Source organism: Furfurilactobacillus milii (assembly GCF_009863985.1).
Taxonomy (GTDB): domain Bacteria; phylum Bacillota; class Bacilli; order Lactobacillales; family Lactobacillaceae; genus Furfurilactobacillus; species Furfurilactobacillus milii_A.
Window position 1 is genome coordinate 34,969 of sequence record NZ_WEZT01000021.1, and the last position, 57,671, is coordinate 92,639.

Genomic DNA, 57,671 nt, shown 5'->3' on the forward strand with positions numbered 1-57,671 from the left:
CACTTGAACTAATTAATCAACGACCATTAAAAATACATCATCAACAGACTGCCATTGAAAGATTCCGGGCTTGTTCGGATTAAACTTGTAATTTGCCAGATTCAAAAAATTGGGTGTCTAGTTGGAGGATGGACTGATAAAGTTCAGTGCGCAAGTTTGTGATTGCGCCCTGGCTCATGACGCCCATGTAATACGTTGATACATAATTTAGAACACCTAAAATGACAGCAGTTCCCAGTAGTCCCACTACGACTACGGTTAACAATTGAATATTATGACGTGGTATTACGTGATCGATGATAAATTGCGTGTATTGCGGAATAACAAATTCGAGCAATGAAATGATAGTTAGTGCAAAAATGTTGAGAATTAACAACCATCGATGATGCAAGACTTGCCCGAATACAAATTTAAACATTTGTCCAATTGTGACTCTTGATGTCGGTTGAGCCATAGTAATGTCGCCTCCGTTCACAAATAACTATGTTTTTAGTTAATCGCAAACGAAACATAAGACTAACAATTATTACTCCAAGGTTTATGTGACTTAACAAACGGTCATTTTGCTGAATTAACCAGCCATTCCACAATATCGTAAGCATGTAGGGCATCATATAAGTGAACGTGATGGTTAAAATGAATTTCGACTATCGGTGTTTCTGGATTAAAAGTCGCACCATTGTGCGTATCAAACCACTGCTGAATTTGCGCGTTTGTGAGGTGTTCATTCTCTTGCTTATTTTTCATCATGTCAGCAGGTCGTCGCCAAATAGAGACAGTGGCTTTTGTCTTGACGGTAAAATTTGGTTCACTAATCAGCGCACGCACGGCATCTAAATTATCCATGATGCGATTAATTTGGTGACGTTCTGTGAGCAATTCTTTTACTTCCTCTAAATCTGCATCGGTTGCATAATTTCTCAAAAAGGTACGCATTGTATTGCGGTATGACAAGTAACGTCGATGGTCTTTGTGGGAGTCATTGTATTTTTTTTGAGCTTTTTTCTGAGCTTCACTGAGTGGCATGACGAGCTTCACCTTTCATTTTTAATTCCGTGTATGAATAGCCTCAATGGTCGAGGCCATGCTTGTTTCAAATGGTGTTTCAATGAGGTGACCATAGTGTTGTTCATACTTCGTACCTGCTAAGTATAACGGATGCTGAGTGAGTGGGTACATTTCTACCATTTCCTTCATATCAGCATTGAACAGGCCACTGAGTTTTAGCATTGATTTTGTCATTGTCAGGACAGGCTGATGTTCATGGGCGATATGTTTAGCAAGTTTAATAAGGGACTGGCCGGTAATTCGTTGACCAGGGATATTCCAGACCTGATTGTATGCGTTGTCGTCTAGGGCAATGTTGGTCATCATCTTAGCTGCATCGGGAAGGTAGACAAATTCTCTTTCAACATTTTTAGGTCCAATATAAACGGTTGGTTGATGGCGCGTAATGCCAATTAAGGTACTGCCAAGGTAAGTATTTACGCCTGCCGATGGACCAAAGTAGTCGGGTAGACGAAAAAGGGCAACGGGCACGGACTGATTAGTTTCGTCGAATAATAGTCGACTTAAGGCAGCTTTAGTATGTCCTTTACGTGTCATGGGTCTCAGTGGTGCATTTTCAGTTACGTACTTGCCATGGCCCTTGCCATAAGCATATATGCCATCAACAAAAGCAACTTTTGTATGCAGTGCCTTTGCGGCTGCCATAACAGACTGTGCTAACGGTATTTGCCGCGCAACGGTTTCGTGATATGGAATAGCAGCACATTGAACAATGAGGTCCACGTCTTGGCCGGCACTAATAATGTCATCGACTTTAAAAACGTCGCCGGTGGCCGATTCTAAATTCGGCCAAAGTGATGAAAGTTTAGACTTTGTTCGTCCAAATACCTTTACAGTGATGCCGCGTTGCACGAGTTCATTAACCATAACTTGTCCTGTTCCACCTGTTGCACCCAGTACTAAAACTTTATTTACCATTATCAGTGACCCTCTTTTATTTTGTTAGTCATCAAATGATAGTGCATGTACTATTAAAAAGTCAAATTTATTATAAGTGCTTATAGAAACGTTTTTGATCATGATCATTCACATAATTTAGATGTTTATAAAAAAGGTGGGCGTTAGTTCTTTGTTTACCAGAATTAAGCCTCATTCCCTCTATACCGATGCTAACGGCTATTTTCTCTAGTGCATGCATCAGAGACTGACCAATGTGGTTTCCTTGAAAGTCCGGCAGAATTGCCAATGCAAGAATACTTAGTAGGGGTCCGTGATACAAAGTTTGGCAATGTTCAGCATGAATGTAGCCAACGATCTGTTCTTCTCGTTCAGCGACCAGAATAATATCATTAATATGGATGACTTTATGTAATTTTAGTCAAACTGAATGCATAGCCAAGTGCGTCTGCGTTGATTTCTGTTAATGCTGCAACGTCAAACAAGACTGCTGAACGAATTTTCATGATAGTTCTCCTTTTTTGGAGGTATCCGATTTATGAAGCCCTTAATATAGGCGTTTCCACGCATCTCAACTGATATGGATGGCAATCTTTAACATTTTGTATCTATTTATAGGTGTATTAGCTTGAACTTTTATTTGAATGGCATTACAATATCACCATGATATCAAATCAATATTGAATCGATATCGAAAGGGGCGAAACGATGGCGGATAAACCGAAGGAAAAACGGTTCTTGCTAAGACTCGACGAAGATTTGTATGACCGTTTGGCTGCAGCGGCTGATCGTGAAAATCGGAGTGTAAATGCCCACATTGTGACCATCCTTGCAGCTAGTGCAAAACAGACCACGTTTGAACATCGTCAAATTATTGGCCAAGCAATTGCGGGTAAACAGTTGAATCAAAAGAATGGGTTAGTAGAGTTGTCGGGGATTTACTATCGCTTTTTGATTGAGAACAACGATCCAGTGGATGCTAAGGCAAGCTACACCGTATTGGAAAGCAATGGCAATATTTTAACGTTAAAAAAGATCACGTAGGTTGCCAGTTTTTTTCAGGATTACAGCTTTAGATTTTTGAAAATAGTGAGATGTCGAAACTACGACAACACTGACTAAACTCAGCACATTGAAGGGGGAAATTATTATGCTTGGATTTAAAATTGTACCTCAAAATAATCAGGGATTAATTGAAACGTTGGGCCGTTACCGCCACAGCGTAGAGTCAGGACTGCATTTTTACCTACCGTTTTTCCAAAAGATTCGCAACGTCAGCTTGGCGATGGAACCGTTAGCGCTGCCTAACTACTCCATTATCACAAAGGATAATGCGGACGTGTCAGCCAGTCTGACGCTTAACTTCCATGTCACTGACGCAGTTAAATACCAATATGAAAACACGGATTCTGTAGAATCAATGGCGCAACTCGTGCGTGGTCATTTGCGTGACATTATTGGCCGCATGGATTTGAATGAAGCGCTGGGTTCCACGGCTAAAATCAACCAAGAATTGACGTTAGCTATTGGTGATTTAACCAACACTTACGGCATTAACGTCGATCGGATCAACATTGACGAGCTGACACCATCTAAGGCCATTCAAGCCGCGATGGACAAACAGCTGACTGCTGATCGTGAAAAAGTGGCCGCCATTGCTCAGGCTGAAGGGGAAGCCCGCTCGATTCAATTGACGAATAAGGCTAAAAACGATGCATTAATGGCCACTGCTTCTGCTGAGGCTACTGCCACGCGGACCCGCGCCGATGCTGAACGTTACCGGATTGACACTGTCCAAGCTGGGTTAGCAAACGCAGATGACAAGTACTTCCAGAATCAGTCAATCAACGCCTTTTCACAGCTAGCTAATTCCAATGCGAACACGATTGTGGTACCAAACGACGGGGCTGATCAGTTCGGCAAATTGCCAATTGTGGGCAAACTGTTGGAAAAGGGTGCAAACAATTAGCTTGAGCTGTACAAAGAAGATGAGCGAATGAAAATCACCATTCGGCGGCCAATTAGTACTGATCAGCCAACTGATATTGCTTCGTTATATTACCGTGTTTGGCAAACGGCTTATCGTGATATTTTGCCAGCAGGGTTTCTGAACGCACTTTCTGTGGACAGTTGGCATCCTGAAGAACGATGGTCTAACACGTTACTTGCCGTTGATGAACAGAATACAATCTCCGGCGTGTGCACGTTTGGCCCGAATCGTAACGATGACTATCCGAATACGTCGGAAATCTATTCGTTATATGTTGATGACGGCTGTCGTGGCAAGGGAATCGGTCATGATTTACTAAGCCAAGCGCTTGGCATGATGCCAGACAATCGGGACTGCTTTGTCGTTGTGCTTACTGAAAATCGCTCAGCGCGCCACTTTTATAATTCAAACAAAGGGGTGAACCTGAAACGTCGGTGACCAAGTATGGTTCAATCAATGAGGTAACGTTGGTTAAAAAGGGCACTAATGCATGAATAAAAGTCCGCTTATTCAATAATCAAAATGTGTTAATTTGAATGAAAAAGTTAGGCTTTAAAAACAAATTTAATTGCCTGCTAGCCGCTTACTAATGCGGATAGACGGGCATTTTTAGATTGTCGGCTTTTGCATGAAAACGGAATTAGTGCTAGCGTTATACACATGAAAGCAATGAAAACACAACGCGAAATCATGACCGCCGGCGAAAATTATAATCAGTTTGATCCCGAACTGATTGCGCGCCGAGTGGAAATCCGTCAGCAATTGCAGACGTTAAATGCAGAACCGGACAATGACAAACGTAACCACGGTTTTCAGGATTTGTTGGCAGACAGTGGCCCGCACTTCTTTGTGGAAAGTAACTTCCGTTTTGATTACGGTTGGAACATTCACATTGGGGATCATTTCTACGCCAATTATGACAATACCTTTTTGGATACGTGTCCCATTACCATTGGGAGTCATTGTTATTTTGGTCCAGACGTTGGGCTGTACACGCCAATCCATCCGTTAACGCCTAAAGAGCGGAATGCGGATGTCGAACTTGGTGCTCCGATTACTATTGGCGATAGTGCTTGGTTTGGCGGTCATGTGACCGTGTTGCCAGGTGTTACGCTGGGAAACAATGTGGTCGTTGGGGCCGGGTCAGTTGTCACGAAGAGTTTCGGTGACAATGTTGTCATTGCTGGAAACCCAGCAAGAATTATCAAACGTGTGCCTGAGGCTAAATCTTCAGTTGAAGCGGCAGAATTAAACACACAAAAAGTTTAGAGTGATCAATCCTGGCAGGTGACTGCGAGGACTGACGTTCATTTGTATATTCGGCGTTAGCCAATTTTTAACGCTGTGCAGGTGGTTCACTTCGGTGTCGGTGCACAGCGTTTTTGTGTGGAAAAGAATTTTAGATTCGCAAAAATAGGCGAGTGTTGTGGCGGGAAACTGCAACACAGCCATATCGCGCTCGCAGGTGCTTAAAGCGCCTGCTCACGCTCACCCAAAACTTAGGAGGATTATTATTTTAAAGCGTCAGAATGTCGATCGAGCTGTCTTTGTACCAACCATGATTCTGTTTGGAATCGTGTCCCTGGTGTTAATCATTGGTGGCTCAGCCGTTCAGCAAACGATGAACGCGGTCTTGTCATTTCTCACGACGAAAACAGAATGGTTGTACGTCTTGATTTACGTCATCAACTTCATTTTCTTCATGGCGTTAGTGATGTCTAAATACGGGCGCATCAAGTTGGGTAAGCCTGGTGTTAAGGCTGACTACAACGGCTTCCAGTGGGGGAGCATGGTGTTTGCAACAGGGATTGACGCCAGCATTTTAATGTTGAGTGCCACGGATCCATTACAATACCTACAACATCCCGCATTTGGTGCCAAACCATTCTCATCTGCAGCTTATGTTTACGCAAACGTTGTTGGTGAATTTAACTGGGGTCCAATGGCCTGGATGATTTTCGCCACTGCTACTATTGCGATTGCCTACACGATGCACGTTAAGGGCAAGCACGTTCAACGTTTGAGTGCTGCGATTCCGTTGTTACAGGGACCTGGCCGGACACGTCATGTGTTACGTCAACTGATCGACTTTCTGGTTGTCTTTGGGATTATGGGTGGGATTGGCTCATCCATTGGGATGGAAATTCCTGTCATTGCCAAAGTTCTGAGCACCATCACTGGTGTGCCAGATAACATTTATTTGAAATTGGCCTTATTCGTTGTTTTGTTCATCTTATTTGCGCTGACGGTTTACGCCGGTTTGAATAAAGGCATTAAGAAACTATCAGCATGGCACATTTACCTTGCAATTGGATTCTTAATTATCGTTTTGTTGGTCGGTCCTACTTTGAAACTGATCGGCGGCGAGGGGCAAACGTTGGCACTGATGGTTCAACACTTTACCGCAATGTCGTTTAACAAAGCTAATCCTGGTGTAAACAGTTTTGCGCAACACCAAACCATGTTCTACTGGGGCTGGTGGTTGTCTTACATGCCTGTTATGGGTTTGTTTATCGCACGGATTTCTCGCGGTAAAACCATTCGTCAGGTCATCGTCGGCATGTTAACGTACGGTGTTGGTGGTTGTTTAAGCTTCTACGCGGTCTTAGGTGGCTACGCATTATGGTTACAACAAACTGGCACGGTTAACTTAGTTCACATCTTGAACACGCAGGGCCAGGCATCGGTATTGGCTGCGTTGATTCAAACGTTACCGATGAAAATGATTATGTTAGTGATGTTCTGTCTATCATGTTTCGTTTTCTTGGCAACAACGATTTCATCCTCTGCCTTTATCGTATCTTCGTTCACCAGCCTGAAACTTTCAGGTACCGAACAGCCAACGCGTTGGAACCGGATGGCCTGGGTAATTATCTTCATCGTCTTCTCACTGGGAATCGTTCTAGTGGGTGGCTTTGAAACCGTGCAAGCGATTTGTACGATTGCGGGATTCCCGTTGATCTTTGTGGCATTACTATTGCTGCATTCCATTTATCAGTCCGTCATGACGGATCCTTCTGTTCAACGTGCAAACTTGGTCGCACCGGCCAACGAGCGGCGTGAATGGATGCGTCAACGTTTATCTGAACAATAATATTGATATCTTCTTAGTCACTTACCTACATTGCTGTTGGTGAGTGACTTTTTATTTAGGAGCAATGCTCCCCGCTTACGGTTGTCCGCTTTTGAACCCTCCTTTGGGACCGGTTCAAGCCCGAAGTTCGCGGTCTTTCACCTCGTCACCGAGCCTCGTGAACCCATGAGTCTCAGTAACCGTCCTCGGTTGTGAATTCGGATAGACCGCCGAATTCACAACCTTTTCACAGTCGGGTTCAACGCGGACGCCCTTCAGCTCACATCCTTGTCAGTTCGCTTCATTTACGGTAAAAGAACAGCGATTAGGTCAGTATGTTAATATGCTTTTGCTCAAATTTTTTTGCAACCATATTATAGAGGCAGATCCTTTAAAAGAAGAACAACCGGTTAGTTGAGTTGACGAACAGTAAAGGTTTAAGAAAGTGTTCCGCTATTGGTGACGTTAGCCACTTGTTTCCGTTTGAAAACGCTGGGCTGTGATAAGCTGGGCGCACTTGGAGGGGACAGGATGTATAAAGAAGATTTACTGAACAAACGTGATCGGTTGGCGTACCGCATTATTTTGGACGTGTATCTGCAGAATGGTGAGACTACGCTAGCAGGAATCAGTCAGCGGCTCCAGACGCCATTGTCCAGTGTTAAACGTTATTTGACGGGCTTAGGGCATGATCTGGCACCGTGGACGAGTAGCCGAGAAGTTCGTTTTGAGGTCAACGGCACTAAAGTGATTTTCCAGTTATTAGGAGCGGTCACAATTGATGAATTGCTTGTCAAACAGCAACTGCAGACGGCCGATAACGTGGTATTACTTAAATTTTTATATCAACACGGACTGCGTTTCCGAGCGCCTCAATTGATGAACGTTATGCACGTGAGCGAAGCGTCACTATATCGAAAGTTAAAAGTGCTTAACGCGTTGTTAGCGCCATTTGATCTGAAGGTGACAAACGGACAGTTGGTTGGCGACTTAAGTCAGTTGCAATTCTTCTATTTTAATTTTTGGCGGACAATTGGAGAACACCTGCCAGCCAGCGATGATTTTGATTTGATGAGAAACTGGCTTACTAATGAAGGTTTTCGTTTAGATGACCATCTGGTTGACCGGCTTCAAGATTGGTTAGCCATTGTGCAACATAGCGTGAATAGTCAGTGGTCATATCGCCGTGAAGCGCCACTAAATAGTCAACGATTGATGCGGCACACATCAATTTTTGAACGTTTGCGAAAAGAGTCCGAATGGCCGGCGACAAAACGTCAGGCGATGTTGCTGTTCATCTTGTTACACAGTGAGTTTATGTTTACAGATCAGATGTGGCAGTGCCTGTTGTCGACCAAAGAAACATCGATCATCAGGTTAGTGCGCTTGGTGACGACCTGTAAACAGGCATTACGTGACGCCTGGTTGGGCGTGCCATTGCCGGGGATGCTCACAGAGCAGCGACTTGCTGGCATTTTCATTGTGCCAATGGTGACTGTCGGCGATGTACAAATCTTTGATGATGTAAGCTTCCATTATTTCACGAAAACTTTTTTCCGAAGCACTGATCGGCGAGCGTTTGACCGCGTTCAGTATCAACTGACACACACGAAAAGCGTTTGGATCAATCAATTTGTGCGCCGTCACTGGCCGTATATTGAGCGTCGTTTGTGGCCTTACTTAGTCGTTCAATCACGGCGGGTGCCACTTCATGTTGGTCTGGCGCTAGGATTTTCGAAGACGGTGACACAGTTTGCCAAACGGGCGTTGATGGATATTCTGACGCAAACATTAGCGGTGACCATCAGTGATTATCAGGTCGGGGCAGCATTTGATCTCGTTGTTGTGAATGAACGAACCGCTGCGATGGTTTCGGATAGAACGGGCACGCCAGTTGAGAAGATCACAGAGTTGGGGACAGAACGGGATTATCGGCGAATCGCACGCCGGTTAAAGGAATTATTAGAAAAACGCGATTGACCGATAGCGGCATCGTTAGCTTAAATGTTTGCTCAATTAGTGAACGACGCTATGTAGGGTAACGATCGTTTGAAATACAATTTTTCCCGATATAACAGGGTTTATTGACGTTAAATTACGGATAAAAGACAGACCTTTGTGGCCTGCTTTTTTTGATTGAAATACTGGCCGAAAGGGGCTCGATGATTGCTGGGTAAACTTGCTTTTTCACTCATTAATGGTCGTCTCAAGAACCAAAAATGAGCGCGAAAAAGAATGTCTTTCCGATAAAATAAGCAACGTGAATAGCGTTAGCCGAGGTTTCGCGTTAGGAGGAGAGGATGACATGACCAGTAACAAACAGTGGCTGGCGATAATGTTAGTGAGTTTAATGACCGGCTTAGTCTTACTGTCCAATCCAGGTCAAGCGGCACCGGTTTCAGATTCTCAAACGAGTGATCAACAGGCTAGCAGGCAGCAAACGCAAGTCTCACAATCTGCAAATGAATCACGTTTGCCTGCTGCCGTCATCAGCCAGATGCCTAGTGATGACTCAGTAGCGAGCAGTTCTGCCATTAACGGCAGCAGCATGTCGACGGTTAATCAAGATCGATCAGCTGTCATGGATAAAAATGCGGCGACAAGTCGTGCGGTAGCGAGCGCCGGTCTGCCAATTTCGTTTAACATGAAGCCGGTGTCCCGCAACCCAATCACGTTTAACGGCAATGATGTCACAGTGCCGATGCTCATGGATATTCCCAGAACCGGGACGGTTAACTTTTACGTGATGTTCTGGTGGGGAATCAATCAGTGGGTAGGTCGGCAAACGTTCACCAAGACAGGTGTGCAACAGCCAGTTAATTTTGTTATTCCCGCAAACGTCATTCCACGTGATAACTCAATCCATAATGTGTCGTTATTCGCGACGCATGAATCTGGTCATCAAACGGGATTAATTAATTTAATTCTGTTATCGAACGTTTCTGGCGAGCAGAATGGTGCGCTGAAAGTGGTGGCGCCTGGCAATATCAATTTTAATCAGGGCCAGGATAAATTGACCGTCGACGAAGCCTGGGGCCATCAATTACCAGCCACGATTGAGGGACCACAAGGAATTGGTCAAAACGGCGTTGGCGACAATCGTTTGGCGGTGCTGGATACTTATTCCAAAAAGCAGGACTGGACGCTGACCGCAATGACTACACAACCATTAACCGGACCGGATCATGAGCCACTCACCAATGCATTATTCTATGCGCGTAATGGCAAGCATCAGCCCATTGAAGGCACCTCAGCGTTGGTGGCAACGAGCAATGATTACACTAGCGAAACCGTAAATGATGCCAATAATGTGGTGCGTGGCCGGCAAACTAACATTTCGGGACACTGGAATCGTAACAACGGTCTTTTTCTAGAAGTGCCGTATGGTATTGGCGGTGGTGAGACGTACAGTACCACCATTACATGGACGCTGACAGCTGGCGTGCCAAATCAATAAGCCCCCATTTTACCAAGGCACACTCGCGTATTCGTGTGGGTGTGCCTTTTATGTTGAATGGACGGGCATTGAGCCGATGTGAGTTGATTGAGTTAAGGAAGTGAACAAGGTGGACCGAACTGAATTATTGAATCAGGGTGACCGTCAGGTTTATCGAATTCTTGAGAGTATTTATCTAGCGGATGGTCAAACGAATCGAGCCAATCTCATGCAAACGCTCGGTTTATCGCCAGCAACGTTAAGTCGGCATTTACAAAAAGTTATGGAGGATCTTAGGCCAGACATTGATGATGGTGCATTGACGCTGACGTTTGACCAAACACAAGTGACGTTTGCCATGCAGGGGAAAATGACGCTGGACGGATTAATGTTTGACCGTCAGGTGTTGCGTTCCGACACGTACCAGATTTATCTGTATCTTTATCAGCATGAATTCCATTTTCAAGCGTGGCAGTTGGCCAATAAACTGCACCTGAGTGAGAAAACGGCGGCGCGCAAGGTAATCAAGGCGAACGCGCTTCTCAAGGAATTCAGTTTGACGATTTATCGTGGCGAATTGAAGGGGACCCTATTTCAGGTGACGTGGTTTTACTACAAACTGTTTCGTGAGTTGCATGTCACTCCAACGCCAGTGGCTAAACACGATGAGTTGATCAAACGACTAACAGAAAGTGGTCTCAGAATTGACGAGTCAATGACAGACCGGTTAACTCAGTGGTTATCGGTAATGGATCACATTCAGGTCAACTATGCTCAGTTTAGTGATCAGGTCTCTGCGTTAGATGAACAGCTGACTAATGGCACCAAACTAAGGGCGGTTGTTGATCGAACGGCGTTGCAATTGACGGAAAGTGAACGCGAGAATTTAACGTTGTTTCTGCTTCTCCATTGTGGGGAAGTCATTGCGGATACACAGTTAGATGACTGGATCGGCATTACCCGACCTCAAAACCGCGATTTATATGACAATCTGCGTCGGATTCTGTTGCATTTTGCTCATGTTCAGGATATTCAACAGATTGTGCACATTAGCGTGGCACAATTGTTTAGTTTGCTGGTGGTCCCCATGATCGGGATCGGCAGTATTGACCACTTTGATGATCTGAGTTTTGACCATGCATTAGCTGTGAACATGCCATACGATGGGGTGGTCGCAATGGCGCACTTGAAGGCCACGTTACTGGAAACGACAACTGGGACGATTCACCGCATTATTGATGACCACTGGCGTTATTTATCGCAATATCTATTGCCCTTTTACGCGTTATTGACGTCGACCACGCGGCCAACACGCCATATTGGTTTGGCGCTGGGCACTAGTCGGGAATTGACTGCATTGTTTGCCAAACGACTAATTAATGTGCTGGAACCAGCTGTTCAAGTGTCTTGGGAACTTTACGATGAACGTCATCATTACGATTTAATTGTCGTTAACGAACAAAATCGTCAAACAATTAAAAAGAATCAAAGTTGTTACGAAATTTCAGCGTTGGGCAACGAGAAAGATTTAAAGGCAATTCTGCAACAAATGGTCGCGGTATGAAGACTAAACGATGAAAGGTGTGGCAAACAAAAAGGTTTAATTCCCGCATATGGGAATTAAACCTTTTTACGTCGGGTATGAATTCGAGACAAATATGGTTCGTAATTGCATGGATCTGACTGTCAGTTAGTAATTTTGCTGGTCGTCAGTAAGTTTGTTAGCTGACTAAAGTCAAATTACCCATTTATGAAATCATGTTAGTCAAAATTGACCGTTTGTTAACGCCATTAACCAGTACAATTTAATCATTCAATAAAGCGAAAGGAGTAATGCAGAGATGATACGTTGGCGTCGACTAAGTGTCGTTAGTATGTTGTTGATCATTACGATGCTGCTTGTTACACCCAGTCACCGGATAAATGCGGCCAGTGGGCCCGTTGTGACCTTTACAACAGGCACACAGGTTAATCCGCAAAAAGTTCAGTTTGTTACGGAAAATGACACGGAGCAAAACGCCACAATAACGTTGAGATTGCCATCATCAGTTATTGCTGATACCGGCGATAAAAACACTGTGGCGTTGGACTGGAATGAGCAGTTAACGCAAACCACGCTGTCACTTTCTGCGCATCAAACGCGACATTGGACGATTGCTGTTAAAACGTTAACGCCGGGTACCGGCACGATCCAGGTGCTTGATAGTCAGCGACATCAATTAGCTACACAGGAGATATCAGTCACGTCAACTCAAAGTAGCGATGTGGCCGCGTCGAACTTGAATGGCAGTGATAAGACCAGCGCGACGGTAAGCGGCAATTCACAAACTGATGTAAGCGACAGTGAAGGTAGCAGTAACAAAGACCAATCACATGTCCAGCTTCCGACGACTGGGTCAGTCAGCGCCATGAGGTCATCAACTAGTATGTCGACGAGTAGTTCAAGCAGTTCAAGTTTGAAAACCGATCACGATAATGATTCGAATTCTGATAAGAGCAGTGTTCAAAAGTCAGCTGATCAGACCACCACAGCAACGTCCTCGTCGGCTAATCAAGTTCAAGCGCTACAACAATCGAACAATCAACACACTAAGAATATGCCGCAAACTCGGGCAGCTGATGATACTCGTAATCCGGTGATTGATTATGGTGATCCGCTTGCTGGCAACCGTGTTCATTACACAGGCGGTTCGTTGTCATTACCAGTGTTCCTGACGGCGCCAAAGGCCGGGCGTTACTTGGTTTATCTGGAGCTATGGTCCGATAGGTATCAAGGCGTAGATGAAATTGTGATACCGGCAGCAACTAACCGTCAGAAATTTACGGTAACAATTCCGGCCGAGTATATGCCGCAATATAGTGATCAGCTTTCAGGATTCAATTTATATGTTGGCGATGAAAATAATGATTTTAGTGATCCTCTTCATTATGTATTGTCAGTTGATGTGCCAAATCAGCCGTCTAACGGTCTTGGTCTGGTGGCGCCGAATGGGATTACATTCAATCCGACCGACGACCCCATTGACGCGTCAACTGCATGGCATCAAAAACTTCCGGCACGCATTGTCCCAGTCGATAGCGATGCTGTCGGTGCCAACACACTGAGTGTTGTGGATGGACGTGAAGCGATGACTACATGGACATTAACGGTTTCGGCCAGCCAGTCAGATCAGTTAACCGGTGCTGATCATGACGTACTGTTTGATGCGATGCACTATCTGCATAATGGCAGTGATTTACCGATTAACAACAACCAGGTTTTAGTTGCGACGCAGGGCGAGTACCCGAGCGAGACCATTCATGACGTTGATTATCACTTGTATTCAACGGTGACAAATGTTTCTCAAAACTGGAATACCAACACTGGTTTGTTTTTAGAAATGCCGACTGGCACCGGAGGAGGTGAGGCTTATTCAGGAAGTGTGACATGGCACGTAACAGATGGTGTCGCAAATAATTAAATTGCTTGAACCAAATAAAAATAACCTGAAAAAGGAGCATTAATATGTCATTATCAACAAAAATTAAACTCTTTTGATAGATTGTAAAATTAATCCGAACGCTGTTCGGACAAAAAAGATCAGCTTCCTTTAAAATGGTGTTTACCACAAACCCATCTTTTAGGAGCTAGAACAAATGAATAATCGTCCCCGTAAATGTCTCGGATGGAAAACGCCTTATGAAATATTCTTTAATGTAGTGTTGCACTTAATTTGACAATTCAAGAGGAAAAAGTAGTGATGTAGTGGTAAGATGCTAAGTGCGGTTTTAAGCTATCTAGTTTTTCAACAGGCTCAAATCACAGGCGATTCTGTGGTATATCTGTCTGAAGCAAACGGTGTATTCGAATGCTTTTATGATTTTAAATGAGAAAAAAATGATAATTGATATTTGTGCTTGACGATAAAAGCTGAAACTGATAATCTAGATAACGTTGTCAAAAGAGATCACTTAAATGTGAGTCACAAATGGCAGCTATACCAATTTAAAAAACGTCAATAATTAATTCAAATTAATCGTTGACAACAAAGACTTAAATTGATATGATTACTAAGTCGTCTGATATGTACCAATCGCATGAGATGATGTAGATCTTTGAAAACTGAACAACGTTTCGACGAATCAAATGTGTAGGGTCTTTGAACGAAAGTTCGAAGCAATTACAATTGTGAAGTCAATTCACTCGGACGACAGCGACTGTTAATGAAGCACTAACTAAGTTCCTAACCACTTTTAATGGTCCGGTGCACAGCTTTACTGTGGACCGTGGCACTGAGTTTAGCGGTCTAGTATCATTTGAAGCACAATACGGTATTAAGACCTATTACTGCCATGCTTATACGCCAGCTGAGCGCGGCAGTAATGAACGATTTAATCGGAACTTACGCTATTTTTATCCTAAGTGGACTTATTTTGAGCACATTAGTGCTCAAGGCTTGAAAACCACCTTACTCGAAATTAATCAGAGACCACTTAAAATACTTGACTGGCAAACATCTTATCAGATCATGCTGACAAATTTGTCCAAAAATTCGGATTAAATTTGCAATCTACCTTTTCCGCACTTGGCCTTGCTGTAGCAGGTCTTGGCATGTCAGTACCGACAGTTGCGAAGGCCGCACAAACATCAACAGCAACTACTCGAGCAACCGTTGCATTTACACAGGATGATCAGACTCCTGAAAACCCGGTTGATCCAGAACATCCGGACCAACCTGGGGACGGGAGTAATCCTGGTACTGGTAACACAGGTGCCCTAACGCTTGATTATGTTTCAAACTTCAATTTTGGGGTTCACAAGATTTCTCCTTCGCAGCAAACGTACACCGCAACCATGGACAATGCGAATAAGTCAGCTAATTTTGCTCAAGTAACCGATAAGCGGGCTGGCGATCCAAAGGGCTGGACTCTTAAAGTGACTGAAAAAGGTCAATTGCAGAGTGTCCGATCTCAAAAAACTTTGAAAGGCGCTGAAATAAGCTTGACTGACTCACGAGCAGGCAGTGGTCTAGGGCTGTCACCCGACCAAGTGAACGTGACGGATCAAAAGCTCATGCCAGATAATCAGGCTGTTGTAATGAATGCTTTAGCTGGCAATGGCTATGGTTTATGGACGGACGCTTGGGGGACGAAAGATAACCCTGGCGCTAAGTTAACGGTACCAACTGGCGCATATCCTGAAGAAGACGTTTATACAACCAGTTTGAACTGGTCACTGGAAGATATTCCAACTAATGGTGGTAACCCAAATTCCCCAACCCCGACGACGGTTCCGGGTGGGGCTCAGGGGGCAGTTAATGCCGACCAAGGTGACTAGCAGAGAATTAATATTTGGGAGTGAATGAAATGACGCAAAAGAGAATCGGCAAACGTTGGCGGTGGCTACTCGGTCTATTCGTTGCGTTGGCGACCCTGTTGTTTGGCATTCACGTCTCAGCGGACGGGCTGGCCTTTTCGGTGCAGCCCGTTTTGCCGACTCAACAGGTGAATCAAAAAGTAACGTACTTTGACCTTAAAATGAATCCCCGTGAGGAGACAACGTTGGTCGTCAATGTTCACAATAATAAGAAAACACCACTCCATTTGAAAACAGATTTAGCGCAAGCAACGACAAACCTGAATGGGGTGGTGGAGTACGGAAAAAATAAGGAACGATTGGACGATAGCGTTCCGGCTGATTTTGCTAAAGTGGTGAAACTGCCTGCCAAACCAATTACGATTGCTCCAAATGGAGATGGTCAAGTGCGGATGCAGGTAACCATGCCCAAACACCATTTTGATGGACAATTAGCAGGTGGTCTGACGCTGAGCGATGCAGACGCCGATAATGCAGTGTCATCATCGAAAAAGCAACAGGCAGTGGCCATTCAAAATCGATATCAATTTGTGGTTGCAATTGTTTTGTGCAACAGCGTGAACAAGGTATCGTCCAAACTGTCATTAGGAACGGTTAAACCTAAGCAGGTAAATGCTCGTAATGTTGTTAGTGGTGCCATTCACAACGAAACCGCTACTTTTGTTAATCAGTTGAAAGTAACGGGTGAAGTCAAAAAGGCGGGTAGTCAGACGGCATTGTATACCACCAAGCAAGTTGGTTATCAGTTGGCACCCAACGCGGTGATGCAGTTTCCGGTATGGTTAAAGAATCGGCCATTAAACGCTGGTCGTTATACGCTAACGATAACTGCAGTCGCGCAAAAGAAACGGTGGCAATTTAGCAAGAATTTCAAGGTTACAGCACAGAAAGCACATCATTTAAACCGGTCATCCGTTGAGGTAAAACCAGATAATACGTGGCGTAATGTTGCTATCGGGGCCGGCAGCGGGGCTACTGTGTTAGCTGGTATGTTGGCGTGGGCACTCATTCGGCGGCGCCATTAATTGGTTGGCGTCAATAACTTTACGAATTAACGTACTGATGAATTAACGTACTGATAATGAAGAATTAATGATTTTATTTTAGTGAAAGCGTTCACACACTCGCCTTTATTTGTTACACTATTGATACAGTAAGGAATGAGGAAGTGACCCGTCATGATAACTAATGTAGAAGATTTTTTACCAGTATTAAAAGGGGTGCTCAGAGGATCATTTAGTGATGACCGTGAGCTAGTTGGTGGCGTTGTTTCCCGTTTGCAAGATTCTGATACCATTCATTATGGCGTCACCCGTTGGCGAGCAAAAGATACTCAGGATCACGAATTTACATTTAAGAAAAATGAAGATGGTACATTTACGTATTTGGTAGATTGTAAAATTAATCCGAACAGCGTTCGGATTAATTTTACAATCTACCATAATCGTTTAATAGATATAACTAGATTACAATTTTGAATTTTAAATATTCTGTTACAGCGTTGTTAATTTAGTTAAAAGAGAGTAGAAGGTTATTGCTGAAAATGACTGAAAATCGCCTAGGTCGTATTCCCGACACACAGAAGCAACATTATAAAATGTATAAGGCTGTAAGCAGTGGCTTTTTGCGGGCTTAACTTTGCTGACCTTTGGGCTAGTCGAGGCAATGACTCAGGATGACGTGCATGCCGATCAGACACCGACGACGGTTCAAACACAAACCGGTTCTGCGTCAGCCACTAACACAGCATCTGCTGGTTCCGCGGTTCTTTCGACTGCAACCAGTCAGACGCAAACAACTAGTCAAGCAAGCGCCCAAAGTGAACAGAGCGGTAGTCAAACATCGGCTGCTACCTCTGCTTCTTCTGAGACTGCTAAGAGTGACACAACGGCTAGTCAATCGAGTAAAACGACCGACTCAGAGTTGACTTCCCGTGCAACACTCAGCAACGCAACCAGTGAGACTGTGCCGGCTTCTGCACCAGCGCAAACACCCGGTTCAGTAACGAACACATTGATTAATCCGGCTACGCTAGGTTCCCGTGCTACATTAAGTGACGCTACGAGTACAGCAACTTCCGCTAGTTCAACGGTTAGTGCTAAGCCAGCCAGTTCAGCTAGCCAAACGGAGACAACTTCCGTTAAGACCAACGCGGTAGCCCCAACGACTACTGCCACCACGACTGACAAAACTGTTGCTGCCTCAACAGAAACAAAACAGACAACGGTGGCTGACGCAACCAGTGATCAGACTAGTACGGCTTCGCAAAGTTTGACGGTGGTCAGCGTTGCTGCTGCAATCACTAATGATGAATTGAATACAATCAAGTCTTCCTTGGCTGCCACTAGCCAACCTGCTGAAATCGTTCGTATGGACGAGACAACGGGTACTACGGGCGCGACTGGAAGTACTACCGATACTGCAGACACTACAAGTACAGGCACCGTAAGTGCGACACCGTCTAGCGAATACACAGCGGCGGCTAATGCGGCCGTTACTGCGGCTAATACAGCAGCGACTACTGCCGACAACAATCTGACGACTGTAGACCAAACACTAGCAACCATTAAGGCTACTGCTGCGTCTGATCCAACGCAGGCCAATGTCACCAACCTGTTGGCTTCGGCAACCGCAGCACAATCTAACGCTAGCGCAGCTGTTACTGCTGCAGAAAATGCACTTAAATCTGCTCAAGATTTAGCTGCTTCGGCAGCTTCTGCTGAAACTGCGGGTGATACTACTGCGGCTAGTAACTTTGCTGATGATGTTAAGACACAACAAACCGCTGCTGAAGCTGCACAAACCACAACGACTGACCAGGTTTCCTCGATAAATGATTTGAATACACAGGTAAATACTCAGGTTGCTAACGACAAAAAGGTCGCTAGTATCGGACAGTATGTACAAGAAACATCGACGGCTGCAGCTAATCAAAATACATCTAAGGGTGCGTTAAGTGATACAGCTGGTCAAGCGGCAACAGCTGCGGGTAAGGATTCACAAAATGGTTCGGTACAATCGGCCAATAATTCTATTCAGGCTGATTTAAATGAAGCAGCCACTGATTCAACTGCTGCGGCGAATGCACTGGCTGCAGCAAAGATTGCGTCAACTGCGGCAGCGGTATTGGGTTTGAGTTCTGATGCAGCGTTAACGTTTGCAGAAACTGCTTCTAATGAGGCATCGACGGCTACGTCATTAGCTGATAAGACAGCTCAGGCGCTTGCCAATGCAAAAACCGGCCTCAATAAAATTCAAGGCTGGGTGACAGCAGATAGTATTGCGGCCCAGAGTGCGGCTCAGAGCGCCGTTGGTGCGGCTCAGAGTACTGCTGCCGAATTACCAAAAGTCACAAACGCAAATACACAAACCCAAAGTAATGTTGCAATTGCCGGATCAATTGCCGGAACCGATTTAAAGAATAAGGATCTTCAGGCTGAAAACACTTCAACTCAGGCTAATGGCACTGATGCTGATGATTTGGTTACTAAAGCTCGGGCTGCAAGTACGGCCGCAGAAAGCTATGCCAATCAGGCTGCTAGTGCTGCGGATTTGTATGATCAGGTTGCTGCTAAAAGTTATGCAAATTTGGCGGCCGCAGAAAATACGCTTGCTTCTGGCTACACTACCAGTGCTAATTCCCTAGCTAGTGCAACGACTTCGGCTTATGCAAACATCAAGAGTGTTGTGACTTCTGATAGCACTGCGGCCAGCCAAGCTGCTGATTCGGTTGTTAATACGCACAACTATGCTTCTGGTGTAATGAAAACCGTTAGTGACCAGATTAAAGCGATAGAAGATTATGCTTCACAAGTTAATTCTGCGGAAGTTGCAGATCCAGCGCTTGCTTCTAATAGTGCTTTTACTTCAGCACAAGCGGCATTAAAGTCGGCACAAGATAGTGCACTGGCACAACAAAATGCTGCTAACAATCAGTATGATGTTACGTATCCGTATATGATTAATAACGCGCTTTCAGCAGCGGCAGAGAATGATGCTGCTTCAGCTAGTTATTTTGGTTATAACGGTGGTAAGCTCCTTAATTCTATGTTTGCTGGTTTCCTCACGAAGACAAACACAGCTGAATCGGTTGCTAACTCTGCTGCTGAACTCGCCCAAAGTATCTTAATTGTTGATAGTACAATGGCATCGCAACAAGTTACATCCACTCAAATTGCTGCTGATGATATTAGTAAACGGGTTAGTTCCGCGACATCTGATGTGAATAGTGTAAATAAATATGATAGTCAAGGAATGTCATTAGCCGCTACTGATACTAACAACAGTGCCGTTCAGAATTACAGTAAAATATTGTCAGCCAATTCGTTAGCAACGTCGGATATGCAGAGTGGTTTGACTAGTGGTCAATCTACGGCAAATTCTCTGCTATCTGCAGCATCCAGCGCAGCCCTTATTAATGATGTTGCCTCGGCGGAACATTATGCTAGTCAGGCTTTACTACTTGCTAGCAATATGGCTGAACTGCAAAATAAAATAGATAATAATCGTGACCAGGCGGCTAATACGTACACCCTTCTGTCAAACGCTGTTCACACGGATTCTATTGCTTCTTCTAACTTCGCCCTATCAGCGGACAGTTCGTCAAAGGTTGTGAGTGGAGTCGCAAATAATGTCGACCCCACAGCCAGCACGAATGCTAATTCTGCTGCACAGTCAAGTTTAGCTAGTTTAGGTGCGTCAGATACCGAAAATGACAGCGTGCAAAAAGCAATGAAGAGTTTGCAGTCTCTCCAGGGCTCTTTGATTAGTGCAAATTCCACAATGCAGAGCTTGAAGACTGCGGCTTCCGTCTATGCCTCAACTGCGGCCAGTGCGGCGGGTTCTAATAATGATGTCAGTTTGGCAAGCCAGAATGCCTCGGATGCCGCAAAAATGGAAGCTTCGGCAGCGGCTGCTGGAACCAGCGTGACCAATTTAGCCTCGAGTATTGCCGACGGGCTCAAGAAGCTTACGGCTTCGGTTCAAGCGGATAGTGAGGCAGCAGCAAAATCCTCGAAAGAAGCAGCAAGTCAAGCGACTAGTGCCGGCACAGCAAATACTTCGGCCACAAACGACAACACATCTGCACAAGGACAAAATACGTCGGCACAGAATGCGGCTGATAGTGACAAATCGGATGCAGCGGTTCAAAATTGGGCGAAGTCAGCCTCAACACAAGCTTCAACTGCTGCAAAAGCCGCTTCGGATGCGTCAAGTGCGTTAAACGCTGCCAACAGTTACGCAAGTGCAGCCTCCGATGCAGCCAAGTTGAACGACGCTAAGGGTGCAAGCACTGCTGCGAGTCAAGCTACTTCGGCTAATAAGTTAGCAAGTGAAGCAGCGACATCGGCTCAAAATGCACTGAGTTCATTAACGGATCTGAACACTTCGATTACTAACAAGGTTGAAGCTAACTCAAAGGCCGCTGCGAATGCCGCAAAGAGTGCCAACGACGCCGCTACAAGTGCAGCAACTGCCGCAAGTAGTGCTACGACGGCTACTAGCACATCTCCAACGAGTTCTGCAAAGAGCGATTCAAGTAATGCGGCAGTACAGTCAATGGCTTCGCAGAATAGTGATTGGGCAAAAAGCTTGAGTGCTGCTAATTCAACAGCACAGAAAGAAAGTTCCATTGCTCAAAGTTACGCTAGTGCAGCAGATAAAGCGGCAACTACAAACGATAGTGCAACTGCAATTTCTGATCGGGACTCTGCAATATCGGCACAAAAAGCGGCTTCGAATGCTGCTACATCGGCTACAGACTTTGCCAAGAGCATTACCAATCAGAATACCGCAATTGACAAGCAAGTGAAGGCTGACTCATTAGCCGCTTCTCAGGCTGCCGCTAGTGCCAGTGCTGCAGCTTCCACTGCCAACTCCAACGCGAGTGCCACGAATTCATCAACGACGAGTGCAAGTAACGCTGCTACTAGTGCAACAAGCGCTGCTAAAACAGATTTGACGAACAGTGCAGTTCAGTCAATGGACAAGCAGAATCAGGATTCATTGGCAGCATTAAGCGCTCAGGATTCCGCTGCATTATCCGCCGCTTCAGTTGCTAAGAGCTATGCAGATGCTGCTTCCACAGCGGCGACTACAAACGACAGCGTTACTGCAGCATCTGACAAGGCTTCGGCCGAAAGTGCTGAGAAAGTGGCTGCCAATGCTACAGCTTCTGCAAACACCTTGTTGGGACAGGTTAACCAAACGAACTCTGCCATCAACAAAGCAGTCAGCATCGATTCCACAGCTGCTAGTTCATACGGTAGCACTGCTACCAGTGCTGCTACGTCTGCTGATCAGGCTAAGAGCGCGGTTACCAGTGCAACGCAGTCGACACAGCAAAGTGCGACGGTGGCTGCTAGTCAGGCTGCAACGGATCAGCAAAATAGCACCGTTCAATCACTTGCTAGTGAAGCTAATTCACTGATGAGTCAGTTGAACAGTACTGAGTCCGCCGCTACTTCTGAAAATCTACTCGCCAGTGCCGCTGAGTCGAGTGCACTGAGTGCTGCCAAACTGAATGATCCGAAGACGGCCAGTCAGTTTGCTTCAGAAGCTCAGAGTGCCCAATCAGTTATCGCTGGCTTGAGTGCCGCAGCTGCTAAGTTTAGAAGTCGGATTGACGCAACGTTTGAGAACATCAACAGTGCGGTTAGCCAGGATCATCACGATGCAAGTGTTGCGGCCAGCGAGGCTGCTTCCGCCGCATCGAAAGCTGCTAGTGAAGCGTCTGCCGCTCAAAGCGATGCTGAACGGTTAGCAAGTTTGGCTAACCAGGCACACAGCCAAGGTCAGTCATCACTTGAAAACAAGGCGCAGTCCTTAGTTAACCAGGCTAATAGCGCTGCCAGTGCGGCCGACTCATTAGCCAAACAAGCTGCTGAGGATGAAGAGCTAGCCAAGCAAGCGTTGGCAGCAAATGATCCAGCACTTGCTAAGAAGTATTCGGACGCCGCTAGCCAGGCGTTAGAACAGGCAAACAAGTTACGCGAGTTCGCGGACAGTTTGGCTGCGCAAGCTGCTGATATTGAAGCTCAGTTAAAGGTATTGCTACCACCGAAGACGACTGGTGATTCAACAGGGAATGGTAATAGTTCAGACCCATCCACAACGGGTAGCTCTTCATCCGTAAATGATGAAATGAGTAACGTTGAAATGAGCAATGACCAGTCATCAACAACTAGTACTGGTGTGGCTACAACCGGAGTCAACGGCGCACGTGGTTATAACGGTCAGTTGACTAACGGCAAACAGGCATCATCGCCTGTTAGTCCGCAGTATGTTGGCCGGCACTTACCAGATACTAACGAAGCGAGTGAACTTGAAGCATTGTTAGGCATTCTTGGTTTAACGACGCTGATTGGTTGGTTTGGTCTTCGCCGTAAGCATGATTCACTAAAGCATTAAAATAGGAATATTGAGCATCAAAAGACCCATCATCGTTGAATTGTAACAGGTTGTTACAATTACGGTGATGGGTCTTTTATGTGATGACATCTTAATCGTTACGAATTTCCCACTGACTGGTTTTAAACGTACACGGTTCCTGCCGGGTGCGGGTGAGGACAAACGCCACGGCGCCAAGCTGCTGACGTGCGTTTGGCACATAGTATTGTGGCAGGTGCGTTTCCTGATCGGCATCGATCAGAGCAATCGATTCACAATCATTAATAACCTTCCGGGCTTTCGTTTCACGGTTTACAAGTACAAGTTGCATGTGGAATCACCTCGCGTTCATCATAAGCATAGAACGATGGATCAAAACGTTGCATCAAATCATGTCTTCAACATCTTTATTCACGCGTGTTTTGAAATTTGGTTGGTAAGCCTGTTGAACCAGCTCGATTATCGTCAGTGTAGCATGGTTGCAAACGAAGATAAAATTGTGTGCCTATTACCAGTCGTCAATTAGTGTGTCAGGATACTCAATTGAGGCCATTTTTGTTGCCACTGTTTGGCGGCCATTCGTTGGTCAAAAATAGCCATGTGGGCGGCATCCTGTTGGTACATCGGAACAGGACGGCTAATGAAGTTGAGCAGATCGGCCACACCGTGTGGTGCAATCAAACGTAGCTGACCGGATTCGTCCAGATAGGCGCCGACACAAGTAGGTGTTTCAACAAAATGACCGATCGCATCGGCAACCGAAGTAAACGGCGGCACATCATTAAAATTGTGTGTATTCATGTACGCTTCGTTTTTAACCTGCCACTTATATTGTGGCAAACGGTCCTTTAGCTTAGCTTGAATCGGGAGGTTATCTTCATATGGCCGTTTGGGATCGAAGAACACGACATCAATGTCGGAAGATAGCCGAACCGGTTGATGGCTCAGCACTTGCCACACCGTGTTACGGATACTTCCGGCGGCCAGCGCACCTTGTATTAGATGCTGATCGGCAATGGCGTGAAGAATGGTCATTAGGGCTGGAATGTCTTGGATAATATCTAAAATTTGTTGTGATTGTTCATTTTCGTTTTTCATCATCTCAGTGTAGCACGTTTAAATAATTGCACCAGAATGGCGCAATTATTAGACAGATCAATCCGCATCAATGCTGAATATAATGAAATCGCGGTATAATAATCGAATAATTTACTCTGGCGAGTTGATGTGGAGGAAACACATGACACAAGAACAACTTTCATTTATTACACATGTTGCGCAAGGAAAACCAGAAAACATCGTCCATCAGAATGCGGCGTGTCCATTTTGTGATGTAGCGCACCTGACGAACATCTTAGCGCGAGAGGACGACCGAATTTGGCTCGTGAATAAATTTCGGGTACTGGCCGACACATTGCAAACGATTATCATTGAATCCAGTAACCATACCGGAGACTGGTCGAACTTCGATCAACAGACAGCCGCCGTAATTATGGATTTCTCGTTGCGCAAATGGGCAGAGATGCAACGGAATCCTCAATACAAATCTGTGATTATGTATAAAAATTATGGACCACGCTCCGGCGGGTCATTGGCTCATCCGCACATGCAGATAATTGGGCTCAATAAAGTGGATGGTTATGCGCACGTGACGGCGGCCAACCTATCCGGCGAAACGTTTTTACAACTAGGTGACGCCGCGTTGGCCGTGGCAAATGAACCGTTACTAGGTTTTCTTGAATTCAACGTGCGAATTCCCGGGATAAAGGCCGCTGCGGATTTGGCTCAAGCGGTACGTGTACTGACGCACTATATTCTGACGGATTACTTTCATGGTCGTTGTGATAGTTATAACTTATTCTTTTACAATGCGCACGATGGTGCAATTGTCTGCAAGGTTGTGCCGCGTTTTAATGCTTCACCACTAAGCGTGGGCTATCTAGTGCCACAAGTTTTTCAGGCGGATCGAATTAATGAAATTGGCCAGGAGGTAACAGCGCATGCGCACACCTATCTTGAATGAGCACGCTGTGACAATGTTGCAGCGGGATTATCAGGCAAATCTGCCGGACACATTCATGGGTGATTTCGATTTATCACCGGAAGACAGCGACTGGCTACTAACAGATAAATTCGCCTTGATGTGTGGGGTGATTGTTGATCAATCCGTTCCCGCAAACAGAGCCTGGCAATTACCTAAACGTCTGCGTGATCGGATCGGTGAGCAAAACTGGTCGGCCGCGTGGTTTGCCACACATCAAGCCGATTTATTAACGGCGATTCAGACCAAACCCGCATTACACCGTTTCCCCAAAACGATGGCGCAGAATTTAGCTAGCTTGGGTCAAACATTGGTAACGGAAGCGAACGGCGACGCTGAACAATTTATTTCAACCACTAGTTTCGAAGAGCTGGAGGCCCGTTTGTCACCCATTCATGGCATGGGGCCTAAAAAGGTGAATGCATTAGCACTGATTATCGTGCTAGACTTAAAGCAGTCACTAACGGGGATGGATAAAAGCAAGTCACTTTTTGACGTCCATTTAGCGCGTATTTTGAGCGATTATTTGCACCGGCCAGCGACGGCAGCGATTGCCAATGTCGTTTGCCAACAAATCGATCCGACTATGCCGGCTCGTGCGGCTACTTATCTGTGGCGATTGGATCGTCAACACAGAACGTTAACATCAATCATTACGCAGCCCGCTAGTTAAAAAGAACGATAAACGAAATTTATTACTGGAGGCACTAAAATGAAAGTTACACATCGTAGTTTAGTTACGGAACCAGCTCGCCAATTATTTGGACTCCCATACAAGAAGCAGGAACATGGTTCATACAACTATGCCTGGTTAGACTGGGAAACAACAGATAAGTTTAAGCAATTGGAAACCATCAACAAGCCCTTAGACCCTGCCAAAATTGGCCTATTAGTCATTGATGGTGACGAAACAACTTACTGGATTGGCAAATGGTTCCGTAAGGGTCAGAAGGTGCCAGAAGGCTTCCAAGCGATTACAGTGCCAGAAAGTTCTGCTGCCGTTGCGTGGGTTAACGGCAATCCAGATACTGGCGACTTGTTTGGTCAACGGGCCATGGAAACAGCCCATCAGGAACTCGTGACTCGTCACATGATGACGGAGGACGACTGGACTAACTTGAAGTATGTCTACGAACGCTACGATCCACAACGCTTCCAACCGGAAGAGAATCCGACGACGCTGGACTATATTTTCTATGTGAAATAGTGCTAACTGCCGCTTGCGGTTGTCAGCATTGGAACGCCGCCATGGGACCGGTTCAAGCCTCCGTAAACCGGAGTCTTTCACCTCGCCACAAAGCCTCGTGAGGACCGCGAGTCTTTGCGCCTGTCCGTGGTGTAAATTCGAGAAAACCATTCGAATTAACACCACATTCATGGCCTGGTTCCAATGCTGACGCCCTGCAGCTCTGTTTAGTTCATTGCTAAAGTGAATCGAATGTGGGCGGTAGTCTCCATTTAAATTTCACGTTATCTGCGGCGATGACTGTGGATCGAGTGATGTGGAATGGTACTGATTTGTCAGATTATGTTAGTCTTCGGAGAGATGTAGCTGGCGGGCGCTGATATTGAAACGGAGTTGTGAAAGTGGCGTTAACCCAGTGGGTTTGCTGGGTTTAGGCCACGGACGAGCTTGAAGACTCGGGTTTGGAGGCTTCAAGTCGAGGTCGAAGACCGCAACGCGGGCTAAGACCGGTCCCCACAACGGAGTTTCAATATCAGCAACCAGAAGCGGAAACATCAGCAATCCAGGTCAAACTTTTGAAATCCATGGTTGACATCAACATCAATCAGTCAGTACAATGACAACAATATTTGATAACGAAAACGTGATCGTTGGTTTCAAAACTGATAATCAAGTAGTGCCTTCAATCCCTCTCCAGAGAGCCGGTGGTCGTGTGAACCGGTGACATTGAATACGCGAAGTACAGCGTTTGTGATCGTTATCTCGGCGCACCCCGATACCGGTGAAGAGTGGTTGCAGTGATGCAATAACTTGGGTGGTACCGCGGAATAAATTCGTCCCTTGTCAACTTGGCTAATGTTAGCCAGTGACGGGGACTTTTTTTGTGCCTTAATAAACTGAAAAATGAGAAGGAGAATGCAAAATGAATATTATTGATGAGTTAAAGTGGCGTGGTGCAATCAACCAAACCAGTGATGAAGAGGGCTTACGTGAATTAACAGACAAGAAGTCAATTGGCTTGTACTGTGGGATTGATCCAACTGGTGATTCAATGCACATTGGTCATTTAATTCCGTTTATGATTCTGAAACGGTTCCAGTTGGCTGGGCATAAACCGGTGATCGTTATCGGTGGGGCAACGGGTTCTATCGGTGACCCATCTGGGAAGAAGTCCGAACGGGTTCTACAAACGATGGACCAAGTGCACCACAACCAAGAAGCCCTGCGTGGTCAAATGGTCAAATTGTTTGGGGAAGACCAATTCCGGTTGGTGAATAACTACGATTGGTTGTCCAAACTGTCATTGCTGGATTTCCTGCGTGATTACGGTAAGTTGTTCAACGTCAAGACGATGCTGAATAAGGAAGTCGTTGCTTCACGTTTGGAAGTGGGGATTTCATTTACCGAATTCACTTACCAAATCCTGCAATCCATCGATTACTTAACTTTATACCGTGAACAAGATGTGCAATTGCAAATTGGTGGTGGTGACCAATGGGGCAACATCACGGCTGGCTTGGACTTGATTCGTCGTGTGGAAGGACCAGAAACACCAGTCTTTGCATTAACAATTCCACTGTTGCTGAAGTCTGACGGGACCAAGTTTGGTAAGTCCGAAGGTGGCAACGTTTGGCTTGATCCTGAAAAAACAACGCCTTACGAATTTTACCAATTCTGGTTAAACCAAGACGACAATGATGTTGTGAAATTTCTGAAGTACTTCACGTTCTTGGATGAAGACGAAATTAATGATCTGGCTGAACAAGTGAAGAAGGAACCTTGGAAGCGGGCGGCACAACGTCGTTTGGCTGAAGAAGTGACCAAGTTTGTTCACGGTGATGCGGCTTTGAAGCAAGCTGAAAAGATCACGCAAGCACTGTTCTCCGGTGATGTGAAGGAATTAAGCGCTGACGAAATCGAACAGGGCTTCAAGGCTTTCCCAAGCGTTGAAACGACCGGCGCAATTCAAAATATTGTCGACTTTTTAGCAGATAGTGGCATCGAAAAATCGCGGCGGCAAGCTCGTGAAGACGTGACAAATGGCGCCATCACTATTAACGGTGACAAACAATCTTCTGTTGATGCAGACGTTGATCCAAAGTCAATGTTTGATGGTAAATTTGTTATTGTACGTCGTGGTAAGAAGCGCTATTTCCTTGCTCGCGTAAGTGATTAAAAAGAAATAATCATTCTCACAAGCCTTTTGTTTGGGTCTTGAAAATAAGTAAGTTTATAATTAAGCACGCTATAAATAGTGTGCTTTTTTCTTATTGTTTGACAAACGTATGTTCGACTTGTAAAGTAAATGTTGCGTTTATCAGAACGAGCTGTGAAGTTTGAAAGCACAGAATTTCACATCGGAAAACGAGGACTTATACTTATGGATGCTTTTTTTCAAACGCTGGTTGAACGGCGTTCGGCACTGTTAACTGCATTGTGGCAACACATTGAGATTTCACTGGTGTCACTACTGATTGCGATGGCCATTGCCATTCCATTGGCCATCTGGGCAACGCATCACAAACGCTTTGCAGCGTTTATGTTGCAAATCGCCGGCGTGTTGCAAACCATCCCATCACTAGCATTATTGGGATTACTGATTCCCATTGTTGGTATCGGAACTGTCCCAGCAGTCATTGCGTTGGTCATCTATGCGTTGCTCCCGATCTTTCAGAATACATATATCGGGATCGATGACATTGATCCGTCTATTGAAGAGGCTGCTGATGCATTTGGCATGGGGCAAACGCGCAAACTATTTAAGGTTGAATTACCAATCGCTGCCCCGGTGATTATTTCCGGGGTGCGTCAAGCGCTAGTCATGATTATCGGGACTGCAACGTTAGCTGCCTTGATTGGTGCTGGTGGTCTAGGGACCTTTATCCTGTTGGGGATTGACCGTAATGACACCGCATTGACGTTAATTGGAGCCATTAGTTCAGCGTTGTTGGCGATTATTTTGAGTTGGCTCATTAATCGTTTGCAACACATGCGTCCACGCTATCTAATCGGTGGACTGGTTGTTTTGCTGCTCGGTATCGGTGCTGTCGGTGTTGCGAATGCCGTCCGTCAACCGGCCGATAACATTACGATTGCCGGTAAGCTGGGCTCCGAACCAGACATCTTAATTAATATGTATAAAGACTTGATTGAACAGGATAACAAACATGTTCACGTCACGTTAAAGCCTAATTTTGGGAAAACGAGTTTTCTGTTTAACGCTTTGAACCACAATCAAATCGATATCTATCCGGAATTTTCGGGGACTATTTTGGAAAGTTTGGTAAAAAAGCCCCAATCTGATAAGGGATTAACGGCCGATCAAACGTACCAATTAGCACAAAAAGATATGCAGCAACAATTTAAACTCAGCTACTTGAAGCCAATGTCCTACAACAATACGTTTGCCCTAGCTATTCGTGAACAGGATGCAAAGGCTTGGAATGTTCACACAATTAGTGATTTGCAGACGGTAGAAAATAAATTGAAACCGGGGATGACACTTGAATTTATTGATCGACCAGATGGTTTGCCAGGTGTGAATAAGACATACGGCTTGAATTTAAAAGCTCAGTCCATGGAGCCAAAATTACGTTACGAGGCTATTCATAATGGCAACATCAATGTTGTTGATGCTTACTCGACAGATAGTGAATTACGACAGTATCATCTGACAACGTTGAAGGATAACAAACATTTCTTCCCGTCCTACCAGGGTGCGCCATTAATGAAAACGTCCTTAGCCAAGAAATATCCAGGCGTTGTGAAGAGTTTGAACAAGCTAGCTGGTCATATTTCTGAAAAGGATATGCAGGAAATGAATTATGAAGTTAATGTCGAAAAGAAGTCGGCTAAAACGGTGGCCCGGCAATACTTGGTTAGCCATCACTTGTTGAAGGGAGATGCTAAATAATGGCAACTACGGTTGATGAAAGCAGCATCAATGAGCTGAAAGACGGCGAACCCATCATTCGGTTTGAACATGTTCAGCAGTCTTTTAACGATAATGTTGTGATTCCGGACTTGAACTTAACCATCAACGCCGGCGAGCTGTTTGTCCTGGTTGGCACTTCCGGTAGTGGGAAAACAACGACCTTGAAAATGGTCAATCAATTGCAGCCTCAGAGTGGTGGCAAGATTTTTATCAAGGATGAAAACATTACAGATATTGGTTTGCAGGAGTTACGGTGGAACATCGGATACGTGTTACAACAAATTGCCCTATTTCCAACCATGACCGTCGCTCAAAATATTGCGGTCATTCCCGAGATGAAGGGTGTCAAACGCGAAGAGATTGATGCTACGATTGATCGATTGCTGAATCAAGTTGGTTTGGACCCGAAAAAATATCGAGATCGGATGCCTAGTGAATTATCCGGTGGTGAGCAACAGCGGATTGGTATCTGTCGAGCGATTGCTTCTGAACCACCAGTTGTCTTGATGGATGAACCATTCTCAGCTTTGGATCCCATTTCACGCACACAATTGCAGGATCTAGTACTGGATCTTCATGAAAAGCGGCACGACACGATTATCTTTGTGACTCACGATATGGATGAGGCTCTCAAACTAGGTGATCGGATTGCGGTGATGAGTGAGGGGAAGATTCTTCAAGTGGATACGCCTACAAATATTGCCCAACACCCAGCTAATCAGTTTGTTGAAGCTTTCTTCTCCCAGAGTGTAGCTCACAATGTGTACGATGTTTATGTTGGGAAGATGGTGATGATGGGCTTTTCTGAATCGGTTTTGCCAGAAGGGCACACTGCGCCAATTGATATTTCATCCGATAAAACGTTAGGCGAGGCATTCGACGACTTGACTAACTGTGAGTATTTACGCGTAGTGGATGGTGACCGTCAATTAGGGTTCATCAATGCGCAAAACATTGTCAATTATCTGAGTCAGCGTAAACGTGATGAGGATGAAAATAATTAAATAACTAGATTGAAATGAAGCGACTTCATGTGTGTCAATTGCCGGTGGCAAGCGCATAGAGAGTCGCTTTTTGAATGCGAAAAATAAATGCAAAAAAAATTTTCAAAACGGTTGTATCCGGATTGAAAGGTGCTACAATGATGTTGTTGAGAAAGGCGAGTAATCACTCGCTCGACAATTAAAATCAAAGAAGGGATTATCATGTTTGCAACATCATTTTGGATTTTAGCCGTTTGGTTCGTCATTAACTGCATCTGGACATTCTTTGCAACAAGCAATCAGTCATTGATGAAGACATTTGCATGGATCAATGTCGTCGCAGTTGTCTGGGGGTTCTGGGTGTACTATGGTGCAGCCAGTGTGGCAAGCTTGTCCGGTTGGTTTGCAGCAGTTAACTGGTTGGCGGTTATCTTGGCCATTGTTCAATTCTACTTTGGCTATCGATCCGTTCATTCAGCTAAGCAAGCATAGGTGTTTCACGAGTGATTTTTAATGATTTTATCTAACTGAATAAAAAATAGATGACACGTTTGCGGCGTGTCATTTTTTGTAACAATTTGCAAAGTGGCTTAAGCGATGAAAGGCCGTTGTGCCGATAAGAGACGCCGTTCCGTGGGGACCGGTCTCAACCCGCAAAGGACGCGGTTTTCGACTTCGATTCTGAGCCACAAACCATCTCAGAAGTCGTCTCACAATACTAAATGGCCAACTTCATGCCATTAAGTGTTGTCGACACGGAACTTTGTCTCTTACCGTCTCCACTAGATATGTTTTTTGTGCTTAGGTATGTTCAGAAAATAACGGGACAATGTTGCAAATTAGTCACATTATTTGTGAACTTTTTTCTTAGCAATTAAGCCTCGAATGTCATGGTTTTAAATTTTGTATGGTGCAGCCACGTAATGCAACGGTTGTCCGACGTCTTTGAGGTATGAGCGGGAGGGCGCCCGTGTTGAAATCGACGGTGATAGTGTTGTTAATTCGGTGGGTTTGCGAATTTACAACACGGGACGGTCTGGAAGACACGGTTTAAATGGCTTCCAGGCGAGGCGAAAGACCGTGAACTGCGGGCTTGAGCCGGTCCCACAGACGATTTCAAAAAACGGGCAACCGGGAGCGTAAGATTAGTTTCCATATAAAATTTAAATATTATAGGTAACTATGAGATCCAAAAATAATATGTAATAATGGTTTACCGACTAAAAAGACCTGTACTGCAAACGATTTGACATTTTCGGAGCTCATGAGGTCTGCTATGATAGCAGTAGTGAATTTGGGAAAGTGATGGAAGAAATAATGGCAGATAAAAAAATCCTTGATGAATTTCCTGATTTAGTGAACGCAAATAAAAACTTAACGCAGAAACAAAAGGATGTTTTGATCGTCAGCATCCAATTATTCGCAAAACAGGGTTACGCCAACACGAGTACGCGTCAAATTGCTGAGGCAGCGCATCAGTCTGAAGGCACAATGTTCAAACACTTTAAGTCTAAAGCCAACATTTTACGCGAGGCCTTGGATCCTATTGTGCGTGAGGTCGTGCCTGATTTGTTAAACGAATTAGCCAGTGAGGCCATTCGCGAACAAACGGATAACATTCATGACTTCTTCGTTTTCTTTGTCCGCAACCGCATGAAGTTTGCCTCAGACAATGAAGATGCATTGAAAGTATTCCTCAGTGAAATTCTATACAACGCGGATCTACGTGAGCAGTACTTATCGATCGCGCCAGAGCGCTTCTTGAACTCGTTTAAAACAATTATCAAAGCGGCTCAGGATCGAGGGCAACTCGTCGACTGGCCGTTCCGAATTATTTTCCGTTATTTGTTGTCTATTTTAGGGAGTTACTTCTTTGATCGCTATATTTTATTTCCGGAGCGAGACTGGGATGATGCGACCGAAGAAAAGTACATGGTCAGTGAACTGGACAAAACCTTGGCCGTTCATCCGGACGAATAAGTTAATTGACACAACGCTGATAGGAGTTTGTTTTTGACCCACGGTTAGAATTAAGACAGAGCATAATACTTTAGTCTCGACGTAAAAATCGGTACACTTTGGTTGCGAATGTTTGAAAGACTGGAGGTAGATTATGACACACGTTGAAACATTAATTATTGGTGGTGGCCCCGGCGGCTTGGCATTGGCATACGCCCTTAAGGGGGCTGGTCAAACGGTCGCAGTTGCCGAAGAAAATCTGTGGGGAGGCACGTGTCCAAACCGCGGATGTGATCCTAAAAAAATCTTATTAGCTGCTGTCGAAGCTAAACGGTCAGCTGAACATATGGATGGGCAGGGCTTAAATGGCGAGCCAACCATTAACTGGTCAGATCTTATGCGCAATAAGTTTGCCTATACTGACAGTATTCCGGGTGGTACTTTGAGTGGCCTAAAGCAGGCTGCCATTACGACGTTTACGGGCCATGCACAGTTTGCTGCCGATGGTCACGTGATGGTTGGTAGTGAAGAGGTTGTGGCAGATAAAGTCGTCTTAGCAACGGGGGAACGGCCACGACGGCTGGATATTCCTGGTGCGAAATATGTTGGGACGAGTACTGACTTTTTGAACATGCGTGAGTTACCACGTCGGCTGACATTTATCGGTGGCGGCTACATTGCGTTTGAATTGGCTGACATCGCTAATGCGGCTGGCGCAGACGTTTCACTTGTTTTGCACAATGACAAACCGTTGCGCGCCTTTCCAGCAGATCTGGTTGCGGACTTAGTTGCTCAGTTAAAGGCTGAGGGTGTACACATTTATGAGAACGTTGATGTTGCCCAGGTTGATAAAACCGAAGACGGACTGGCGTTGACGGATGGTCACGATTTTCAATTGACGACTGATGCCGTGATTGGCGCGACGGGTCGGATTGCTAATGTTGATACGTTGAATCTGGCGGCTGTCGGCGTAGAGGCGGATGCTCATGGCGTTCAGGTGAATGATCATTTGCAGACCACTAATCCCAATATTTATGCGCTCGGGGATGTTGTTGCCAAACGAACAGTACCTAAATTAACCCCAGTTGCTGGTTATGATGCGCGCTATTTAGCCGGACAGTTGACTGGCCAGCAGGTGGACGCACCAATTAGTTATCCAGCCATTCCGACGCTGGTTTTTGGCATGCCGAAGTTGGCCAAAGTTGGCGTAGATGTGACAGCTGCAACAAAAGAAGCCTCGCTAACCGTGAAAAAGATCGACATGACGCACTGGTACACCTATAACCGAATCCATGATTCAGTGGCTAAGGTGACCGTCGTATTGAATGACAAACAGCAACTTGTCGGTGCGACGGTTTTGAGTAGTATCGCCGATGAAATGATTAATTATTTAACATTTTTAATCAATCAGCATGCTACAGCCGGTGACTTTGAAAATCAGGTTATGGCTTATCCATCACCTGCCTCAGATATTGATTACCTCTTGTAAAGCAAAGGAGCACAGCCTATGGCGTTTATTGGAACGCTGATTTTAATACTTGTTGCCACAACGATTGCTGGTCACTTTTCCGCACGGGTCGGCATTCCGGCCGTCATTGGCGAACTCCTCATCGGGATCATTATTGGTCCCGGTGTTTTGAATTGGGTTCATAATAGCAGTGCATTATCTGTATTCGCTAACATTGGGGTCATTTTGCTGATGTTTATGGCAGGGCTTGAGAGTAATCTTGCCCAGTTAAGAAAGGTGCTGCGTCCAGCGCTGGCGGTGGCGGTGTGTGGTGTCATCCTGCCAGTTGTTTTAATGGGTGGCGTTAGCCTTGTGTTTGGCTATCACTTTACGGAGGCGCTGTTTATTGGTGTGGTTTTCTCGGCCACATCGGTCAGCATTTCCGTGGTGGTGTTACGTGAATTTCACGCATTGGACACACGTGCCGGGGCGACTATCCTTGGCGCAGCCGTCGCTGACGATATTATCGGGGTGCTGTTGCTAAGTTTGATGGTTGCCTTGATTGGGGCGGCGCAGGTGAGCATGGCAACACTAATATGGGGCTTCAATTCTTGTTCCAAGTTGGTTTCTTTGTTGCAGCGTACTTGCTCGTCAAATGGATTGCGCCGATGCTGATGCGCATTAGTGAACGGTTATTGATTCCGACAGCCCGCACGGTAACGGCTGTGGTTATCTGTTTGGGAATGGCTTACTTAGCCGAGGTTGTTGGTTTATCTGGGGCGATTGGTGCATTCTTTGCTGGCATTGCCGTTGCCCAAACGCATGTTAAGCAGGTCATCGACGACCATATTGAACCAATCAGCAACGCGTTCTTTGTACCAGTGTTTTTCGTTAGCATTGGTTTGAACGTGACGTTTGCACACTTCATTACGTCGTTACCGTTTATTGTTTTGATGACAATTTTAGCTGTTGTCACTAAATGGTGGGGCGGTGAGATTGGTGCGCGGTTAACGGGCTTCTCAAAAAGTGGTAGCCGGGTTGTTGGTACGGGGATGGTTGCCCGTGGTGAAATGGCTTTAATCACAGCACAGATTGGCTTTGATGCCCACCTGTTAGCAAACGGACTTTACGTTGACATGATTTTTGTAATCGTCTTTTCGACATTGGCCGCCCCACTATTGTTGCGGTGGGCGTTGAGCAAGGACGATTCAACAGCAGTTTCCACATCAGATAAATAACCGTGTATACGCTGAAAATTTCGCTTGCGGTTGTCAACAGTGATACGCTCGCCGTGGGACCGGTTCAAGCCTGTAGACCGCAGTCTTTCACCTCGCCGCAGAGCCTCGATAAAACCTGAGTCTCTGCGACCGTCCGTGCTGTAAATTCGAGTGAACCATTCGAATTAACAGCACATTCACGGCTCGGTATCACTGTTGACGCCCTCCAGCTGACATAGAAGTTGTAGATTAGGTGCGCCAAGTAATCTGTGATGATTCGGTAAAAACTTTGACTGTTATATGAGTGGAGCTGACTTGAAATAGAGTTCCGTGTCGGACACCACTTAATGGCATGTTTTTGGCCATTTAGTGGTGTGGGACGACTTCTGAGACGGTTTGTGGCTCAGAATCGAGGTAGAAAACCGCGTTTTTGGCGGGTTGAGATCGGTCCTCATGGAACGGCGTTTCAAGTCAGTGTAACGAGTACGATGTGGTACTGCTGATGTTTCAAATCAGTACAACGGACTAAACACAATTAAATACAAAAACAAACGACGCGCCGCCTAAACCGAAATTGAAGGTTTAGGCGGCGCGTCGTTTGTTTAATTCTGTTTGTCAACTAGATTGATGAAATAACCATGGTCATGCATATCGTTCTTTAGATCGGTCATGGTAAAACGATGGTAGAACTTCCGATAATCGGTATCCGCCAAGGTAAACAAATCCGTGAGGGTCTCACCAATGTTTGCTGAAATATCCGTCGCATCCGTGTCGCTTTTGGTTAGGCCCTTGGAATCGCCGGTAATAAATCGGGCGTAACTGATCGTTGGTGGAATGGTGAGGTCGTACAATTCACCAACATTCATGTCGGAAAGTGGCCGTTGCAGAAGGTAACCACCGTTTTTTCCCACAGATCCTTCAATGTAGCCTTGCTTATGCAAGACGGATAAGATGTTACGGATCATCACCGGATTCAGTTGAAGTGACTTGGCGAGTTCAGCACTCGTGATTTTACGTGGTCGACTTTCGTCCAAGTAAAGCAGGCTATGGACGGCAACGGAAAAGTCTAATTTCATGGGAGACCTCTTTCTGGAACGACAATTTCATCAATAGTTAAAAACGAATTTTATAACTCATGTTCAATGGACAGTAGTTCGGGAGAAACGTGACTAATAACAGGACTTGCTTCACCAATGGTAACTAACGACAAGTGGTGCATCGCACGTGACGCAATCGTATAAAGAATTCCGATAGCATCGTCTGTTGGGTAATTGCTGATCGAAACATCGTAGGCGATGACAGAGTCGAACTCGAGTCCCTTTGCTAAATAAACGGGTAGTACAATGACCCCTTTGGGCAATGTGCGGTCCATATCATTTAGCAGGGTGATGGGAAAGTCACGGTGAAGCTCACGGTAGACTTGCTGGGCGGTGGTAACGTCCTTCGTTAAGATTGCGACGGTGCCGTACGTATCAAGTTCTGCCTGAACTAGCTCCTTTGTGGCACTGATGGCGTCTTGTTCATTATACCGCAATAAAATCCGTGGCAAGTCGCCGGGGCGATTGAACGCTTGAATTTGGTCACCATCTGGCAATAATCCCTTCGCGAAATTGGTGATTGGTAGCGTGGAACGGTAGCTTCTGCTCAACGTAATCAAGTTTGGCCGTTTGGCATTAAACGCTTGGGCGAGATTGTCCAATAGTTCCTGTGGCCGCTGCATGCGGTTGAACAAGGCCTGCTCGCTATCCCCAAGAAGGGTGAACTTAGCTTTTGGAAATGCGTGACGGAAGTAGCACATTTGGGTCATCGAATAGTCTTGCATTTCATCAATGAATAAATAGGCGATACTACGATTTTGACCGCCGCCGGTAATAAGATCTCGCAGATAAAGCAGTGGCACTGCGTCATCTAAACTGATGCGGTGATATTCAATGTTTGTGTCGAAATCTTGTTCATGCATGTCCCAGTGATCAGCGTCAACATTTGCGGGTGTTACCGTTTGTAGAAAATGATCGTACTGGCGATAAACATCGAGAAAGTAATTATTGAATAATGCGTCATACACTGGCTCGTATCGTTTGCGAACGATTTCTCGCGAAGCAAACTCAACTTCATCGTCGAGCTCCTTGAACCGGCCAACCCGTTCACCTAGCAAATCGTGATAGTGCTCAGTGTCTAGATTATCGAGTGCTTCGGCGACCCAGTCGTCTTTTGCGTCCGTGCGGATTCGCCGTTTGAGCTTTTTAATCAGCCTGTTCTTAGTGGCGAGAATTTTACCAGTCGTGCTCATCGTCTCTGGTTGTTCTGCATAAATGGCAGCAATCGCTTCCTTGGTGAAGAAGAGTGAACCATCAAGGAGGATGTCGTTAAACCGAATGTCCTGGGTCGGAACATGTTTACAATAAGCCGTGACAGCTTTAACAAACGCGGTGCTTTCAAGATAGTTACGGACATCACGGAACATTGGATTGGTGTCATCAGCGTCTGATTCGTAGCGTTCAAATAATGTTTGTACGTTGAGACCTTGCAAACGTTGGGTGAGAAAGTCGTCCAGCGTGACCTGCCGCATGTTTCGTTCCCCTAAACTAGGGAGCACTTCTGAAATGTAGTGACTGAACAAACGGTTAGGGGAGAACAGGATCATTTGATCGGCTTGCAGTTCACTTTCACCACCGTTACGGCTGTGATAGAGCAAAAAGGCGATCCGCTGCAGAATGGCCGAGGTCTTACCAGATCCAGCTACTCCTTGAACGACCAATAGATCAGAGCGGGTGTCACGAATAATATCGTTTTGCTCTTTTTGAATGGTAGCGACGATGTTTTGCATCACTTCGTCGTTTTGTTGTCCTAAAACAGCCTGCAACATTTCGTCACCAACCGTTTCGTTGGTATCAAACATGTTTTTGATCTCGCCATCTTTAATGGTGAATTGACGTTTCTTCTGTAAATCCGTCGTTTGTTTGCCAGCGGGTGTCGTGTAGGCGACTTTACCGAGTGTGCCGTTGTAATAGATACTGGAAATGGGTGCCCGCCAATCGTAGACAACAAAGTCCTGTGCTTCGTTGGTGAGTGAAAATGTCCCAATGTATAAAGATTCTGGTTTGGACTCGCCGGCATCCTGAATGTCGATGCGTCCGAAATAAGGTGATTCCTTGAGTTGTTTTAAATTGTCGAGTTGTTGACGAATGGTCGCTTCGTTAGTCACGGCCAAATAAACTAATTGTCGTTGCTGTTGTAGCTGCGCATTGGTTTCCATCGCATCATCGACCTCAAACGTGTTGACTGATGCGTTTTCAGCATAGTTTTTCTGAATGGCGCTCGTTTCGTGGTGTGCCCGTTCGAATTGTTGCTGATTGTCGACCAACTGGCGGTTGATCTCGTCCATGACTTGGTCTACACGCTGCTGCTCATGCTGTCGTTCTTCGTTATCCAAATAATTAGCCTCCGTGTGATCAGTGACAAGTCTGTTCATGACGCCTTGGGGCCTCATGTGAATATAAATAGTTCAATCTAAAAGTCCGCTTCCGGTTGGCGGTGGTGAAAACCGCTGTGGGACCGGATCAAACCTCCTGAAAATCGGAGTCTTTCACCTCGCCTTGAAGCCGAAAACCGCGTCTTCAAGCGCGTCCGTGTTGTAAATCCGGCCCAAACCGCCGCACTAACAACACCTTCACAGCAGGTTTTCACCACCACCGCCCTCCAGCTACCACTGTGTTGCCTCAATACACTGAGCCGATGTTCCGTCATTACCTTTTGTGGTAATAGTGGGCACTTGTAACAGTAGTCGAGTCGGTCAGGGACAGAGTTTCGAGGGCTTAGACCGTTCTGGGGGCTAGGCCCGGTCCCATGAAACGGCGTCTCTGACCGACGGAACGCAGACATTTTATCTAGGGATTGAATTAAACGTCTAAGTGCATCTAAATTTGTTGGTAACTAAACGCAAACCATTTTATGCGCGAAAAAGGTTTGTGTCAATCATGTTGAATTACAGTTTGTGTGACTGTGAGACTGGGCTTTGACAGGCTTCACGAAAGCCGTTATAATTAATTTATTGACCATGTTTTACCACGTTAACCGTAGAGTAGGTCTAACTACAGCGAGACTGAGATGTTGAGAGTCAGTCATCACGACCAAAGTGGGCAGTTAGCTAGCAAGGCCAATCAACTAAATGACATTAATAAAGCGGGATGTCGTGTGCGTTTGCGCGCCACGCATCCAAAATAGGTGGCACCGCGGGTAACCGTCCTATGATGACAATACAGTATTTGTGTTGGCGTCATGGGGCGGTTTTTGTTTCAAACGTCAGCACGAAAAAAGGAGACCAATATGGCAAATGAAAATGAGAAAAAAATAATTTTAACGGGTGACCGGCCAACGGGAAAGTTGCACATTGGTCACTATGTAGGATCTTTGAGAAATCGAGTTGCCTTACAAAATTCTGGTGACTACGAAACGTTTATCATGATTGCTGATATGCAGGCGTTGACGGATAACGCGCGTGATCCAGAAAAAATCCGTAAAAGTCTGACAGAAGTTACCTTAGATTACTTGGCCGTTGGAATCGATCCGAAGAAGTCGACGATTTTAGTTCAATCGCAAATTCCTGCCCTCAACGAGTTGACCATGATCTATTTAAACTTAGTCACCTTAGCTCGTTTGGAACGAAACCCAACCGTCAAGTCAGAAATCAGTCAAAAAGGTTTCGGCCAAAGTATTCCAGCTGGTTTCTTGACGTATCCAGTTAGCCAAACAGCTGATATCACAGCTTTCAAGGCGACAACAGTGCCAGTTGGTGATGATCAAGAACCAATGTTGGAACAGGCGCGGGAGCTTGTTCGTTCATTTAACGGAGCTTACCACAAAGATATTTTGGTTGAACCAGAAGGCGTATTCCCGCCAAAGGGCGAAGGCCGGATTCCTGGTTTAGATGGTAACGCGAAGATGAGCAAATCACTCGGCAACGCGATCTACCTATCGGATGACGCCGACACGGTCACCAAAAAAGTCATGTCGATGTATACCGACCCTGAACATATTAAAGTGAGCGATCCTGGTCACGTAGAAGGGAACACTGTCTTTACCTACCTTGATATCTTTGACCCGGACAAGGCGCATGTTGCTGACTTAAAGGCGCAGTACCAAGCCGGTGGCCTAGGTGACGTTAAGATCAAACGTTACTTAAACGAAGTGTTGGAAGCAACGTTAGCGCCAATTCGCAAACGACGCGCAGAATACGCTGCTAACATGGACTACGTTTACAAAGTTCTCGAAGATGGTTCAGCTCATGCCAATGAAGTTGCTAACAAAACACTTCAAGAAGTTCGTGACGCGATGGGCATCAACTACTTTACACAACGCTAGTCAGCCGTTAGCCATGCTCGTATAATGGTGACAGCAAGTTTGATGAAGAACGAGGTAACCAAGGATGGAAAATTTAGCGATTGTCGATTTGGGCTCTAATTCTGTCCGAATGGGTGTCACTCAGATTGAAGATGACGGCTCCTTTAAGGAAGTTCGCCGGATTAAAGAAGACACCCGTATTTCCGAGGGCATGGGTGCTGAAAAACGGTTGACTAAGGTGGCGATGGATCGGACTATTGCCGCATTGGTTAACTTTAAAAAGGTTTACGAAAACCTCCCTAATCTGACCGTTCGGGCGATTACTACGGCGGCAGTGCGTCAAGCGGTCAACCAAAAAGAATTCCTTGACCGGGTCAAGCACGAGGTTGGACTGTCCCTTCAAGTGTTGTCGGGGGATGATGAAGCCTACTACGATTTCTTAGGTGCCATCAATGCGTTGCCATTAGATGACTGTCTCATTTTGGATACTGGTGGTGCCAGCTGTGAATTGATTCATGTCGCTAAACGGCGGGCAAAGAACTTAATTAGTGTGCCATTTGGCGCCGTTAATTTGTCTGAACAATTTCATTTTGGCGACGTCATTACCGCTGGTCATTTGTTCTCGGGTCAAGTATTTGTTCGCAAACGTCTGCAAGATGTTTGGTGGTTGAACGAGGCGATGCATTTGCCAATCGTGTTACTTGGTGGGGCAAACCGAACGTTGGCACGAATCAACCGTAAGGCTCAGAAAATGGCCCGTGTTGAAGACATTCACGGGTACCGTTTGAAAACAGAAACGGTATTCAACACGTTTGATCGCCTGATTTCGAAGAATAACAAACAGCGTCAGGCAATCGATGGCCTTGAATATGACCGGGCTGACATTATCGTTGGCGGCATGTTGCCATTAGTTGAGTTAATACAACTGCTTGATTCAGACCGAGTCATTTTCTCAGAAAGTGGTGTGCGTGAGGGCATCGTGTCCGAGTATGTCAGCAAGCACCCGCGGTATAACGGGTGACCACATGACTGATGAGGAGAAACAGGCTATGAAAGAGCAGCTTGCTCAATTTCGCCGATTGACGTGGCAGCAGCGATTGGCGGTTGCCAGTCAGTTAGGCGACCTAACGACGATTCAGCGACAAATGCTGGCTGATAATGCCAGCGAGGATGATGCCTTGCTGACAGAAAACTACTTGACGAGTTATCATTTGCCAGAAGGATTGGCCGCGACTATTCGGATGAACGGACACGACTATCTGGTACCAATGGTAACGGAAGAGCCTTCTGTCATTGCGGCTGCTAGTTATGGTGGCAAAATGTCCGCCAGCGGTGACGGCATCGTCACGCGGACGGACACGAACTTGCTGATGGGGCAGATTGTTTTCCAAACGGTGACGGTGGCTGAAATTAGTCGTTTTGTAACGCCCAATGAAGCAAAATTGCTGTCACTGGCTAATCAAGCGCATCCCAGTATTGTTAAGTACGGTGGCGGCGCCCGCAAACTGCGCGTACGTGCGCTGGGAGAGGGCTTTGTCAGCGTTGATTTGTTTGTCGATACTGGCGAGGCCATGGGTGCCAACATTATGAATAGCATGTTGGAGGCTCTCGGCCATCATTTACAAGATGTCCTTGAACAACATCCGGTGATGAGCATTTTAGCAAACGATGGTCAACAGACGTTGGTCACCGCAGCGGTAAATGTGCCAGTCGCTAATTTAGCAAAGCATAATGCGGCGGTTGGCCTAACCGTTGCCAAACGAATTGTTGCAGCCGGCCAGATTGCTCAGCTGGATGTTAGCCGAGCAACAACGCATAACAAGGGCATCATGAACGGTGTCGATGCCGTCGTGATAGCGACCGGTAATGACTGGCGGGCCGTTGAAGCCAGTGCGCATGCGTACGCAGCCAGAGACGGTCAGTATCGTGGCTTGTCTCGTTGGCAGTTGGCTGGTGATCGGTTGATTGGCTCGCTAACGATGCCGATGCATTTGGGTGTTGTTGGCGGAGCGACGGCATCATTACCATTGGCCAAACTGAATCAGCAGATCCTACAAGTCAAAGATGTTGCTACGTTAAACCAACTGACAGTTGCTTTGGGCTTGGCCCAAAATTTGGCAGCGCTGCGAGCGCTTGTCAGCGAAGGCATTCAACAAGGTCATATGCAACTGCAGTACCGCAACTTAGCAGTCGCTGCAGGTGCGACACCGGAGCAGGTACCGGCTGTGGTCGAAGCGCTCAAAACACACGCTCACCCATCCGCTACCTTAGCCAAAGCAATTGTCACCAAGCTCAATCAGCAATAACTGTTTTAGCGTTTGTGGTAACTGTCGCTTCCGGTTGGCGACATTGGAACGCCGTCGTGGGTCCGGTTCAAGCCTGTAGACCGCAGTCTTTCACCTCGCCGCCGAGTCTCGTGAGAAGCCGAGTCTCCGCGACCGTCCATGCTGTAAATTCGGGACACCACCGAATTAACACCATTTTCACGACTTGGTTCCAATGTCGCCGCCCTTCAGCTGATATAACAGTTTTCAAGCTATGTATAGGTTAATTTACTTTAGATTACAGACAGGCGACGATTTGCTTATCGGAACAGGCTGTGGTTTTACTGATCTGTAGTTATAGTCGAAATTTATTGGTTACAGGGAGCTAATGTTATTTTCATTAACGTTCACTGTAGTTGGAGGTTGTCCGCGTTGAAAAAACTGTGAAGATGATGTTAATGAAGCGGTTTTTGCTGAATTTACATCACGGACGAACTTGAAGACTCGGTTTTGGAGGCTTCAAGGCGAGGTGAGAGACCGTGTATTTGCGGGCTCGAACCGGTCCACACAGTGGCTTCAGCGCGGACAACTGGAGACGGAAGCTTAAAGTAACTAATCGTAACTTGGTATTAAATGTGAAACCAATAATGAATTTTATGTAGAAATAAAGGAGTAAACATGGCAGACATTAAATTAGCGCCAGCGGTTCAAACGTTGTTGGACCAAGTCAACGAGCTATTTCCTGGCACGGTAATGGTCCAGTTCGGTGACAAACACGCCGGTTACGTTCGTGATGATCAGGTTGAACAACATGTGTTAAAAGACCGCCTGTTGATCTGGGTTGACGATATTACCGCGCCTCAGTATTCAGCGGCTCACGAACTGAGTCACTTGTTGATGTTGTTGCAAGGTTTTCCTCAGATTGAATTTAACCTCACGTTTGGTGACGATGAGTTGGATGAACAGCTGATGGCCATGTCGACCCAGTTGTTCAATATCGTGAACCATGTGGTGATTTTTCCAGCCTTGGCTGGTCATGGCTTGATTGACGACAAGGTCAGTGATGAATTTTATAACGGAATTTTTGCGACGATTGATCCTGAACCCGAAACAGGTGCTGAAGATGACGCACAAAATGCATTACGTTTGCTCGTGTTACTAGATGCACTTGTATTTTACGGGGATGGTATCAGTAAGCATGAAAAGGAATTAGGTACCAATTTCCCGAAGACCTATGCAGCCGCTAAAAAGCTGTACGATGTGATGATGGCTAAACAAATCAATACACCGTTTGAGGTTCGGCGGGCACTGGTTCGTTTGTACAAGGCGTTTGATGAACAATTAACTGATTGGGGTTTGCCAGCGTTGAATAGTACGGCATTCACAACGGTCACAAGCGTATTGAGTGAACGTCAATTGCGGTTGGAAATGCGCCAGATGTTTGAAATTTTCCATTCTGATTTGAAAGATAAACAGTCAGGAGAACGAGCTTATGTTGCATTGAATCGTTCTGATCGGCAAAATGCATTTGTGATGACACCGCCTAAGGAAGATGCGGACAGTTCGTCGTTTTTCAAAGAAGTGTATGATACGCCGGTTAAGGATTTCCTCGAGGCGCATAACATTAGTTATATCGTGCGGGATTAGGTTGGCGTGATTGGCAAACGAAAGGTGGTTCGTGATGACAGAGAATTTGCAAACATTGTTTGATCAAGCACAACACATTACGTTTATGACTGGGGCGGGCGTTTCGACTGCTTCAGGCATTCCTGATTACCGGTCCAAGTCTGGACTGTATTCGGCTAAGTTCAAGGGTTTACCACCAGAGTACTTGTTGAGCCATGACTGTTTCGTTGATCAGCCTGAAATGTTCTATGATTTTGTGAAAGAGAATTTGTACTTTCCAGATGCCAAGCCAAACGTCATTCACGAAAAAATTGCGGCGTTGTGTCAATCAGGTCGGGCCTCATTGATTACCCAAAACATTGATAATCTGGACAGAACAGCCGGTAATGGCCAAGTTGTTGAGTTTCATGGCAATTTATATTGCTGTTATTGTAGCAAGGACGGCGAACAGGTTGATTGGCACGATTACATGAAATCCATGTATCATGACACAGACCACGGGATCATTCGCCCAGACATTGTGTTATATGGCGAGTCTATCTCGGAGTCTGCACTACAGCGGTCCATGGCTGCTATTGAAGCGGCTGACTTGTTAGTGATTGTTGGTACTTCGTTTAAGGTATATCCGTTTGCCGGGTTGATTAATTACCGTCGGCCCAATGCTAAGCTGATTGTGGTGAATAATGAACCGATTCCAGCAGGCAGCGTAACGGCTCAATATACCGGCGATGCAGAAACGTTTTTTGCTGGTCTAAAAGGTTAAATCAATTGCGTTTTGGGCCGGACTTTCTTACAATTAATGTATTAAATGCAGGTGCCATAAAGAAAGTGGGTGACAGAGGATGAATCGTGATGATATTTTTGCCCGGCTTGGGAGTTTACTGTCACAGATGAAGTGGGTCAATCGACTACAACTATTATTTGATTTCTTAATGTTTTACGGTGCTTGGCAAGTGTTCTTTGGCGCCCAACCAGCAATGCTGTTTGGTGTCGCCATGCCACGAACGAATGCCGCAATGGTGACCTTCCTGTTTGCGATGATCAGCTGGTCATTTTCTGCCATTCGCAGCAATTACCGGCGTCAGGGATTGATGTTGATCAGCACATTGAAGGGCAAGACCTTATCTGAAGAAGAAACCAACGTTATTCGTCAGTTTAAGTAACGCTAATCATATTTGAAGATTATTCAACGGTGCCCATAATGGTGGCACCGTTTTTGTTAGAAATTATTGCAAGAACGCAAGAATAGATCAAAAGGGGGACAACGAATTGATTACGATAGGATTATCGACATGGACGCGGCATCCACATTTAATTCACGATGAACAGCGTGATGTGCTGTTTTCTGAGTATGCTGGTGTGTTTCCGCTGGTTGAATTGGATACGTCTTTTTATGGTGTACCCAGTATTAAGACCGTCACCAATTGGCGCAATCAAGCACCAGATGGCTTTCAGTACATTTTGAAGGCCCATCAGGTGATGACACGTCATGATGATGCGAAGTCTGAACAAGTCAGTGATGACGAGCGCTGGCAAACGTTTAATCAATTCCGTCGCGCAGTTGTTCCGTTAGTCAAGGCGGGAATGTTGGCAACCGTGTTATTTCAGTTTCCACCGTACTTTACTCGAAACTTAGACCATATTCGTTATCTACGTGACGTGCGGATTCACATGGGCGATTTGCCGATTGCGGTAGAGTTCCGTGATCCCAGTTGGTATGAAGGTAGTTTGAGCAAGGATGTGTTTGATTACTTGACGAGTCTTAACATGACGTACGTAATTGCGGATGAACCGAATGATGGCAATCGCGGCGTGCCATTTACACCGGTCGTCACAACGCCAACTGCAGCGTACTTTCGATTTCACGGTCAGAACCGGCGTGGTTGGTTAGATCACCAGGGAGACTGGCGTAAGGATCGTACCAATTATCGGTATTCAGATGATGAGTTAGCTCGCTTAGGTGAAGCTGTTAAAACAGTGAGCCAACAGGTTGACCAAACGTACGTGATCTTCAACAATAATGGGCATCGAGACGCCGCGGCTAATGCTGAAAGTCTGCGTGATCAACTGGGATTAACGTTTAATGGATTGGGACCCACCCAATTAGATTTATTTTGAGAAATTCTGTTTGATAAACTCCGTAGCCATGCAAAGTGCTATGGTATACTTATTCAGACTAACGAGGTGTTCGTGATGCCAAACATTGCGGGCTCGCGAACTAAAGGAGAAGATTTGTTCATGGCAGAAAAAAAGCCGACTTACTACATTACTACGCCAATTTATTACCCGTCTGGCAAGTTACATATCGGGAATTCATATACGACCATCGCAGTCGATGCCGAGGCGCGTTACCGGCGGTTAATGGGTAACGACGTCTTCTTCCTGACTGGAACAGATGAACACGGTCAAAAAATTGAAGAAAAAGCCGAATCTTTGGGCAAACAGCCGAAGGAGTATGTCGATGGCATGGCTGACCAGATTAAAGAACTGTGGAAGTTGCTGGAAATCAGTAACGACAAGTTCATTCGGACAACGGATGAATATCATGAAGTCGCTGTTCAGAAAATTTTCGATCAGTTATTAGCACAAGGCGACATTTACAAGGGCCACTATGAAGGCTGGTACTCCGTGGATGATGAGGAATTCTTTACGGAATCCCAATTAGCAGAAGTCTTCCGTGATGAAAATGGTAAAGTGACCGGCGGGAAAGCACCATCGGGACATGAAGTTGTCTGGACTGATGAAGAATCCTACTTCTTCAAGATGAGTAAGTACGCTGATTGGTTGATGAACTACTATAAAGAACACCCAGATTTCATTATTCCAAACACGCGGATGAATGAAATGGTGAAGAACTTCTTGGAACCTGGCTTGGAAGACCTGTCCGTTTCTCGGACGAGTTACAAGTGGGGTGTGCCAGTTAAAACGGATCCAAAGCACGTGATCTACGTTTGGGTTGATGCATTATCCAACTATATCACCGCCTTGGGATATGGTAGCGATGACGACAGCAACTTCAAGAAGTACTGGCCAGCTAATGTTCAAATGGTTGGTAAGGAAATTGTGCGTTTTCACACCATTTATTGGCCAATTATTTTGCACGCACTTGGCTTACCTTTGCCAAAGCACGTGGTTGGTCACGGCTGGTTGTTGATGAAGAACGGTAAGATGAGTAAGTCAAAGGGAAACGTCATTTACCCCGAGACCCTGGTTCACCGTTACGGACTGGATGCTTTACGGTACTACCTGTTGAAGGCAATGCCATTTGGTAACGATGGTGTATTCACGCCGGAAGACTTTGTTGACAAGATTAATTATGATTTGGCCAATGACCTTGGAAACTTACTGAACCGGACTGTTGCCATGGTTAATAAGTATTACGATGGGGTCGTACCGGCCTTTGAAAGCAACGTTAATGAACCAGATGCTGATCTGGAACAAACGGCTGTGGATACGATTGCCGAATACCACCAGTTGATGGAAAGTCTGCACTTTGCGGATGCTTTGTCAGCGGTTTGGAAGCTCGTTTCACGCACAAATAAATACATTGATGAAACAGAACCATGGACGTTAGCTAAAAAGGCTAATGATGGTGATGACAAACGTTTGGCTGCTGCCATGAGCCATTTAGTGGCCAGCCTGCGGGTGATCGCACTGTTGATTCAACCAATCATGACACACGCACCAAAAGAAATTTTGACGCAGTTGGGGTTGCCAACGGATGCAGCTAGCATGCAGATCGAGGGATTAAAGATGGCCGACCTGCCGGTTAACACAAAAGTTGTTGCGAAAGGAACGCCAATCTTCCCACGCTTGGATGCACAAGAAGAAGTCGACTTTATCCAATCACAAATGACAAAGACGGATAAGCAAAAGGGCCGTTCTGCAATGGCAGCGGCTGCTGATTCTCAATGGGAACCAGAAAACGTCACCCTGAACTTGACGAAACCTGAAATCAAGTTTGATGAATTTGATAAAACAGAAATCAAGGTTGCTGAAATAAAGTCGGTCAAACCAGTTGAGGGTGCGGATAAGCTATTGCAATTCCGTTTGGACGCTGGCGATCAACAAAATCGGCAAATCCTCTCAGGTATTCATGAATGGTATCCTGATTATGAAAAGTTAACTGGTAAGAAAGTACTGGCTGTTACGAACTTGAAACCACGGAAGATGCGTGGTCAGATCAGTCAAGGGATGTTGTTGTCGACTGAACGTGATGGCAAGGTGACGCTGGTTATTGTGCCAGACAGCCTGAATAACGGGGATGTTCTGGGATAAATCAATCTCAATAACGGAGATAAAGATGGAAATTTTTGATTCACACACTCATTTGAATGACGATACCTTTTATGAGGAAGCCGCATCATATAATCAACACGCCGCGGATGCCCATGTTACACGGATCATGAACGTAGGATCTGACGCCAAACTGAATGAACGCGGGATTGAGCTGGCGCACCGTTATTCAAATATGTGGGCCGCAGTTGGCTGGCATCCGGAAGAGGTTGCGACCTATAACGATGCGGTTGAGGAGACCATGATTGGTCAACTGCAGGATAGTCGGGTGATGGCACTCGGCGAAATTGGTTTAGATTATCATGTGGATAATCTAGATGCTGTCGTGGGCGATCAAAAACGCATTTTTGCTCGCCAGGTTGATATTGCTAAATCGTTAGGGAAGCCAGTTATCATCCACAATCGTGATGCGTTTGCGGATACGTACGCCATTTTAAAAGCGGCAGATATTCGTGACATCGGTGGGGTGATGCACAGCTTTAACGGTGATCCGGAGTGGCTCAAACGCTTTTTGGATCTTGGTATGGTCGTGTCTTACTCTGGTGTTGCCAGTTTTAAAAACGCGCATGAGGTTCATGATTCTGTTAAACAAACGCCGTTAGATCGAATGTTGGTGGAAACCGATGCTCCATACCTGACGCCAGAACCACATCGCGGCGAGCAGAATGAACCGGCTAATGTAGCTTTCACGGTACAGGCCATTGCTAAACTGCGTGAACAGACAGAACTAGAGATTGCGGATGCGACGTTTGCTAACGCGAACCAATTCTTTGGGATTGAAGATTAATGGACAAATTAAAAGAAGTGCTGGTTGTTGAGGGCAAGGATGATACCAAACGCATTCAGCAGGCTGTAAATGCCGATACGTTTGAGACGAATGGGTCAGCACTCAACAAAACGAAACTGGCTCAAATTAAACAATTGCAGGCGACGCGTGGTGTTATTGTGTTGACTGATCCTGATTTCAATGGCGAGCGGCTGCGTAAACTAATTAGTGCAGCGGTGCCAGATGCTAAGCATGCGTTTATTACGCGCAAGCAAGGCGTACCGGAGAATGCGGGCGGTAGTTTGGGTGTCGAACACGCTGACCCTGCCGTCATTAAAGCAGCTTTGCAACATTTGTCTGTCGGTTCGTTAGACGATAAGCCGCTGATCTTTCAGCAAGATTTGTTAGCAGCTGGCTTAATTGGTCAAGCGGATTCGCGGCAACGTCGGGAAAAACTCGGTGAGGCGCTGAATTTGGGCTACGTCAACGGCAAGCAGTTGCTTAAACGACTTCAACTTTTTCAAGTAAGCCGTGAAGATTTTGAAAAGGCAGTTCAACAATTAGATTAGTAATGTTGAAAAATCACATTGTTGAGTGCCACACGTTAAAAATATTGAAGTGTTCAAGGAGACTAGATGACTGAATCAAAACGGGCCGACCGCCCCGATATTGCTAATCCCGTTCGTACGCGGGCAATTATGAATACGTATGGGATCGCAGTAAAGAAGAGTTTAGGTCAAAACTTCCTGTCAGACGTTAATATTTTGCACAACATTGTGAGTGCAGCTGACATCACAGATGACGATGATGTCATCGAAGTTGGACCTGGGATCGGTGCACTGACAGAGCAATTAGCCCGGTCTGCCAAGCGCGTGCTGGCGTTTGAAATCGACCAGAATTTAATCCCCGTATTGGCGGAAACGTTGGCACCATACAATAATGTTGATGTGGTTAATGCTGATATCTTAAAAGTAGATTTGACTAAAGAAATTGCCGAACATCTGCCGGATGCCAAGACTGTTAAAGTGGTGGCTAACTTGCCTTATTACATCACGACCCCCATTTTAATGGGACTCGTGAGTGCACCAATCGACTTTGCCGCGATTGTCGTCATGATGCAAAAGGAAGTGGCGGAACGATTGAGTGCTGAGCCTGGAACTAAAGCGTATGGCGCGCTAACGCTAGCGGTTCAATATAAGATGCAAGCACGTCTGGCATTCACCGTCTCAAGGACGGCGTTCATTCCCCAGCCAAATGTGGATTCTGCCATCGTTACGTTAACGCCACGCGAACCGCTTGTTGAAAAACCATTCAGCGATGATGCGTTGTTTCGGTTGATTCGTGGCTGTTTTGCTCACCGTCGCAAGAGTCTTTGGAACAACTTACAAAGTATCTTCGGCAAGGCACCAGCTACAAAAGTTGAACTGCAGGCGAGTTTGGACGAAATGGCATTGGCCCAGTCCATTCGTGCCGAAAGGTTATCATTAGAGCGGTTCATCGCGTTAACAAACGTTTTACACACGCACAATCTGTTTTAACTGCTTGAGAGATGTACGGAGTTTCCTCATTGGAACAATTGCAAAAAGTACTTGACCATGATATACTGTTATGCATGTGAGGTGAATTGCATGCCAGTAACATTACAAAGTATCAAGGCTAAACTGGACGCTAAATTGGGTCAAAAGTTGATGGTTGTAGCTCAGGCAGGTCGCAAAAAGGTGACTAAGCGCCGCGGCACACTTAAGGAAACGTATCCGGCTGTTTTTGTGGTTGACCTCGACCAAGAGGAGAACTCATTTGAACGAGTCTCTTACAGTTACACTGATGTGTTAACTAAAAATATTGAAATTGCGTTCGACGAAGAATAATCGTCAGCTTAATTTTACGAATGGAGCTCATTTCCTGTGTGGAAATTGGGGCTTTTTTTGTTTGGTTTATCATTTAATCTACAACTTAGACGTGGCGGGTAGTCCGGTTGTCAACATTGATACGCTCGCCGTGGGACCGGTTCAAGCCGGAAGGATACCGTCTCTCACCTCGCCGTCAAGCCTCGTGGGAATCCGAGTCTTGACGACCGTCCGTGGTGTAAATTCGAGAGGAGCTTTCGAATTAACACCACCTTCACGGCTCGGTATCAATGTTGACGCCCTCCCATCTCGAGTATAAGATCACTTGCTAACGTAAATCACACGAAATGATACGACTACGATTGTAGATAGATTTAAGTTGACAGGTGACATTTTATATTTGATGAAACGCAAAAGATGGCTCACTTGTAGAAAATCACATCGTGCTCCAATTTCTCCAATGACGTGTACTTATCATTCAACAATAATGTGAGCTGAAGGGAGTGCGCGTTGAAATCGCCAGTGAAGGTGAGAGACTCCGAACTTTGGAGGCTTGAACGGTCCCCACAGGCGAATTTCAAAAGCGAACGACCGTAAGCGGCAGGACATCGCTAGATAATACCTTTTATAAGTGCCGTCAGTGGATTTTACCGCGAGCTGGTGGCGATTATGGGGGGACTGTAATATACTTACGTTATATATTTCGTGGTAGCGGAGGTGATTTTACGGAGACACTCGAAAAGGCGCCGGCCAAGCTTAATTTGAGCCTCGATACACCCTTTCATCACCATGATGGCAGTGAAGAATGGGATATGGTTTTAACGTCCGTTGATTTGGCGGATTATGTCGCCGTCAAAACACTGGGCCGCAATGGTCGCATTAAAGTCACCACAGATAGTGGCTTTTTACCAAATGACCATCGTAATCTTGCTTATCAGGCTGCTCACTTATTGGCGACCACATATGGTCGTAAAGAGGCGATGAACATCCATATTGAAAAGCATATTCCGGTCGCAGCTGGAATGGGCGGTGGTTCGTCGGATGCAGCAGCGGTATTGCGAGCACTGAACCGACTATGGGAGCTCAATTTAGATCAGTCAACTTTGTGTCAATTAGGGTTACAGATTGATGCAGATGTGCCGTATTGCGTTTGCAGTCAAACGGCGCATGTGACGGGGCGCGGTGAGATCATCACGCAATTACCTAAACTGCCCCCGATGTGGGTGGTGATCGCTAAACCCAAAATCAGCGTGTCAACACCATCGATTTTGCGGCGCATTAACTATGCCGAAGTTCAGCATGCGGATACGCACGCACTAGTCGCTGCGATTCAACGGGGCGACTATGATGAGATTTGTGATTCCGTGGAAAACGTATTAACGCCGATCACGTCACGGCTTTACCCAACGGTAAATCATCTTAAGGAGCAGATGGTTCGTTTTGGTGCAGATGTGGCCGAAATGAGTGGCACTGGTCCAACGGTGTTTGGCATCTGCCGTAAACAATCACGGGCTCAACACGTGGCTAACGGTTTGTCAGGTTTTTGTCGGGAAGTCCATGTCGTGCGTCCCGTTAGTTTGCACACCGATTTTGCGCAATCATCGGCATCCGTTTGAAGGTGCTTAAAGAAGAATCAGGTTTGGAGTGATTGAATGAATAAAAAAACGTTAATCAAACGGACTGCACTGGCCATTGCTACGAGTTACACGACTTTGATTGGTGCTGGTTACGCAGTTTATTTGCTCGCAACCGGTTGGTCTAACAAGCAAAAATTGGCTGGTCGACAGGCCTCGCTTGAGGCCAATACCGACATTGAAAATGAGTGGTTCAAGCATCAAGAACAGTCACCGTGGGCGATTAAAACAGCTGACGGACTAACTTTACGGGCAACATTTATGTCAAACGCCCACAATACCAATAAAGTAGCTATTTTAGCTCACGGGTTGCATCACTCACGCGAACAAATGATTCCGTACGCCCGGTTGTTCATGGACGCGGGATACAGTGTGTTAATGCCGGACGCACGTGCACATGGGCGTAGTGATGGTAATGTGATCGGTTTTGGTTGGTTGGATCGAAATGATTACCAGCAGTGGATCGACACTGTTATTGCTAACCAAGGTGAGCAAGTTAACATTGTGTTGATGGGCATTAGCATGGGTGCCACAACGGTGATGGCTACAAGTGGTCAAACGTTGCCGCATAACGTGCGCGCCATTGTTGAAGATAGCGGTTTTCGAAATGTTTTTCAGGAAGGTAAGTTTCGGTTGTGGCATAAGTATCATGTGCCTAGCAGCGTGTTGATGCCAATTGCTGATGACTTCGCCAAACGTCAGGCCGGCTATGCTTTTAAAGATGGTGATATTTTAGCTGAGGTGGCTAAAAATCATTTACCAATTTTGATGTTTCATGGTGCTAAAGATCAAACGGTGCCGGTTGGGGACGCATACGAGCTGTATGCACGGGCAAATGAACCTAAGCAACTGATTATTGACGATGAGGCTGCGCATATCTCAAGTATTCGAACGCAACCGAGCAAATATCGTCAAACGCTAACTGATTTTTTAAATCGTTATGTGAAATAAAATGTGTGACTAAAAAGGGCCGCTAGAACAAGTGTTATTTGTTCTAGCGGCCCTTTTTGGGGGGAATGAAATTGAAAAGACGACTACAAATCACGAAACTGAGCGAGCAATGCCTCATCAGCAGCTTGACGTTGCGCCGCCGTAATCCGTTTGGTCGCTACCTGATTGGGGTCAATCAGACCGTGAGTAGAAAGCTTTAAGACGCGAGTCGCGACGTGTGTCACAAATGTTTCATCATGTGAGACAAATAAAACGGTGCCAGGGTACGTGGTTAAAAATTGTTCGAGTGCTGTGAGCGTTGGTAAATCAAGGTAGTTCGTTGGCTCGTCAAGGATAAGCACATTGGCGTCGCTGAGCAGAACTTTAACCAGTGAAACCTTAACACGTTGGCCGCCGCTAAGGTTTTGGGCAGGGATATCTAAGGCAGTCGCTTTAAAACCAAATTCAGCCAAGACTGTGCGGACAATAGCGTTGTCCTGACGCGTATGTTCAGTCACGTTTTGCCAAATGGTAGTGGTTAGATTCAACCGGCTCATATTCTGAGCAAAGTAACCAAATTTAACTGCAGGATTGACGCTGATGGACTGATTTTGGTTGGCTAAAACGGCGCGAAGCAGTGTCGTTTTACCGACCTGGTTGGGCCCGGTGATGGCGACACGGTCACCAGTGTGGAGGACGAAGTTGACATCGTTTGCCAACGTTCGGTCGCCTGCCTCCAAGGCCAGATGCTGAATATTGATCGGTGTATGCCGGCCTAGAGTGGCGAACTGTTCCGCCCGTAAGGTAACTGAGGGCTGCTCAGTGGGTTTGGCAACTGGTGTCAGATGTTCAGCGTGATCCTTCATAACACGCGCTGCTTTGGTCATTTTGCCTTGATTACGGCGTAGTGAGCTTTTCATATCCTGGAGCTCGTTACGACTATGATTGTGGGGATTGGGCTTTGTTGTTTTGGCAGCCCGTTCAGTGCGTTTGATAGCGGCGACTTCCAGCTTATGCTTTTGTTGCTGGTAGTTTCGGAATGCAGCTGCCTGATTATTGCGTTGGGCCGTTTCATTAGCCGTAAAGGCATCATAATTACCGGCAAACGTTGTCAGGGTATGATCAGCGAGCGACCAAGTTGTTGTCGTGACAGCATTGAGTAACGTTCGATCATGCGAAATCAGTAGCAAGGTGCCTTTAAATCGGTTGAGCTGGTTAATTAACCACTGCTGGTTTGTCTCGTCTAAATTAGCGCTGGGCTCATCCAAAATTAACCATTCGGGTTGTTGACGTAAAGCTGTTAAGATAGCGTTTTTAACCTGTTCACCACCACTTTGCGTGGAAATATCATGCAATTGGTGGACGACAACAGGCGTCGTTTGGCGATCAACGATACCAGCATCAGGGGTCAGCGAGCCAGTCAGAATATCAATCAGCGTTGTTTTGCCAGCACCATTAGCGCCGATTAGACCGATGCGGTCACCAGGATTAATGACGAGTTGCTCAATATTAAATAATTGTTGTTGATGCCGTGTTATGGCAATATTTTGTGCTTGAATAACAAACATGAAATCACTCCTTACAAGTTAACTAGATAGGTGTTAAGCGAGAAGAAAATATTTCATTTTATAACCTCCCCAGAACGTGCCAAGACAGTCCAGACATGCGGGGAAGCGCACAAAAAAAGAGTCCACCCCCGCAACATGTAACTGCTGGCACTGAATGAATTCACAACTATCTATTGAAGTGTCTTCGCAGAGGGCAAACGAGACCAATTCCTGTTGTCTTCTGGATATTCGTAGATAAAATTATGAGTTCACTTAGTTCCAAAACAGTTATTAGTTGCGCATCGGCGGATCTCCTTAAAAATTTTAGTATTGGTAAATCATTTCGATAATAATGTAACGGTTTTTGGAGCGGCTGTCAAGAAAGAATGCCTTTAGCGTTGGGTTTCAGGATACATAATGTCGAGAAATACTAAGTTTTGTTCAGTTATTTTGATCTCCAAAAGTTCTTATCATATGTGGATATGGATGCTTAAGGTTAATTTTGTGCTCTTAAGAAGAGGTTACGTTCTGAAGTTTACCGATTGCAATTTTTTTGGAGTTTCGGTACACTATTAAACGGTAATCATTACTTTTTACATATTGATTGCAGAAAGGACATTCTTTTGCGACAACATAAACGTGGCTTACATATTTTCAGTATTATAGCATTACTCTTAATCGCATTGACTGTTAGCTTAGTAGTGGATCAACGAAGAATGATTGCGCGAGCTAAACCGACCTCAAAAATTCGCGTGGTAAGTTCACTGGATTTCTACGCTCAGGCCGCCAGCGCAGTGCTGGGGCAATATGGTCAGGTGACGGCTGTTATTAACAGCCCTAGCATTGACGCGGAAAGCTTTGAGCCAACGACGCACACAGCAAAGCAGGTTGCTAAGGCTGATGTGATCATTGAAAATGGTTTGGGTTATGATGACTGGTTGGGAAAAGTTGTGGCAGCGAATGGCCAGGAGAAGCGCACCATTAATGTTGGGACAGCTTTGATGCACCGACAGGTTGGCGAGAATCCTCACATTTGGTACAATCCGCAGACGATGCCACGCTTAGTTGCACAGATGGTAACACGCTTTTCGCGTTTGCAACCTGAGCATAAAGCGACTTTTAAACGGAATGCCGACCGTTACCTCGAGACACTGTCATCGTGGAAAAAGACGATTAAACAGCTAAAGCGGACAGGTCATCATCAAGCGGTCGCTGTTAGTGAGCCGGTGTTCAATGACACATTATCGGCAGTAAATTTAAAAGTCACTGATAATCATTTTGCCCGTGCTGTTGAAGAGGGAACCGATCCATCGCCAGCAGACATTGCCAAACTAACGCGTGATTTTAAACAACACAGGGTTGCCTTATGGGTTGTGAACACGCAGAATTCACAGCCAATTGTGAACTCAATGACCAAACAAGCGCGTCGCTACCACATTCCAGTG

46 protein-coding genes and 2 pseudogenes (1 of these 48 running past the window's edge) are annotated in these 57,671 nt (G+C 45.7%); 39 read left to right on the plus strand and 9 right to left on the minus strand.

What is annotated here, in order from left to right:
• Positions 1–79: 79 nt before the first annotated feature.
• The 4 genes from GB992_RS09710 to GB992_RS12030 all read right to left on the minus strand — a co-directional run bounded on the left by GB992_RS09710 (position 80) and on the right by GB992_RS12030 (position 2,368).
• Complete coding sequence (locus GB992_RS09710; protein WP_238331103.1) at positions 80–454, minus strand: ABC transporter transmembrane domain-containing protein; 375 nt, start codon at positions 452–454, stop codon at positions 80–82.
• 104 nt (positions 455–558) lie between these two features.
• Positions 559–1,026 (minus strand): hypothetical protein, encoded by a 468-nt coding sequence (locus GB992_RS11640; protein ID WP_162855678.1) that lies wholly within the window; start codon positions 1,024–1,026, stop codon positions 559–561.
• A 21-nt stretch (positions 1,027–1,047) separates the two neighbouring features.
• Positions 1,048–1,986 (minus strand): NAD-dependent epimerase/dehydratase family protein, encoded by a 939-nt coding sequence (locus GB992_RS09715; protein ID WP_161002272.1) that lies wholly within the window; start codon positions 1,984–1,986, stop codon positions 1,048–1,050.
• A 70-nt stretch (positions 1,987–2,056) separates the two neighbouring features.
• Complete coding sequence (locus GB992_RS12030) at positions 2,057–2,368, minus strand: GNAT family N-acetyltransferase (RefSeq protein ID WP_161002335.1); 312 nt, start codon at positions 2,366–2,368, stop codon at positions 2,057–2,059.
• Positions 2,369–2,673: 305 nt separating this feature from the next.
• Between GB992_RS12030 and GB992_RS09725 the strand changes: the two genes are divergently transcribed.
• The 14 genes and pseudogenes from GB992_RS09725 to GB992_RS09790 all read left to right on the plus strand — a co-directional run bounded on the left by GB992_RS09725 (position 2,674) and on the right by GB992_RS09790 (position 23,230).
• Positions 2,674–3,009: a type II toxin-antitoxin system antitoxin gene (locus tag GB992_RS09725; RefSeq protein ID WP_017260562.1), complete on the plus strand. Its 336-nt coding sequence runs from the start codon at positions 2,674–2,676 to the stop codon at positions 3,007–3,009.
• Positions 3,010–3,115: 106 nt separating this feature from the next.
• On the plus strand, positions 3,116–3,934 hold the full coding sequence (locus tag GB992_RS09730) for an SPFH domain-containing protein (RefSeq protein WP_161002273.1): 819 nt from the start codon (positions 3,116–3,118) through the stop codon (positions 3,932–3,934).
• A 27-nt stretch (positions 3,935–3,961) separates the two neighbouring features.
• Positions 3,962–4,393 (plus strand): GNAT family N-acetyltransferase, encoded by a 432-nt coding sequence (locus GB992_RS09735; RefSeq protein ID WP_161002274.1) that lies wholly within the window; start codon positions 3,962–3,964, stop codon positions 4,391–4,393.
• A 231-nt stretch (positions 4,394–4,624) separates the two neighbouring features.
• Positions 4,625–5,224 carry a sugar O-acetyltransferase gene (locus GB992_RS09740; RefSeq protein ID WP_161002336.1) on the plus strand — a complete coding sequence of 200 codons (600 nt, stop codon included), beginning with the start codon at positions 4,625–4,627 and terminating at the stop codon, positions 5,222–5,224.
• Positions 5,225–5,468: 244 nt separating this feature from the next.
• Entirely contained in the window at positions 5,469–7,049 is a 1,581-nt protein-coding gene (locus GB992_RS09745) for a BCCT family transporter (protein WP_347877388.1), read from the plus strand.
• A 510-nt stretch (positions 7,050–7,559) separates the two neighbouring features.
• Positions 7,560–9,008, plus strand: a complete 1,449-nt coding sequence (locus GB992_RS09750; protein ID WP_161002275.1) for a helix-turn-helix domain-containing protein — start codon at positions 7,560–7,562, stop codon at positions 9,006–9,008.
• A 325-nt stretch (positions 9,009–9,333) separates the two neighbouring features.
• Positions 9,334–10,485 carry a WxL domain-containing protein gene (locus tag GB992_RS09755; protein ID WP_161002276.1) on the plus strand — a complete coding sequence of 384 codons (1,152 nt, stop codon included), beginning with the start codon at positions 9,334–9,336 and terminating at the stop codon, positions 10,483–10,485.
• Between the two features lie 109 nt (positions 10,486–10,594).
• A complete protein-coding gene (locus GB992_RS09760) occupies positions 10,595–12,028 on the plus strand; it encodes a helix-turn-helix domain-containing protein (protein WP_161002277.1) in 1,434 nt (477 codons plus the stop codon).
• 277 nt (positions 12,029–12,305) lie between these two features.
• The gene (locus GB992_RS09765) at positions 12,306–13,925 is read left to right on the plus strand and encodes a hypothetical protein (RefSeq protein ID WP_161002278.1); all 1,620 of its coding nucleotides are present in this window, start codon (positions 12,306–12,308) and stop codon (positions 13,923–13,925) included.
• Positions 13,926–14,648: 723 nt separating this feature from the next.
• Positions 14,649–15,005 (plus strand): annotated as a pseudogene (locus GB992_RS09770) (IS30 family transposase); the annotation flags it as partial.
• A 50-nt stretch (positions 15,006–15,055) separates the two neighbouring features.
• Positions 15,056–15,781 carry a WxL domain-containing protein gene (locus GB992_RS09775; protein WP_161002279.1) on the plus strand — a complete coding sequence of 242 codons (726 nt, stop codon included), beginning with the start codon at positions 15,056–15,058 and terminating at the stop codon, positions 15,779–15,781.
• A gap of 29 nt (positions 15,782–15,810) precedes the next feature.
• Positions 15,811–16,845, plus strand: coding sequence for a WxLIP family cell surface protein (locus GB992_RS09780; protein ID WP_161002280.1), 1,035 nt, complete (start codon positions 15,811–15,813; stop codon positions 16,843–16,845).
• A 153-nt stretch (positions 16,846–16,998) separates the two neighbouring features.
• Entirely contained in the window at positions 16,999–17,298 is a 300-nt protein-coding gene (locus tag GB992_RS09785) for a hypothetical protein (protein ID WP_238331104.1), read from the plus strand.
• 187 nt (positions 17,299–17,485) lie between these two features.
• Positions 17,486–23,230 carry a beta strand repeat-containing protein gene (locus GB992_RS09790; protein ID WP_161002281.1) on the plus strand — a complete coding sequence of 1,915 codons (5,745 nt, stop codon included), beginning with the start codon at positions 17,486–17,488 and terminating at the stop codon, positions 23,228–23,230.
• Between the two features lie 91 nt (positions 23,231–23,321).
• Here GB992_RS09790 and GB992_RS09795 read toward each other — a convergent pair whose 3' ends face one another.
• Positions 23,322–23,540, minus strand: coding sequence for a hypothetical protein (locus GB992_RS09795; RefSeq protein WP_161002282.1), 219 nt, complete (start codon positions 23,538–23,540; stop codon positions 23,322–23,324).
• Between the two features lie 191 nt (positions 23,541–23,731).
• Positions 23,732–24,307 carry a nucleotidyltransferase family protein gene (locus GB992_RS09800; protein ID WP_161002338.1) on the minus strand — a complete coding sequence of 192 codons (576 nt, stop codon included), beginning with the start codon at positions 24,305–24,307 and terminating at the stop codon, positions 23,732–23,734.
• A gap of 142 nt (positions 24,308–24,449) precedes the next feature.
• On the opposite strand from GB992_RS09800, the gene GB992_RS09805 reads away from it, so the two are divergent.
• The 10 genes and pseudogenes from GB992_RS09805 to GB992_RS09850 all read left to right on the plus strand — a co-directional run bounded on the left by GB992_RS09805 (position 24,450) and on the right by GB992_RS09850 (position 35,997).
• Entirely contained in the window at positions 24,450–25,232 is a 783-nt protein-coding gene (locus tag GB992_RS09805; protein WP_161002283.1) for a DUF4931 domain-containing protein, read from the plus strand.
• Positions 25,210–25,923, plus strand: coding sequence for a hypothetical protein (locus GB992_RS09810; protein WP_161002284.1), 714 nt, complete (start codon positions 25,210–25,212; stop codon positions 25,921–25,923). The genes GB992_RS09805 and GB992_RS09810 overlap by 23 nt, the downstream gene beginning before the upstream one ends.
• 39 nt (positions 25,924–25,962) lie before the next feature.
• Positions 25,963–26,457 (plus strand): hypothetical protein, encoded by a 495-nt coding sequence (locus GB992_RS09815; RefSeq protein ID WP_161002285.1) that lies wholly within the window; start codon positions 25,963–25,965, stop codon positions 26,455–26,457.
• A 901-nt stretch (positions 26,458–27,358) separates the two neighbouring features.
• Positions 27,359–28,612 (plus strand): tyrosine--tRNA ligase, encoded by a 1,254-nt coding sequence (gene tyrS, locus GB992_RS09820; protein ID WP_161002286.1) that lies wholly within the window; start codon positions 27,359–27,361, stop codon positions 28,610–28,612.
• A 204-nt stretch (positions 28,613–28,816) separates the two neighbouring features.
• Complete coding sequence (locus tag GB992_RS09825) at positions 28,817–30,349, plus strand: ABC transporter permease/substrate-binding protein (RefSeq protein ID WP_161002287.1); 1,533 nt, start codon at positions 28,817–28,819, stop codon at positions 30,347–30,349.
• Positions 30,349–31,374 carry an ABC transporter ATP-binding protein gene (locus GB992_RS09830; RefSeq protein WP_161002288.1) on the plus strand — a complete coding sequence of 342 codons (1,026 nt, stop codon included), beginning with the start codon at positions 30,349–30,351 and terminating at the stop codon, positions 31,372–31,374. The genes GB992_RS09825 and GB992_RS09830 overlap by 1 nt, the downstream gene beginning before the upstream one ends.
• Positions 31,375–31,575: 201 nt before the next feature.
• Complete coding sequence (locus GB992_RS09835; protein ID WP_161002289.1) at positions 31,576–31,845, plus strand: hypothetical protein; 270 nt, start codon at positions 31,576–31,578, stop codon at positions 31,843–31,845.
• An 825-nt stretch (positions 31,846–32,670) separates the two neighbouring features.
• A complete protein-coding gene (locus GB992_RS09840) occupies positions 32,671–33,333 on the plus strand; it encodes a TetR/AcrR family transcriptional regulator (protein ID WP_161002290.1) in 663 nt (220 codons plus the stop codon).
• A gap of 133 nt (positions 33,334–33,466) precedes the next feature.
• A complete protein-coding gene (locus GB992_RS09845; RefSeq protein WP_161002291.1) occupies positions 33,467–34,801 on the plus strand; it encodes a dihydrolipoyl dehydrogenase family protein in 1,335 nt (444 codons plus the stop codon).
• Positions 34,802–34,819: 18 nt separating this feature from the next.
• Positions 34,820–35,997, plus strand: a pseudogene (locus tag GB992_RS09850) (cation:proton antiporter).
• A 581-nt stretch (positions 35,998–36,578) separates the two neighbouring features.
• Here GB992_RS09850 and GB992_RS09855 read toward each other — a convergent pair.
• Positions 36,579–37,052 carry an Rrf2 family transcriptional regulator gene (locus GB992_RS09855; RefSeq protein WP_161002292.1) on the minus strand — a complete coding sequence of 158 codons (474 nt, stop codon included), beginning with the start codon at positions 37,050–37,052 and terminating at the stop codon, positions 36,579–36,581.
• Between the two features lie 50 nt (positions 37,053–37,102).
• Positions 37,103–39,448: an RNA polymerase recycling motor HelD gene (gene helD, locus GB992_RS09860; protein ID WP_186337572.1), complete on the minus strand. Its 2,346-nt coding sequence runs from the start codon at positions 39,446–39,448 to the stop codon at positions 37,103–37,105.
• An 854-nt stretch (positions 39,449–40,302) separates the two neighbouring features.
• On the opposite strand from helD, the gene trpS reads away from it, so the two are divergent.
• The 14 genes from trpS (at position 40,303) to GB992_RS09930 (ending at position 54,700) form a co-directional block, all read left to right on the plus strand.
• Positions 40,303–41,337, plus strand: a complete 1,035-nt coding sequence (gene trpS, locus GB992_RS09865; RefSeq protein WP_161002293.1) for a tryptophan--tRNA ligase — start codon at positions 40,303–40,305, stop codon at positions 41,335–41,337.
• Positions 41,338–41,401: 64 nt separating this feature from the next.
• On the plus strand, positions 41,402–42,337 hold the full coding sequence (locus GB992_RS09870; RefSeq protein ID WP_161002294.1) for a Ppx/GppA family phosphatase: 936 nt from the start codon (positions 41,402–41,404) through the stop codon (positions 42,335–42,337).
• Positions 42,338–42,365: 28 nt separating this feature from the next.
• Entirely contained in the window at positions 42,366–43,622 is a 1,257-nt protein-coding gene (locus GB992_RS09875; RefSeq protein WP_238331105.1) for a hydroxymethylglutaryl-CoA reductase, degradative, read from the plus strand.
• Positions 43,623–44,258: 636 nt separating this feature from the next.
• Entirely contained in the window at positions 44,259–45,227 is a 969-nt protein-coding gene (locus GB992_RS09880) for an IpaB/EvcA family protein (protein WP_161002296.1), read from the plus strand.
• Positions 45,228–45,261: 34 nt separating this feature from the next.
• Positions 45,262–45,969, plus strand: coding sequence for an NAD-dependent protein deacylase (locus GB992_RS09885; protein WP_162855680.1), 708 nt, complete (start codon positions 45,262–45,264; stop codon positions 45,967–45,969).
• Positions 45,970–46,048: 79 nt separating this feature from the next.
• The gene (locus GB992_RS09890) at positions 46,049–46,369 is read left to right on the plus strand and encodes a hypothetical protein (protein ID WP_017260530.1); all 321 of its coding nucleotides are present in this window, start codon (positions 46,049–46,051) and stop codon (positions 46,367–46,369) included.
• A gap of 106 nt (positions 46,370–46,475) precedes the next feature.
• On the plus strand, positions 46,476–47,324 hold the full coding sequence (locus tag GB992_RS09895) for a DUF72 domain-containing protein (protein WP_161002297.1): 849 nt from the start codon (positions 46,476–46,478) through the stop codon (positions 47,322–47,324).
• Positions 47,325–47,444: 120 nt separating this feature from the next.
• Complete coding sequence (gene metG, locus GB992_RS09900) at positions 47,445–49,484, plus strand: methionine--tRNA ligase (protein WP_161002298.1); 2,040 nt, start codon at positions 47,445–47,447, stop codon at positions 49,482–49,484.
• 25 nt (positions 49,485–49,509) lie between these two features.
• A complete protein-coding gene (locus GB992_RS09905) occupies positions 49,510–50,289 on the plus strand; it encodes a TatD family hydrolase (RefSeq protein ID WP_161002299.1) in 780 nt (259 codons plus the stop codon).
• On the plus strand, positions 50,289–50,837 hold the full coding sequence (gene rnmV / locus GB992_RS09910; RefSeq protein WP_161002300.1) for a ribonuclease M5: 549 nt from the start codon (positions 50,289–50,291) through the stop codon (positions 50,835–50,837). Before GB992_RS09905 ends, rnmV begins: the two co-directional genes overlap by 1 nt.
• Positions 50,838–50,903: 66 nt before the next feature.
• Positions 50,904–51,806: a 16S rRNA (adenine(1518)-N(6)/adenine(1519)-N(6))-dimethyltransferase RsmA gene (rsmA, locus tag GB992_RS09915; protein ID WP_161002301.1), complete on the plus strand. Its 903-nt coding sequence runs from the start codon at positions 50,904–50,906 to the stop codon at positions 51,804–51,806.
• Positions 51,807–51,896: 90 nt separating this feature from the next.
• On the plus strand, positions 51,897–52,136 hold the full coding sequence (locus GB992_RS09920; RefSeq protein ID WP_017260524.1) for a Veg family protein: 240 nt from the start codon (positions 51,897–51,899) through the stop codon (positions 52,134–52,136).
• Between the two features lie 677 nt (positions 52,137–52,813).
• On the plus strand, positions 52,814–53,731 hold the full coding sequence (gene ispE / locus GB992_RS09925) for a 4-(cytidine 5'-diphospho)-2-C-methyl-D-erythritol kinase (protein ID WP_161002341.1): 918 nt from the start codon (positions 52,814–52,816) through the stop codon (positions 53,729–53,731).
• A gap of 36 nt (positions 53,732–53,767) precedes the next feature.
• Positions 53,768–54,700, plus strand: a complete 933-nt coding sequence (locus GB992_RS09930; RefSeq protein ID WP_161002302.1) for an alpha/beta hydrolase — start codon at positions 53,768–53,770, stop codon at positions 54,698–54,700.
• Positions 54,701–54,783: 83 nt separating this feature from the next.
• Here the strand turns inward: GB992_RS09930 and abc-f are convergent, their stop codons facing one another.
• A complete protein-coding gene (gene abc-f / locus GB992_RS09935; protein ID WP_161002303.1) occupies positions 54,784–56,247 on the minus strand; it encodes a ribosomal protection-like ABC-F family protein in 1,464 nt (487 codons plus the stop codon).
• Between the two features lie 602 nt (positions 56,248–56,849).
• On the opposite strand from abc-f, the gene GB992_RS09940 reads away from it, so the two are divergent.
• On the plus strand, positions 56,850–57,671 hold the 5' portion of the coding sequence (locus tag GB992_RS09940; RefSeq protein ID WP_238331106.1) for a metal ABC transporter solute-binding protein, Zn/Mn family. Its footprint extends 111 nt past the window's final position; the window shows 822 of its 933 coding nt (coding positions 1–822); the start codon lies at positions 56,850–56,852; its stop codon lies off the right edge, out of view.

What these genes read in the sequence shown, in the direction of transcription:
- GB992_RS09710 (WP_238331103.1), bottom strand. Translation starts at nt 454, where the DNA reads ATGGCTCAACCGACATCAAGAGTCACAATTGGACAAATGTTTAAATTT.
- GB992_RS11640 (WP_162855678.1), bottom strand. Translation starts at nt 1,026, where the DNA reads ATGCCACTCAGTGAAGCTCAGAAAAAAGCTCAAAAAAAATACAATGAC.
- GB992_RS09715 (WP_161002272.1), bottom strand. Translation starts at nt 1,986, where the DNA reads ATGGTAAATAAAGTTTTAGTACTGGGTGCAACAGGTGGAACAGGACAA.
- GB992_RS09725 (WP_017260562.1), top strand. Translation starts at nt 2,674, where the DNA reads ATGGCGGATAAACCGAAGGAAAAACGGTTCTTGCTAAGACTCGACGAA.
- GB992_RS09730 (WP_161002273.1), top strand. Translation starts at nt 3,116, where the DNA reads ATGCTTGGATTTAAAATTGTACCTCAAAATAATCAGGGATTAATTGAA.
- GB992_RS09735 (WP_161002274.1), top strand. Translation starts at nt 3,962, where the DNA reads ATGAAAATCACCATTCGGCGGCCAATTAGTACTGATCAGCCAACTGAT.
- GB992_RS09740 (WP_161002336.1), top strand. Translation starts at nt 4,625, where the DNA reads ATGAAAACACAACGCGAAATCATGACCGCCGGCGAAAATTATAATCAG.
- GB992_RS09750 (WP_161002275.1), top strand. Translation starts at nt 7,560, where the DNA reads ATGTATAAAGAAGATTTACTGAACAAACGTGATCGGTTGGCGTACCGC.
- GB992_RS09755 (WP_161002276.1), top strand. Translation starts at nt 9,334, where the DNA reads ATGACCAGTAACAAACAGTGGCTGGCGATAATGTTAGTGAGTTTAATG.
- GB992_RS09765 (WP_161002278.1), top strand. Translation starts at nt 12,306, where the DNA reads ATGATACGTTGGCGTCGACTAAGTGTCGTTAGTATGTTGTTGATCATT.
- GB992_RS09775 (WP_161002279.1), top strand. Translation starts at nt 15,056, where the DNA reads ATGTCAGTACCGACAGTTGCGAAGGCCGCACAAACATCAACAGCAACT.
- GB992_RS09780 (WP_161002280.1), top strand. Translation starts at nt 15,811, where the DNA reads ATGACGCAAAAGAGAATCGGCAAACGTTGGCGGTGGCTACTCGGTCTA.
- GB992_RS09785 (WP_238331104.1), top strand. Translation starts at nt 16,999, where the DNA reads ATGATAACTAATGTAGAAGATTTTTTACCAGTATTAAAAGGGGTGCTC.
- GB992_RS09790 (WP_161002281.1), top strand. Translation starts at nt 17,486, where the DNA reads ATGACTCAGGATGACGTGCATGCCGATCAGACACCGACGACGGTTCAA.
- GB992_RS09795 (WP_161002282.1), bottom strand. Translation starts at nt 23,540, where the DNA reads ATGCAACTTGTACTTGTAAACCGTGAAACGAAAGCCCGGAAGGTTATT.
- GB992_RS09800 (WP_161002338.1), bottom strand. Translation starts at nt 24,307, where the DNA reads ATGAAAAACGAAAATGAACAATCACAACAAATTTTAGATATTATCCAA.
- GB992_RS09805 (WP_161002283.1), top strand. Translation starts at nt 24,450, where the DNA reads ATGACACAAGAACAACTTTCATTTATTACACATGTTGCGCAAGGAAAA.
- GB992_RS09810 (WP_161002284.1), top strand. Translation starts at nt 25,210, where the DNA reads ATGCGCACACCTATCTTGAATGAGCACGCTGTGACAATGTTGCAGCGG.
- GB992_RS09815 (WP_161002285.1), top strand. Translation starts at nt 25,963, where the DNA reads ATGAAAGTTACACATCGTAGTTTAGTTACGGAACCAGCTCGCCAATTA.
- tyrS (WP_161002286.1), top strand. Translation starts at nt 27,359, where the DNA reads ATGAATATTATTGATGAGTTAAAGTGGCGTGGTGCAATCAACCAAACC.
- GB992_RS09825 (WP_161002287.1), top strand. Translation starts at nt 28,817, where the DNA reads ATGGATGCTTTTTTTCAAACGCTGGTTGAACGGCGTTCGGCACTGTTA.
- GB992_RS09830 (WP_161002288.1), top strand. Translation starts at nt 30,349, where the DNA reads ATGGCAACTACGGTTGATGAAAGCAGCATCAATGAGCTGAAAGACGGC.
- GB992_RS09835 (WP_161002289.1), top strand. Translation starts at nt 31,576, where the DNA reads ATGTTTGCAACATCATTTTGGATTTTAGCCGTTTGGTTCGTCATTAAC.
- GB992_RS09840 (WP_161002290.1), top strand. Translation starts at nt 32,671, where the DNA reads ATGGCAGATAAAAAAATCCTTGATGAATTTCCTGATTTAGTGAACGCA.
- GB992_RS09845 (WP_161002291.1), top strand. Translation starts at nt 33,467, where the DNA reads ATGACACACGTTGAAACATTAATTATTGGTGGTGGCCCCGGCGGCTTG.
- GB992_RS09855 (WP_161002292.1), bottom strand. Translation starts at nt 37,052, where the DNA reads ATGAAATTAGACTTTTCCGTTGCCGTCCATAGCCTGCTTTACTTGGAC.
- helD (WP_186337572.1), bottom strand. Translation starts at nt 39,448, where the DNA reads ATGAACAGACTTGTCACTGATCACACGGAGGCTAATTATTTGGATAAC.
- trpS (WP_161002293.1), top strand. Translation starts at nt 40,303, where the DNA reads ATGGCAAATGAAAATGAGAAAAAAATAATTTTAACGGGTGACCGGCCA.
- GB992_RS09870 (WP_161002294.1), top strand. Translation starts at nt 41,402, where the DNA reads ATGGAAAATTTAGCGATTGTCGATTTGGGCTCTAATTCTGTCCGAATG.
- GB992_RS09875 (WP_238331105.1), top strand. Translation starts at nt 42,366, where the DNA reads ATGAAAGAGCAGCTTGCTCAATTTCGCCGATTGACGTGGCAGCAGCGA.
- GB992_RS09880 (WP_161002296.1), top strand. Translation starts at nt 44,259, where the DNA reads ATGGCAGACATTAAATTAGCGCCAGCGGTTCAAACGTTGTTGGACCAA.
- GB992_RS09885 (WP_162855680.1), top strand. Translation starts at nt 45,262, where the DNA reads ATGACAGAGAATTTGCAAACATTGTTTGATCAAGCACAACACATTACG.
- GB992_RS09890 (WP_017260530.1), top strand. Translation starts at nt 46,049, where the DNA reads ATGAATCGTGATGATATTTTTGCCCGGCTTGGGAGTTTACTGTCACAG.
- metG (WP_161002298.1), top strand. Translation starts at nt 47,445, where the DNA reads ATGGCAGAAAAAAAGCCGACTTACTACATTACTACGCCAATTTATTAC.
- GB992_RS09905 (WP_161002299.1), top strand. Translation starts at nt 49,510, where the DNA reads ATGGAAATTTTTGATTCACACACTCATTTGAATGACGATACCTTTTAT.
- rnmV (WP_161002300.1), top strand. Translation starts at nt 50,289, where the DNA reads ATGGACAAATTAAAAGAAGTGCTGGTTGTTGAGGGCAAGGATGATACC.
- rsmA (WP_161002301.1), top strand. Translation starts at nt 50,904, where the DNA reads ATGACTGAATCAAAACGGGCCGACCGCCCCGATATTGCTAATCCCGTT.
- GB992_RS09920 (WP_017260524.1), top strand. Translation starts at nt 51,897, where the DNA reads ATGCCAGTAACATTACAAAGTATCAAGGCTAAACTGGACGCTAAATTG.
- GB992_RS09930 (WP_161002302.1), top strand. Translation starts at nt 53,768, where the DNA reads ATGAATAAAAAAACGTTAATCAAACGGACTGCACTGGCCATTGCTACG.
- abc-f (WP_161002303.1), bottom strand. Translation starts at nt 56,247, where the DNA reads ATGTTTGTTATTCAAGCACAAAATATTGCCATAACACGGCATCAACAA.